This is a genomic window from Tsukamurella asaccharolytica (genome assembly GCF_007858435.1).
GTDB classification, from domain to species: domain Bacteria; phylum Actinomycetota; class Actinomycetes; order Mycobacteriales; family Mycobacteriaceae; genus Tsukamurella; species Tsukamurella asaccharolytica.
Map to the genome: position 1 here is coordinate 55,465 of NZ_VIGW01000004.1, position 55,789 is coordinate 111,253.

Annotated in this window: 55 protein-coding genes (2 of these 55 running past the window's edge); 36 read left to right on the forward strand and 19 right to left on the reverse strand. The window is 70.8% G+C overall.

Going from position 1 to position 55,789, the window contains the following annotated elements:
- The 4 genes from trhO to FK529_RS09395 form a co-directional block, all read left to right on the forward strand.
- On the forward strand, positions 1-260 hold the end of the coding sequence (gene trhO, locus FK529_RS09380; protein WP_146560727.1) for an oxygen-dependent tRNA uridine(34) hydroxylase TrhO. Its footprint begins 589 nt before the window's first position; 260 of the gene's 849 nt are visible here — the last part of the coding sequence; the start codon falls outside the window, past its left edge; its stop codon occupies positions 258-260.
- Complete coding sequence (locus FK529_RS09385; RefSeq protein ID WP_146560728.1) at positions 257-1,324, forward strand: CobW family GTP-binding protein; 1,068 nt, start codon at positions 257-259, stop codon at positions 1,322-1,324. The genes trhO and FK529_RS09385 overlap by 4 nt, the downstream gene beginning before the upstream one ends.
- A 159-nt stretch (positions 1,325-1,483) precedes the next feature.
- A complete protein-coding gene (locus tag FK529_RS09390; protein WP_146560729.1) occupies positions 1,484-2,905 on the forward strand; it encodes an N-acetylmuramoyl-L-alanine amidase family protein in 1,422 nt (473 codons plus the stop codon).
- An 84-nt stretch (positions 2,906-2,989) separates the two neighbouring features.
- Entirely contained in the window at positions 2,990-3,883 is an 894-nt protein-coding gene (locus tag FK529_RS09395; RefSeq protein ID WP_146560730.1) for an SDR family oxidoreductase, read from the forward strand.
- On the opposite strand, the gene FK529_RS09400 is transcribed toward FK529_RS09395, so the two are convergent.
- Positions 3,866-4,462: a TetR/AcrR family transcriptional regulator gene (locus FK529_RS09400; protein WP_146560731.1), complete on the reverse strand. Its 597-nt coding sequence runs from the start codon at positions 4,460-4,462 to the stop codon at positions 3,866-3,868. The genes FK529_RS09395 and FK529_RS09400 overlap by 18 nt on opposite strands.
- A 130-nt stretch (positions 4,463-4,592) precedes the next feature.
- On the opposite strand from FK529_RS09400, the gene FK529_RS09405 reads away from it, so the two are divergent.
- From FK529_RS09405 to nrdE, 4 genes are all read left to right on the forward strand, one after another.
- Positions 4,593-5,126 carry an NAD(P)H-dependent oxidoreductase gene (locus FK529_RS09405; protein ID WP_146560732.1) on the forward strand — a complete coding sequence of 178 codons (534 nt, stop codon included), beginning with the start codon at positions 4,593-4,595 and terminating at the stop codon, positions 5,124-5,126.
- A gap of 385 nt (positions 5,127-5,511) precedes the next feature.
- Complete coding sequence (gene nrdH, locus FK529_RS09410; protein ID WP_146560733.1) at positions 5,512-5,760, forward strand: glutaredoxin-like protein NrdH; 249 nt, start codon at positions 5,512-5,514, stop codon at positions 5,758-5,760.
- A gap of 3 nt (positions 5,761-5,763) precedes the next feature.
- On the forward strand, positions 5,764-6,213 hold the full coding sequence (gene nrdI, locus FK529_RS09415) for a class Ib ribonucleoside-diphosphate reductase assembly flavoprotein NrdI (RefSeq protein ID WP_146560734.1): 450 nt from the start codon (positions 5,764-5,766) through the stop codon (positions 6,211-6,213).
- Positions 6,210-8,390, forward strand: a complete 2,181-nt coding sequence (nrdE, locus tag FK529_RS09420; RefSeq protein WP_146560735.1) for a class 1b ribonucleoside-diphosphate reductase subunit alpha — start codon at positions 6,210-6,212, stop codon at positions 8,388-8,390. Before nrdI ends, nrdE begins: the two co-directional genes overlap by 4 nt.
- Positions 8,391-8,463: 73 nt before the next feature.
- On the opposite strand, the gene FK529_RS09425 is transcribed toward nrdE, so the two are convergent.
- Positions 8,464-9,081 carry an LON peptidase substrate-binding domain-containing protein gene (locus FK529_RS09425; RefSeq protein WP_146560736.1) on the reverse strand — a complete coding sequence of 206 codons (618 nt, stop codon included), beginning with the start codon at positions 9,079-9,081 and terminating at the stop codon, positions 8,464-8,466.
- 18 nt (positions 9,082-9,099) lie between these two features.
- Here FK529_RS09425 and FK529_RS20710 point away from each other — a divergent pair, with 18 nt between their 5' ends.
- From FK529_RS20710 to FK529_RS09445, 4 genes are all read left to right on the forward strand, one after another.
- Positions 9,100-9,231 carry an RNA methyltransferase gene (locus FK529_RS20710; protein WP_269432088.1) on the forward strand — a complete coding sequence of 44 codons (132 nt, stop codon included), beginning with the start codon at positions 9,100-9,102 and terminating at the stop codon, positions 9,229-9,231.
- A gap of 17 nt (positions 9,232-9,248) precedes the next feature.
- Complete coding sequence (locus FK529_RS09435) at positions 9,249-9,989, forward strand: maleylpyruvate isomerase family mycothiol-dependent enzyme (protein ID WP_146560737.1); 741 nt, start codon at positions 9,249-9,251, stop codon at positions 9,987-9,989.
- 110 nt (positions 9,990-10,099) lie between these two features.
- A complete protein-coding gene (gene nrdF, locus FK529_RS09440; RefSeq protein WP_146560738.1) occupies positions 10,100-11,104 on the forward strand; it encodes a class 1b ribonucleoside-diphosphate reductase subunit beta in 1,005 nt (334 codons plus the stop codon).
- Between the two features lie 65 nt (positions 11,105-11,169).
- Complete coding sequence (locus tag FK529_RS09445) at positions 11,170-11,784, forward strand: hypothetical protein (RefSeq protein WP_146560739.1); 615 nt, start codon at positions 11,170-11,172, stop codon at positions 11,782-11,784.
- A gap of 50 nt (positions 11,785-11,834) precedes the next feature.
- Here FK529_RS09445 and FK529_RS09450 read toward each other — a convergent pair whose 3' ends face one another.
- From FK529_RS09450 to FK529_RS09470, 5 genes are all read right to left on the reverse strand, one after another.
- Positions 11,835-12,329 carry a beta-class carbonic anhydrase gene (locus FK529_RS09450; protein WP_146560740.1) on the reverse strand — a complete coding sequence of 165 codons (495 nt, stop codon included), beginning with the start codon at positions 12,327-12,329 and terminating at the stop codon, positions 11,835-11,837.
- A 54-nt stretch (positions 12,330-12,383) separates the two neighbouring features.
- Entirely contained in the window at positions 12,384-13,331 is a 948-nt protein-coding gene (gene ligD, locus FK529_RS09455) for a non-homologous end-joining DNA ligase (RefSeq protein WP_146560741.1), read from the reverse strand.
- A 28-nt stretch (positions 13,332-13,359) separates the two neighbouring features.
- Entirely contained in the window at positions 13,360-14,919 is a 1,560-nt protein-coding gene (locus tag FK529_RS09460) for an FAD-dependent oxidoreductase (RefSeq protein ID WP_146560742.1), read from the reverse strand.
- A 94-nt stretch (positions 14,920-15,013) separates the two neighbouring features.
- Positions 15,014-16,018: an AurF N-oxygenase family protein gene (locus FK529_RS09465; protein ID WP_166436405.1), complete on the reverse strand. Its 1,005-nt coding sequence runs from the start codon at positions 16,016-16,018 to the stop codon at positions 15,014-15,016.
- Between the two features lie 268 nt (positions 16,019-16,286).
- The gene (locus tag FK529_RS09470) at positions 16,287-17,231 is read right to left on the reverse strand and encodes a TroA family protein (protein WP_146560744.1); all 945 of its coding nucleotides are present in this window, start codon (positions 17,229-17,231) and stop codon (positions 16,287-16,289) included.
- A 246-nt stretch (positions 17,232-17,477) separates the two neighbouring features.
- On the opposite strand from FK529_RS09470, the gene ctaD reads away from it, so the two are divergent.
- Both ctaD and serB read left to right on the forward strand, forming a co-directional pair.
- The gene (ctaD, locus tag FK529_RS09475; protein ID WP_231703020.1) at positions 17,478-19,214 is read left to right on the forward strand and encodes an aa3-type cytochrome oxidase subunit I; all 1,737 of its coding nucleotides are present in this window, start codon (positions 17,478-17,480) and stop codon (positions 19,212-19,214) included.
- A gap of 86 nt (positions 19,215-19,300) precedes the next feature.
- The gene (gene serB / locus FK529_RS09480) at positions 19,301-20,530 is read left to right on the forward strand and encodes a phosphoserine phosphatase SerB (RefSeq protein WP_146560745.1); all 1,230 of its coding nucleotides are present in this window, start codon (positions 19,301-19,303) and stop codon (positions 20,528-20,530) included.
- A 22-nt stretch (positions 20,531-20,552) separates the two neighbouring features.
- Here the strand turns inward: serB and glgX are convergent, their stop codons facing one another.
- Positions 20,553-22,697 carry a glycogen debranching protein GlgX gene (gene glgX, locus FK529_RS09485; RefSeq protein WP_146560746.1) on the reverse strand — a complete coding sequence of 715 codons (2,145 nt, stop codon included), beginning with the start codon at positions 22,695-22,697 and terminating at the stop codon, positions 20,553-20,555.
- 40 nt (positions 22,698-22,737) lie between these two features.
- Here glgX and FK529_RS09490 point away from each other — a divergent pair, with 40 nt between their 5' ends.
- The 6 genes from FK529_RS09490 to FK529_RS09515 all read left to right on the forward strand — a co-directional run bounded on the left by FK529_RS09490 (position 22,738) and on the right by FK529_RS09515 (position 28,560).
- On the forward strand, positions 22,738-23,610 hold the full coding sequence (locus FK529_RS09490) for an ABC transporter ATP-binding protein (RefSeq protein ID WP_146560747.1): 873 nt from the start codon (positions 22,738-22,740) through the stop codon (positions 23,608-23,610).
- Positions 23,607-24,245 carry an NUDIX hydrolase gene (locus tag FK529_RS20270; protein ID WP_146560748.1) on the forward strand — a complete coding sequence of 213 codons (639 nt, stop codon included), beginning with the start codon at positions 23,607-23,609 and terminating at the stop codon, positions 24,243-24,245. Before FK529_RS09490 ends, FK529_RS20270 begins: the two co-directional genes overlap by 4 nt.
- An 84-nt stretch (positions 24,246-24,329) precedes the next feature.
- On the forward strand, positions 24,330-25,118 hold the full coding sequence (locus tag FK529_RS09500; protein WP_146560749.1) for an enoyl-CoA hydratase/isomerase family protein: 789 nt from the start codon (positions 24,330-24,332) through the stop codon (positions 25,116-25,118).
- 114 nt (positions 25,119-25,232) lie between these two features.
- Complete coding sequence (locus tag FK529_RS09505) at positions 25,233-26,195, forward strand: class I SAM-dependent methyltransferase (protein WP_146560750.1); 963 nt, start codon at positions 25,233-25,235, stop codon at positions 26,193-26,195.
- A 14-nt stretch (positions 26,196-26,209) separates the two neighbouring features.
- Complete coding sequence (locus FK529_RS09510) at positions 26,210-27,364, forward strand: class I SAM-dependent methyltransferase (RefSeq protein WP_146560751.1); 1,155 nt, start codon at positions 26,210-26,212, stop codon at positions 27,362-27,364.
- 35 nt (positions 27,365-27,399) lie between these two features.
- Positions 27,400-28,560, forward strand: a complete 1,161-nt coding sequence (locus FK529_RS09515) for a pyridoxal phosphate-dependent aminotransferase (RefSeq protein WP_146560752.1) — start codon at positions 27,400-27,402, stop codon at positions 28,558-28,560.
- 1 nt (position 28,561) lies between these two features.
- Here the strand turns inward: FK529_RS09515 and FK529_RS09520 are convergent, their stop codons facing one another.
- Entirely contained in the window at positions 28,562-29,512 is a 951-nt protein-coding gene (locus FK529_RS09520) for an alpha/beta hydrolase (RefSeq protein ID WP_146560753.1), read from the reverse strand.
- A 97-nt stretch (positions 29,513-29,609) separates the two neighbouring features.
- Here FK529_RS09520 and FK529_RS09525 point away from each other — a divergent pair, with 97 nt between their 5' ends.
- A complete protein-coding gene (locus tag FK529_RS09525; protein ID WP_146560754.1) occupies positions 29,610-30,164 on the forward strand; it encodes a TetR/AcrR family transcriptional regulator in 555 nt (184 codons plus the stop codon).
- 45 nt (positions 30,165-30,209) lie between these two features.
- Here the strand turns inward: FK529_RS09525 and map are convergent, their stop codons facing one another.
- Both map and FK529_RS09535 read right to left on the reverse strand, forming a co-directional pair.
- The gene (map, locus tag FK529_RS09530) at positions 30,210-30,977 is read right to left on the reverse strand and encodes a type I methionyl aminopeptidase (protein ID WP_146560755.1); all 768 of its coding nucleotides are present in this window, start codon (positions 30,975-30,977) and stop codon (positions 30,210-30,212) included.
- 21 nt (positions 30,978-30,998) lie between these two features.
- The gene (locus FK529_RS09535) at positions 30,999-32,360 is read right to left on the reverse strand and encodes a PQQ-binding-like beta-propeller repeat protein (RefSeq protein ID WP_146560756.1); all 1,362 of its coding nucleotides are present in this window, start codon (positions 32,358-32,360) and stop codon (positions 30,999-31,001) included.
- Positions 32,361-32,458: 98 nt separating this feature from the next.
- Between FK529_RS09535 and FK529_RS09540 the strand changes: the two genes are divergently transcribed.
- On the forward strand, positions 32,459-33,211 hold the full coding sequence (locus FK529_RS09540) for an acyltransferase (protein WP_146560757.1): 753 nt from the start codon (positions 32,459-32,461) through the stop codon (positions 33,209-33,211).
- A 48-nt stretch (positions 33,212-33,259) separates the two neighbouring features.
- Here FK529_RS09540 and FK529_RS09545 read toward each other — a convergent pair whose 3' ends face one another.
- The 4 genes from FK529_RS09545 to FK529_RS09560 form a co-directional block, all read right to left on the reverse strand.
- Positions 33,260-33,787 carry a GNAT family N-acetyltransferase gene (locus tag FK529_RS09545; protein WP_146560758.1) on the reverse strand — a complete coding sequence of 176 codons (528 nt, stop codon included), beginning with the start codon at positions 33,785-33,787 and terminating at the stop codon, positions 33,260-33,262.
- A gap of 110 nt (positions 33,788-33,897) precedes the next feature.
- Positions 33,898-35,205, reverse strand: coding sequence for a glycosyltransferase family 4 protein (locus FK529_RS09550; protein ID WP_146560759.1), 1,308 nt, complete (start codon positions 35,203-35,205; stop codon positions 33,898-33,900).
- Position 35,206: 1 nt separating this feature from the next.
- Positions 35,207-36,709: a 1,4-alpha-glucan branching protein domain-containing protein gene (locus tag FK529_RS09555; protein ID WP_146561032.1), complete on the reverse strand. Its 1,503-nt coding sequence runs from the start codon at positions 36,707-36,709 to the stop codon at positions 35,207-35,209.
- Between the two features lie 20 nt (positions 36,710-36,729).
- On the reverse strand, positions 36,730-37,470 hold the full coding sequence (locus FK529_RS09560; RefSeq protein WP_146560760.1) for a class I SAM-dependent methyltransferase: 741 nt from the start codon (positions 37,468-37,470) through the stop codon (positions 36,730-36,732).
- A 205-nt stretch (positions 37,471-37,675) separates the two neighbouring features.
- On the opposite strand from FK529_RS09560, the gene FK529_RS09565 reads away from it, so the two are divergent.
- The 4 genes from FK529_RS09565 (at position 37,676) to FK529_RS09580 (ending at position 41,735) form a co-directional block, all read left to right on the forward strand.
- Positions 37,676-38,455, forward strand: a complete 780-nt coding sequence (locus tag FK529_RS09565) for an electron transfer flavoprotein subunit beta/FixA family protein (RefSeq protein WP_146560761.1) — start codon at positions 37,676-37,678, stop codon at positions 38,453-38,455.
- A 36-nt stretch (positions 38,456-38,491) separates the two neighbouring features.
- On the forward strand, positions 38,492-39,448 hold the full coding sequence (locus tag FK529_RS09570; RefSeq protein ID WP_146560762.1) for an electron transfer flavoprotein subunit alpha/FixB family protein: 957 nt from the start codon (positions 38,492-38,494) through the stop codon (positions 39,446-39,448).
- A 155-nt stretch (positions 39,449-39,603) separates the two neighbouring features.
- Positions 39,604-41,058 carry a catalase gene (locus FK529_RS09575; RefSeq protein ID WP_146560763.1) on the forward strand — a complete coding sequence of 485 codons (1,455 nt, stop codon included), beginning with the start codon at positions 39,604-39,606 and terminating at the stop codon, positions 41,056-41,058.
- A 35-nt stretch (positions 41,059-41,093) separates the two neighbouring features.
- Complete coding sequence (locus FK529_RS09580) at positions 41,094-41,735, forward strand: response regulator (RefSeq protein ID WP_146560764.1); 642 nt, start codon at positions 41,094-41,096, stop codon at positions 41,733-41,735.
- Between the two features lies 1 nt (position 41,736).
- Here FK529_RS09580 and FK529_RS09585 read toward each other — a convergent pair whose 3' ends face one another.
- Positions 41,737-42,852 (reverse strand): sensor histidine kinase, encoded by a 1,116-nt coding sequence (locus FK529_RS09585; RefSeq protein WP_146560765.1) that lies wholly within the window; start codon positions 42,850-42,852, stop codon positions 41,737-41,739.
- 260 nt (positions 42,853-43,112) lie between these two features.
- On the opposite strand from FK529_RS09585, the gene FK529_RS09590 reads away from it, so the two are divergent.
- Together FK529_RS09590 and FK529_RS20715 are read left to right on the forward strand one after the other, a co-directional pair.
- Positions 43,113-44,312, forward strand: a complete 1,200-nt coding sequence (locus FK529_RS09590; RefSeq protein ID WP_146560766.1) for a DUF418 domain-containing protein — start codon at positions 43,113-43,115, stop codon at positions 44,310-44,312.
- Positions 44,313-44,393: 81 nt separating this feature from the next.
- Positions 44,394-44,699, forward strand: coding sequence for an HXXEE domain-containing protein (locus FK529_RS20715; protein ID WP_146560767.1), 306 nt, complete (start codon positions 44,394-44,396; stop codon positions 44,697-44,699).
- A gap of 27 nt (positions 44,700-44,726) precedes the next feature.
- Here FK529_RS20715 and FK529_RS09600 read toward each other — a convergent pair whose 3' ends face one another.
- Positions 44,727-46,040 carry an oxygenase MpaB family protein gene (locus tag FK529_RS09600; protein WP_146560768.1) on the reverse strand — a complete coding sequence of 438 codons (1,314 nt, stop codon included), beginning with the start codon at positions 46,038-46,040 and terminating at the stop codon, positions 44,727-44,729.
- A 295-nt stretch (positions 46,041-46,335) separates the two neighbouring features.
- Between FK529_RS09600 and FK529_RS09605 the strand changes: the two genes are divergently transcribed.
- The 6 genes from FK529_RS09605 (at position 46,336) to FK529_RS09630 (ending at position 52,314) form a co-directional block, all read left to right on the forward strand.
- The gene (locus FK529_RS09605) at positions 46,336-47,154 is read left to right on the forward strand and encodes an NUDIX hydrolase (RefSeq protein ID WP_146560769.1); all 819 of its coding nucleotides are present in this window, start codon (positions 46,336-46,338) and stop codon (positions 47,152-47,154) included.
- Positions 47,155-47,267: 113 nt separating this feature from the next.
- Entirely contained in the window at positions 47,268-48,068 is an 801-nt protein-coding gene (locus FK529_RS09610; protein WP_146560770.1) for a GNAT family N-acetyltransferase, read from the forward strand.
- Positions 48,069-48,070: 2 nt separating this feature from the next.
- The gene (locus tag FK529_RS09615) at positions 48,071-48,955 is read left to right on the forward strand and encodes a lysophospholipid acyltransferase family protein (protein ID WP_146560771.1); all 885 of its coding nucleotides are present in this window, start codon (positions 48,071-48,073) and stop codon (positions 48,953-48,955) included.
- 50 nt (positions 48,956-49,005) lie between these two features.
- Positions 49,006-50,211: a cysteine desulfurase family protein gene (locus tag FK529_RS09620; protein WP_146560772.1), complete on the forward strand. Its 1,206-nt coding sequence runs from the start codon at positions 49,006-49,008 to the stop codon at positions 50,209-50,211.
- Positions 50,211-51,308, forward strand: a complete 1,098-nt coding sequence (mnmA, locus tag FK529_RS09625; protein WP_146560773.1) for a tRNA 2-thiouridine(34) synthase MnmA — start codon at positions 50,211-50,213, stop codon at positions 51,306-51,308. The genes FK529_RS09620 and mnmA overlap by 1 nt, the downstream gene beginning before the upstream one ends.
- A complete protein-coding gene (locus FK529_RS09630) occupies positions 51,301-52,314 on the forward strand; it encodes a uroporphyrinogen decarboxylase/cobalamine-independent methonine synthase family protein (protein ID WP_146560774.1) in 1,014 nt (337 codons plus the stop codon). The genes mnmA and FK529_RS09630 overlap by 8 nt, the downstream gene beginning before the upstream one ends.
- 24 nt (positions 52,315-52,338) lie before the next feature.
- On the opposite strand, the gene FK529_RS09635 is transcribed toward FK529_RS09630, so the two are convergent.
- A complete protein-coding gene (locus tag FK529_RS09635) occupies positions 52,339-52,740 on the reverse strand; it encodes an MmcQ/YjbR family DNA-binding protein (RefSeq protein ID WP_146560775.1) in 402 nt (133 codons plus the stop codon).
- A 60-nt stretch (positions 52,741-52,800) separates the two neighbouring features.
- Here FK529_RS09635 and FK529_RS09640 point away from each other — a divergent pair, with 60 nt between their 5' ends.
- Complete coding sequence (locus FK529_RS09640) at positions 52,801-53,667, forward strand: TIGR03619 family F420-dependent LLM class oxidoreductase (RefSeq protein WP_146560776.1); 867 nt, start codon at positions 52,801-52,803, stop codon at positions 53,665-53,667.
- On the opposite strand, the gene FK529_RS09645 is transcribed toward FK529_RS09640, so the two are convergent.
- On the reverse strand, positions 53,664-54,089 hold the full coding sequence (locus tag FK529_RS09645; RefSeq protein ID WP_146560777.1) for a hypothetical protein: 426 nt from the start codon (positions 54,087-54,089) through the stop codon (positions 53,664-53,666). The two genes, FK529_RS09640 and FK529_RS09645, sit on opposite strands and share 4 nt — an antisense overlap.
- Before the next feature lie 122 nt (positions 54,090-54,211).
- Between FK529_RS09645 and ligA the strand changes: the two genes are divergently transcribed.
- Positions 54,212-55,789, forward strand: partial view of an NAD-dependent DNA ligase LigA gene (gene ligA, locus FK529_RS09650; RefSeq protein WP_146560778.1) — the 5' portion only. The gene runs 513 nt beyond the window's last position; the window shows 1,578 of its 2,091 coding nt (coding positions 1-1,578); its start codon is at positions 54,212-54,214; its stop codon lies off the right edge, out of view.

Sequence of the window (55,789 nt, forward strand, 5' to 3'; positions counted from 1 at the left end):
GCCGCGGCTTCGGTGAGGTCTACCAGCTCGACGGCGGGATCGCCCGGTACGGCGAACGGTTCGGCGACCGCGGGCTCTGGGAGGGCTCGATGTACGTCTTCGACCGCCGCATGCACCTCGACTTCTCCGACGCGACCACGCGGATCGGCCGGTGCGCGGAGTGCGGCGCGCCGACCTCCAACGTCGCCAACCTCGCGCCCCCGCAGGACCGGGAGCTGGCGGTGCTGTGCGAGGACTGCGCCCCGGCGGTGGCTCCGTGAGCGTTCGACCCGTGCCCGTGGTGGTGGTCGCGGGGTACCTCGGGGCGGGCAAGTCGACGCTGCTCAACCACCTCCTGTCCGGAGCCGGTGACGCCCGCATCGGCGTCGTGGTCAACGACTTCGGTGCGGTGAACATCGACGCGATGCTCGTCTCCGGTGCGTCCGGGGGAGGGGCGGTGCGCACCGTCTCGCTGAGCAACGGCTGCGTGTGCTGCACCGTCGACGACGACGAACTCGAGGACGTCCTCGGTGCGCCCGCGGCCCGCGATCTCGACCTCGTGGTGGTCGAGGCCTCCGGGCTCGCCGAACCGGCGGCGATGGTGCGGCGCGTGGTACTCGCGCAGGATCCGCGGATCGATTACGGCGGACTCGTGTACGTCGCCGATGCGGCGCACCTCGTCGGCACCATGGAACGGCACCCCTCCCTGCGACACCACCTCGCCCTCGCCGACCTGGTCGTGCTCAACAAGATCGACCTCGCCGCCGACCCCGGGGCCGCGCGGGAGCTGGTGCGCGCGCACGCGCCGTCCACCCCGGTGATCGGGACCGTCGACGCCGCCGTGCCGGTGGAACTGCTCATCGACGCGGACGTACTGGCGCGGCGCGCCGCGCAGCGGCGGGACTCCCCGCGCCAGCTCACTCTCGACGAGGCGCTGCGCGAGCACGACCACGACCACACGGGACCGCACGGCCACCTCCACGACGACTACGCCGCAGTCACCGTCGAGACCGGGCGGCTGGATGCCCGCGCGACCGCCGATCTGCTCGCCGATCCGCCGCGAGGCGTGTACCGGACGAAGGGCTTCGTCACCGCGGCGGACGGCACCCGGCTCGAGGTGCACGCCGTCGGGCGGCACGTGCGGACGGCGCCGGAGCGCGGACGCCGGGACGGCGCGGCCTCGGTGCTCGTCTTCCTCGGTATCGGGCTCGACGAGGAGGCCGTCCGGACGAGGGTCGAGGGCTGCTCGGCGGACCCGGACGCTCCCGCGGATCCGCAGGCGGTGCTGTCCCTGCTGCGGTACTCCGCTGCCGCGCAATCTGATTCGTGGATCCTCGAAGACTGAGCGAGCCGCGCGGTAGATAACGATCCGGTAACGATCGATCATGAGATTTTCCTAAAGTCTCAATTGATGGTTGACTGTTTCTCGTGTGACTGAAGTGACGAAAGTTGCACAAGAGACTTGGAAGGAGAGCGGCGCCACTTCCCCGGCGCCCAGCTGCCCATGAAGAAGACCCGTGTCCTCGCCGGCTCGCTCGCAGCGGCGGCCGTCGCGCTGTTCAGCGCGCCCGGCCTCGCGTTCGCCGATCCCGCCCCCGCCGCCCCGGCCCAGCCGCTGTCCGGCAAGACCGTGTTCCTCGACGCCGGCTCCTCCGTCGCGTCGGCCGTCGAGCAGGCTCGCAAGGTGGCCGATGGTCGCGGCGGCCAGGTGCCCTGCGTCAACCCCGTGGCGATCGCCTCCAACGGCACCGCCGATCACTCCGTGAACTTCGCCGTGGCCAAGATGGTCGAGGCGGCGCTCAAGACCCAGGGCGCGAAGGTCATCCTGTCCCGCGCCGACGACGCCGGCTTCGGCGGTTGCGTCGATCAGCGCGCCGCTGCCGCCAACAAGTCCGGCGCCGACCTCGCGGTCAGCATCAACAGCGCGATCCAGGACGCGGCGCAGCGTGGCTTCCTGCTCGAGACGGCCGCCCCGGGCGCGACCGACTCCAAGGTGACGGCGCAGCAGGCGGTCAGCGACCCCGCGACCACCGTGATCCGCGACGCGACCCGCGCCGGCGGCTTCGTGCCGGCCCAGTACCTCGGTGGCCAGGACGGCATCGCGAAGACCGCCAACGCCCTGGCGTCGTTGGTGAACATCCCGCTCGTCTACGCGAACCTCGGCAACCTGGCGAACGCCGAGGATGCGGCGCTGCTCACCTCCCGCGAGGGGCAGACCCAGTACGCCTCCGTGCTGACCAACGGGGTCATCCAGCAGCTGACCGGCAAGGTCACGCCCGGCGGCGTCGTCGAGCAGCCCGTCGTGGCGCAGCCCGTCGCTCCGCAGGTCGATCCCGCGGTGCCGGTGACCCCCGCCGCCCCCGCTCCCGCTGCGACGGCTCCGGCCGCCACTGCCCCTGCCGCCACTGCCCCTGCCGCGACGGCTCCTGCCGCGACGGCTCCGGCCGCCACCGCCCCGGTGGCGCCGGCGCAGACCCCGATCGTCCCGGCCGTGCCGGGCGCCCCCGCTGCGGCCGCGCCCGTCACCCCGACCACCGGCACGGGTACCTCCCCGATCGTCCCGGGCGTGCCCCTGCTGCAGGGCGGTGCGACCGCGCCCGCCGCCACGGCGCCGCAGGCCGTCGCTCCCGCGGCGACCGCGCCGCAGGGCACCTCGGTGAACATCCCGGGCCTGGGGCAGCTGGCGCTGCCGCAGCTCCCGACGATCACCATTCCCGGCCAGGCCCAGCCGCTCGGCGTGAACTCACTGTTCGAGATGGGGCCCAAGGCGGCGGAGTTCCTCTCCAGCTCGCAGGGGTCGCAGCTCGTCAACGCGCTGATCTCCAGCCCGCAGGCCTTCAACTCCCTGCAGTCCGCGCAGGGTCCTGCCGCCGCGCAGGAGATCCTCAAGGCGATCCTCAGCGCCGGCGCGCTGCTGCCGAAGTAGGGATCACTCCGCACCGACTTCCGTCGGGGACGTCACGCCCCGGCGGAAAGCGGTAGCGCGGCCCGATCTGGCAAGCTGGTAGATATGGCACTTCGCGATATCGTCCGGCTCGTCCACATGGCCCCGCCGATCAAGGACCTGAAGGGGAAGAAGGTCCTCGTCACCGGCGCCGCCAGCGGGATCGGCCGCGCTACCGCGAATCTCCTCGCGGCGCACGACGCAGAGCTGGTGTTGACCGACATCAACGCCGAACAGCTCGACGCCGTCACTCGCCACGTCACGGCCCTGGGCGCGAAAGTTCTCGCGTCCAGGGCCTTCGACGTGTCCGACTACGACGCGGTGCGGGCCTTCGCCGACGAGGTGCACGCGGCCGTGGGGCCGCTCGACGTGGTGATGAACGTCGCGGGCATCGCCGTGTGGGGCACCGTCGAGAACCTCACCCACGAGCAGTGGCGCAAGACCGTCGACGTCAATCTCATGGGGCCGATCCACGTGATCGAGACCTTCCTCCCGCCGATGATCGCGGCGGGCCGCGGCGGCCAGCTGGTGAACGTCTCGTCCACCGCCGGCCTGATCGCGCTGCCGTGGCACGCCGCCTACTCGGCCGCGAAGTTCGGCCTCGTCGGCGTCTCGGAGGTGCTCCGCTACGACTTGCGTCGGCACGGCATCGGGGTGTCGGTGGTCGTGCCGGGGGCCGTGGAGACCGGCCTGGTGAAGACCGTCGAGATCAACGGGGTGGATCGGTCGAATCCCAAGGTGAACAAGGGGATCGACGGCTTCCCGAAGGTCACTGCGGAGAAGGCCGCGCAGGCGATCATCGACGGGGTGCTGCACAACAGGTTCATCGTGTACACCTCGTTCGACACGCGCTTCGGCTACTTCTGGAAGAGGAAGTTCGCGCTGCCCTACGAGATCGCGATGCGCGTGGCCAACGACCGGTTCGCGTACCTGGCGAAGATCTCAGAGCGCGGTCACTAGGCGGACGTGCTCCGTCCACACCGCCTCGAGCTCGCCCTGCGAGACGCCGGAGGCGAGCTGGTGGAGCACCCACGCGGGGCTGAGCGTCGCCATCAGCGCGGCCGCCCACACGTCTGCCTGCGCCGCGCGACCCGCCTCGACCAGCATCGCGCGCACGGTCATCGTCGACACCCGCCAGGGCGGGGCGTCGTACGGGTCACGGGCCGCCTGCTCCGCACCCCGGAGCAGATCGCCGTGGCGCTCGATGAGCTGCATCCGGGCCTTTCCGTACTCGGTGAGCCGATGCACGGGGTCGCCGCCCGGGCCGAGCGGAGGCGGGCCGAACATGAAGCGGTGCTGCAGCTCGGTCTCGTCGTGATCGAGGAGGGCCTGCAGCAGGCCGGCACGCGAGCCGAAGCGGCGGAAGACAGTGCCCTTGCCCACGCCCGCCGCCTGGGCCACCGCGTCCATGCTCACCGCGTCGACGCCGTGCTCGGCGAACAGCCGCTGCGCCGCGTCGATCAGCAGCTCGCGGTTGCGGGCCGCGTCACGGCGCGGCTCGCTCTGCGACTGCGCGAGGGGCAGGAGTGGTCCGGTCATCGGATGGAGCCTACCGTGCGGGTTTTCGGCTCACCATGATCCCGGGGAAGAAATACGGACCGAAGTCCGTTACCGTCGACGAACGCGGTCCGGTGGGGCCGCGCACAGAACGTCAGGAGAACTGAGGACTATGTCGGACATCACCGTGCTCGCCGTCGTCGGATCGCTGCGCAGCAGCTCGCTCAATCGTGAACTGGCCGAGGTCGCCGTCGCGAACGCGCCCGACGGGGTGCGGGTCGAGATCGCCGAGGGTATCGCGGACGTGCCCTTCTACAACGAGGACATCGACGGCGATGCCGCGCCGGCGACCGCCGCGGCGCTCCGCGACCGGATCGCCGCCGCGGACGCCCTGCTGCTGCTCGCGCCGCCGAACAACGGCACCGTGAGCGCCGTGCTCAAGAACGTCATCGACTGGGGCTCGCGGCCCTACGGGGCGAGCGCGCTGTCGGGCAAGCGGGTCGCCCTCGCGGGGGTGGGGCACCGCCTGGACACCACCCTGGCCGACGTCGAGCGCGCCGTCACCATCGCCGGCGGCGAGGTGCCCGAGGGGCTCGTCGAGGAGTTCCCCATCTCCGGCCTGGACGGCAAGTCGGTGCGGGAGCACGAGGTCGTCGCGCAGCGCGCGGGTGATCTCCTCGAGCGGCTCGTAGCGCCGGTCCGGTAAGGCGGCCCGACCCGCCCGCACGGGCGTCGCGGGCGGGTGTCCGACGGTGCCGGGCGTGTCGGTTCGGCGTGTCGCCGATCCTCGGCGTGTCCTGGGGATTCACGATGAAAAACGCCCGGACGGACGTCTTGCGAGCTGGTAATTCCACGAATGTGGTTCGCAAGTGGTTGTGTCGCTTCCTCGGGGCCACCACTAGGTGTAGTGTTCAGTCCACTGCGAGAGCGGGCGGGCCGAGAGGTCGCCCGGGAGGTATGAGGGCGTCGCTGAGGGGTCCGCTGTCCGGCCGAGTTCACGCAGGTAAACGTGGCGAGAAAACTTGTCAGTCCGCAGGTCGATAATCGGGTTCCGAGCAGTTTCGGGACCGTTCAGCGAAGGGGAGCCGTCCATGAGCCAGGTCGCGATCACCGTCTACACCAAGCCCGCGTGCGTGCAGTGCAACGCAACGTACAAGGCGCTCGACAAGGCCGGCCTCGAGTACCGCGTGGTGGACATCACCGAGGATTCCGATGCGCGCGACTACGTCATGGCGCTCGGCTACCTGCAGGCTCCCGTCGTCGTCGCCGGTGATGCGCACTGGTCGGGCTTCCGCCCGGACCGGGTCAAGGCGCTCGCCGCCGTCGCCGCCACGGCGTAGCGAATGGTCTCGCCGCTCGTCGTCTACTTCTCGTCGGTGTCGGAGAACACGCACCGATTCGTCGAGAAGCTCGGGATGCGCGCCCTGCGCATCCCGGTGGCGCGAGTCGCGGAACCGTTCTCGGTCGACGAGCCCTTCGTACTGATCACGCCCACCTACGGCGGGGGAAAGCAGGCCACCGCCGTCTCCGGCGGGGGATACGTCCCCAAGCAGGTGATCCGGTTCCTCAACGACCAGCACAACCGCTCCCTGCTCCGCGGCGTCGTCGCGGCGGGGAACACGAACTTCGGCGAAGAGTTCTGCTACGCGGGGAACATCATCTCCCGCAAATGCCGGGTCCCGTACCTGTACCGCTTCGAGCTGATGGGCACCACTGAGGACGTCGAGCGCGTCCGCACCGGTCTCGTCGACTTCTTCACCCGCAACGATCTCAAGGAAAGCGCGCGCTCATGACCGCAATTCAGGAAGACCTCGTCCCGTCCGCGAGCCAGTCGGGTGTCCATGCGGGCCCCGGTCACGGTGAGCTCGACTTCCACGCGCTGAACGCGATGCTGAACCTGTACGACAAGGACGGCCGCATCCAGTTCGACAAGGACCGGGAGGCGGCGCGGCAGTACTTCCTGCAGCACGTCAACCAGAACACGGTCTTCTTCCACGACCTGGACGAGAAGCTGGACTACCTCGTCGAGGAGAACTACTACGAGCCCGAGGTGCTGGACAAGTACAGCCGCGAGTTCGTCAGGGGCCTGTTCGACGCCGCCTACGCCAAGAAGTTCCGGTTCCCCACCTTCCTGGGCGCGTTCAAGTACTACACCAGCTACACGCTGAAGACCTTCGACGGCAAGCGCTACCTGGAGCGCTTCGAGGACCGCGTCTGCATGGTCGCGCTGACCCTCGCCGACGGCGACGAGAAGCTCGCCGTCAACCTGGTGGACGAGATCATCGCCGGCCGGTTCCAGCCCGCGACCCCCACCTTCCTCAACTCGGGCAAGAAGCAGCGCGGCGAGCCCGTCTCCTGCTTCCTGCTCCGCATCGAGGACAACATGGAGTCGATCGGCCGCTCGATCAACTCGGCACTGCAGCTGTCCAAGCGCGGTGGCGGCGTCGCGCTGCTGCTGTCGAACATCCGCGAGCACGGCGCGCCGATCAAGAAGATCGAGAATCAGAGCTCGGGCGTCATCCCGATCATGAAGCTGCTCGAGGACTCGTTCAGCTACGCCAACCAGTTGGGCGCGCGGCAGGGGGCGGGCGCCGTGTACCTGCACGCGCACCACCCGGACATCTACCGCTTCCTCGACACCAAGCGCGAGAACGCGGACGAGAAGATCCGCATCAAGACCCTCTCGCTGGGCGTCGTGATCCCGGACATCACGTTCGAGCTCGCCAAGAACAACGACGACATGTACCTGTTCTCCCCGTACGACGTGGAGCGGGTGTACGGCGTGCCCTTCGCGGACGTCAACGTCTCGGAGAAGTACCACGAGATGGTCGACGACTCGCGGATCCGCAAGACCAAGATCAACGCCCGCGAGTTCTTCCAGACCCTCGCCGAGCTGCAGTTCGAGTCCGGCTACCCGTACATCATGTACGAGGACACGGTGAACCGGGCGAACCCGATCGCGGGCAAGATCACGCACTCCAACCTGTGCAGCGAGATCCTGCAGGTCTCCACCCCGTCGACCTACAACGACGACCTGTCGTACGCCGAGGTCGGCAAGGACATCTCCTGCAACCTGGGCTCGCTGAACATCGCGAAGACGATGGACAGCCCTGACTTCGGCGCCACCATCGAGACCGCGATCCGCGGCCTCACCGCCGTCTCGGACCAGACCGACATCAGCTCCGTGCCGTCGATCGAGTACGGGAACAAGCTCTCCCACGCCATCGGCCTGGGCCAGATGAACCTGCACGGCTACCTGGCCCGCGAGCGGGTGTTCTACGGCTCCGACGAGGGCGTCGACTTCACGAACATCTACTTCTACACCGTGCTGTTCCATGCGATCCGCGCGTCGAACCGCATCGCGCGGGAGCGCGGCCAGTCCTTCGGCGGCTTCGAGAACAGCAAGTACGCCTCGGGCGAGTTCTTCGACAAGTACACCGAGCAGGAGTGGAAGCCGGCCACCGACAAGGTCGCGCAGCTCTTCGCCGACGCCGAGATCCACGTGCCCACCCAGCACGATTGGCGCGAGCTCAAAGCCGACGTGCAGGCGCACGGCCTGTACAACCAGAACCTGCAGGCGGTGCCGCCCACCGGGTCGATCAGCTACATCAACCACTCCACGAGCTCGATCCACCCCGTCGCGGCGAAGATCGAGATCCGCAAGGAGGGCAAGATCGGCCGCGTGTACTACCCGGCGCCGTACATGGACAACGACAACCTGGAGTACTACCAGGACGCGTACGAGATCGGCTACGAGAAGATCATCGACACCTACGCCGCCGCCACGCAGCACGTGGATCAGGGCCTGTCGCTGACGCTGTTCTTCAAGGACACCGCCACCACGCGCGACGTGAACCGCGCGCAGATCTACGCCTGGCGCAAGGGAATCAAGACCCTCTACTACATCCGCCTGCGCCAGATGGCGTTGCAGGGTACTGAGGTGGAGAATTGCGTTTCATGCATGCTGTAGCTCCACCGCACCAACGGGGCGCCGTGCGGGACGTCCTGTAGGACGGTGTGGGTCGTCGTGGTGCGCGGGAGTTCTACTGCAGGCGGAACCGCAGGGTCGCGACCACGTCGTCCAGCGCCTCGGTGAGCACCCGTACCCGATCCGCCGGGCCCGGCGCGGCGAGAGCACGCTGCCGGTCGGCGTCGGCCAGCGGCAGCGCGCGGGCGAGGTAGTAGCTGCGCTCCACCGGGTTCTCCGGGAGCGTCAGCTTCGGCCACGCGCGCGGCTTCCCGCCCTCACTGCGGGCGAGTCGCGCTGCCAGCCTCTCGATCTCGCCGCGCTTGCTCAGCAGGGGGACCAGGTCGACGGCGGGCTGCACCTCGTCCGGCCACAGATCCGCCTCGGCGCGGGGGTAGGGATCGTCGGGCAGCCACCGCGTGACTCGGACTCGGTCCGTGCCCCCACAGATCAGGGTGAACCCGCCGCCCGGGCGGCGCACGTACCGGTCGATGAGCGCCACGGTCCCGACGTCCGTGCGCACGTCTCCGCCGCCCACCTCGCTCCCGCGCTCGATGAGGACCACGCCGAACCGGCCGTCGGTCGCCAGGCACTGCTCCACCATCTGCCGGTACCGCGGCTCGAAGACGCGCAGCGGCAGCTCCTCACCGGGGAGGAGCACGGCCCCGAGCGGGAACATCGGCAGTTCGGTCACCGCTACAGCATGCACCGTGTGCGGGCCAGCGACACCCTGCACCTGCTCGACGAGGCCTTCGACGAGATCCCGATGATCGAACGGGGCGCGAGTCTCAACGTCGCGGTTGCCGGTTCGCTCGTGCTGTATCGTCTCGCGGGCCTGGCCTGAGTTCGTAGGGTCGGGGTATGACCGCACAGCTCTGGCTCGATTCCATCGCCGCCGATGGCGCCCGCATCGCTGCCATCGACCCCGCCCACCTCGCGCTCCCCGTCCCCAGCTGCCCGGGGTGGACGGTGCGCGACGGCATCGTCCACACCGGCGGCGCGCACCGCTGGGCCATCGCCTTCCTGCAGGCCGGGCCGGATTCGAAGGAGCGCTTCGTCCCCGACGTCTCCGACGCGCCCGACGGCGACGCGGTCGTCCGGTGGTACGCCGACGTCAACGCCGCTCTGCTCGAGGAGCTCCGCAAGCACGATCCCGACGCGCCCGCGCGCGCCTTCATCGGCCGCACCACCGCCGCGTTCTGGATGCGCCGGATGGCGCAGGAGGTGTCCATCCATCGCTGGGATCTGCAGAACGCCCTGCCCGACGGGGCCGAGCCCCTCCCGGCGTGGACCGCCGCCGACGGCATCACCGAGCTGACCCGGATGCAGATCCCGCTCATCCTCGGCAAGAAGGGCCTGCCCGCCGAGCTCGCCGGGAAGGTCATCGCGATCGAGGCCACCGACACCGGCGACCGCTGGACGCTACGGCTGCGCGCCGACGGCATCGACGTCCTCGACGAGCCGGTCCCCGCGGACGTGACGCTCCGTGGCACCGCGTCGGACCTGGACCTGGTGCTGTGGCGCCGAGCCGAGCCCGGCACCGTCGACCTGACCGGCGAGCGTGAAGTGCTCGACGGCCTGCTCGACGTCGTGGTCATCTGACGACACGCCGAACTGGCGCGATGTACTAGGTGTTGCGGTTCCCGGACTTGTCGGCCCCAACGGGTAGTGTCATGAGCGTTGAAATACAGGTCCGCGAAAACCGAGGTGTCATGTCTGAAATCGCCGCTCACAGCCCCGCCGACGGAGCGCCGCTCAAGCTGGTCAGCCGGGTCTCGGCGATCAACTGGAACCGGGTGCCGGACGAGAAGGACGCCGAGGTCTGGGACCGGCTGACGGGCAACTTCTGGCTGCCCGAGAAGGTGCCGGTGAGCAACGACATCCCGTCGTGGGGCACGCTCAGCGAGCACGAGAAGCAGCTCACCATGCGGGTCTTCACAGGCCTGACGCTGCTCGACACCATCCAGGGCACCGTCGGCGCCGTTTCGCTGATCCCCGACGCGATCACCCCGCACGAGGAGGCGGTGTACACCAACATCGCGTTCATGGAGTCGGTGCACGCGAAGAGCTACAGCTCCATCTTCTCCACCTTGTGCAGCACGCGCGAGATCGACGACGCCTTCCGCTGGTCGGAGGAGAACGAGCACCTGCAGGCCAAGGCGAACATCGTCATGGGCTACTACAGCGGCGACGACCCGCTCAAGCGCAAGGTCGCCTCGACCCTGCTCGAGTCCTTCCTGTTCTACAGCGGCTTCTACCTGCCGATGTACTGGTCCTCGCGGGCCAAGCTCACGAACACCGCCGATATGATCCGCCTCATCATCCGCGACGAGGCCGTGCACGGCTACTACATCGGCTACAAGTACCAGCGCGGCCTGGAGACGCAGAGCCCGGAGCGCCGCGAGGAGCTCAAGGACTACACCTTCGATCTGCTCATGGAGCTGTACTCCAACGAGGAGGACTACACCGAGTCGCTGTACGACGAGGTCGGCCTCACCGAGGACGTCAAGAAGTTCCTGCGCTACAACGCCAACAAGGCCCTGATGAACCTGGGCTACGAGGCGCTGTTCCCCAAGGACGCCACCGACGTGAACCCCGCGATCCTCTCCGCCCTGTCGCCCAACGCCGACGAGAACCACGACTTCTTCTCGGGTTCCGGGTCGTCGTACGTGATCGGCAAGGCCGTCAACACCGAGGACGAGGACTGGGACTTCTGACCCCCGACGGCGTCGGCGAGACCCGTCCGCGAGCGAGGCCGTGGTGGCTCGCCGGGGCGGGTCTTGTGCTTCTCGCGTTCGTCTTGCTACCGCGGGCGGTGTACGGCACCGACGTCGCGGCGCGGGCCGATCGGGAGTTCCCGCCGTGGCTGCTGGGCGGGCGAACGGAGCTCACCCCGGGGCTGCGGTCGCTCGTCGACGACTGGGCCGGATTCCATCTGATCAAAGCCGTGTGCGCCGGCCTTCTCGTGGCGCTGGCACTGTACGCCGGACACCGCGCGCTCGCGCTGGTGCCCGCCGTGCTGCTCATCGCGAACCTCCAAGGCGCCGTGGCGCCGCTGTCGTCCGCGTTCTCGCTGCTCGACCCGGCGCGGTTGCGGGGCGGCGAGCCGGGGCGCGCGCTCGCACTGCTGCGCACCGAGCTGCGCGGCACACCGTCCGGGCCGGTCCAGGCGTTGGTCGACGACTTCGCCCGCTACCACCTGGCCGTCGTGGTGATGGCGGGCGTGCTCACGATCGTGCTGGTGGTCTTCGCCGTCCGTGCCTGGCGGCAGGGCCGTCGACGGTGGGCGGCGGCGACGCTCGTGGCGGCCGTCGTCGCCGGGGTGCTCGCCTATGCGAACGTCACCACGACGCTGGATCCCGTCCGCGGTCTGCTCGACTTCATCGGCGCTTCCTAGCGGTTTCGGCGGCGACATCCTGGGGTTTCGTTCGCCGGAACTGCAGGGAACTACTCCGGCGCTACCTCGCGCAGCCGGCCGGTGGCCACGTCGAAGACGAAGCCACGCAACGACGTGGTCGCCGGGATGAACGGGCTCGACGCCACGCGCTTGAGCGACTGGCGCACGTCGGCGTCCAGATCGGCGAAGGCCTCGGCCGCCCAGGCCGGCTTGATGCCGGTCTCGGCGAGGATGTCGGCCTTGAAGCCGTCGTCGGTGAACGTGAGCATGCCGCAGTCGGTGTGGTGGATCAGGATGATCTCGGTCGTACCGAGCAGCCGCTGGCTGATCGCCAGCGAGCGGATCTGGTCCTCGGTGATCACGCCGCCGGCGTTACGGATGACGTGCGCCTCGCCCTCCTGGAGGCCGAGGACGCGATAGACGTCGAGGCGCGCGTCCATACAGGCGACGACCGCGACGTGTTTCGAGGGCGGAAGGGGCAGGGGGCCGGAGAAGTCCGCCGCGTAGGCGGCGTTGTTCGCGAGCAGCTCATCGGTGACGGTCATGGGTCCATGGTCGATCCCGCATGCGAGTGTGCCCAGCATTGCGCTCCCACTGCGTCAATCGGCGAGGGGGAGACCGTCGCGGTCGGCCCACGCGACCAGGGTGTCCAGGGTGAAGGCCTCGTCGTCGATCTCCGCGTGCAGGTCGCCGAGGTCGGCGAAGCGCGCGGGCAGGGTGCGGAGGGTGAAATCGTCGGGGTGGACGTCCGGCACCTCGTCCCACGTGATCGGCGCCGACGCGGTGGCTATCGGCGTGCCGCGCAGCGAGTACGCGCACGCGATGGTGTGGTCGCGGGCGTTCTGGTTGTAGTCCAGGAAGACCGCAGACGGGTCGCGGTCCTTGCGCCACCAGACGGTCGTCACGTCCGACGGTGCCCGGCGCTCCACCTCCCGGGCGAAGGCGAGGGCGCACCGTCGGACCTCCGAGAACGTCCAGCGGGGCTCGATCCGCACGTAGACGTGCAGGCCCGAGCCGCCCGAGGTCTTGGGGAAGCCGCGGATGCCCAGCTCGTCCAACACCTCGTGCACCACGCCGGCCACCCGCTGCACGCGCTCCCACGAGCAGTCCGGCATCGGATCGAGGTCGATGCGCCACTCGTCGGGGTGTTCCAGGTCGCCGGCGCGGCAGTTCCAGGGGTGGAACTCGACCGTCGACATCTGCGCCGCCCAGATCACCGAGCCCAGCTCGGTCACCACGACCTCATCGGCGGTGCGCCCGAACCGCGGGAAGAAGATCTCCACCGTCTCGAGCCAGTCCGGCGCGCCCGCGGGGATCCGCTTCTGGTGCACCTTCGCCCCGTCGACCCCCTTCGGGTAGCGGTGCAGCATCGTCGGGCGGTCGCGCAGCGCCCGGACGATGCCCGGGCCCACCGCCTCGTAGTACCGGACGACGTCGAGCTTCGTCGCGCCGATCTCCGGGAAGTAGACGCGCTCCGGACTGGAGACGCGCACGACCCGGTCGCCGACGGTCAGCTCAACCGGTTCGCCGTTCGCGGAGGAGGCCACGGCGCTGAGATTACGCGGCCGGGAGGGGCTACGCGCCGAAGATGCGGCCCAGCGAGCGCTTGCGCTTACCCGACGGGCGACCCTTGACGACGCCGGCGACGACGTCCTCGGCGAACTTCTCCACCGTCTCCTGCGAGTCGGTCTTGTTCGTGCCGATGAAGCCGCTGGGGCCGCGCTTGATCCAGCCCGTGACGTACACGCCGGGGAGCGGCGCACCGTCGTCCCCGAGGACCCGGCCGGCCTCGTTCGGCAGCACCGCGCGCCGGTCGTCGAAGGGCAGGCCCGGTACCGGGACGCCCCGGTAACCGACGGAGGTGAACACCATGCCGACGGGCAGGTCGATCGCCTCGCCGGTCACCGTGTGCTTCGCGTGCAGGACGAGGCCGTCGTCGGTGGCCTCGATCGATTCGGGCGTGGTGAGGAAGCGCAGGCGGATGCGTCGCGGCGCGTCCGAGTGGGTCTCCAGCGACTCGAGGAGCTGCAGCTTGTGGCTGACCAGCTCGGAATCGCTGCCCGCGACGAGGGTCTCGGCGACGTCGGGGTCCGGGTGCACGATGACGGTGCGCTCGTCGGCGAGGCCGAGGGCCTCAGGCAGGGTGAAGGCGGCGTGCTCGGGGCCGCGGCGGGCCACGATCACGACCTCCTCGACCTTCGACTCGCGCAGCGCGGCGAGTGCGGCGGGGGAGATGGTGGTGCCCTCGAGCTCCTCCGGCTCGGCCGTGAGGATGCGGGCGGCGTCGAGTGCGACGTTGCCGTTGCCGATGACGACGATACGGTCGTGCGTGAGGTCGACCGCGTCGCCCTTGTGCTCGGGGTGGCCGTTGTACCAGGCCACGAAGTCGGTGGCGCTGCGGACGTTGGGCAGGTCCTCGCCGGTGATGCCCAGCTTCTTGTCGGTGCTCGCGCCGACGGCGACGACGATCGCGTCGTGGCGCTTGCGCAGTTCCTCGAAGCTGATGGTCTGTCGATTCGGCCCGCTTGCTGCGCTCCCGGCGCCGGACCCGATCTCGGTGTTCAGGTGGATGCGGAAGTTCCGGTCCGCGGCCACCTTGTCGAACAGGCCCGAGACCTTGCGGGTGCTGGTGTGATCGGGGGCGACGCCGAAGCGGGCCAGGCCGTAGGGCGTGGACAGCTTCTCGTAGACGTCGACGGTGACGCCCGGGAAGCGGAGCAGCTCGTCGGCCGCGTACATCGCGGCGGGGCCGCTGCCGATCACGCCGACGCTGATGACCGTGTCGGCCGGGATCGGGAGGACCTTCGGCGGCACCGTGTGCGCCATCGGCGGACGGCTGCGCTCCTGCGGGTTCGGGCCGCCGAGGGAGGAGTTGGCCGGGTCGGCGGCCGCGAGGGCACGGTTGAGCTCGATGTAGACCTTGTGCTCGTCGGGCAGACGGTGCGCCGGGCCGATGGCGTCGACGGGGCAGGCCGTCACGCAGGCACCGCAGTCGACGCAGGTGGTGGGGTCCACGTACAGCATCTCGGCCGTCGCGAAGCCCGGCTCGTCAGGCGTCGGGTGGATGCAGTTCACCGGGCACGCGAAGGTGCACGAGGCATCGCTGCAGCAGGACTGGGTGATGACGTGGGGCATTGAGGAAGCTCCTCCGGGGTGTTCGCATCCGGGCCGGGATACGGGTCCGGCTCGGCGGGTGACCGCCGAGCCGGATAATCGGGGTGGTTCGAGACTACTGCGCGGTGTAGGACGGCTCGCTGCGGAACCGCGAGGTGCGGCCGTGGATGCCCAGCGCGCGCCACAGCAGGCGGGAGACCGGGTTCATCAGATTCGTGCGCTCCGCGAGCAGGCGGACGTCGCCGAAGATCTCCTGGCGCATGGCCTTCGATTCGGGCGAGCGCCAGAAGATGTCCTTCTTGACCGAGCGCGGGATGTCAAAGGTGTCCCAGAACTGCTTCGGCGGGACCATGATCGCACCGAGCAGGATTCGCATCACCAGCGGCATCGCCAGCGACAGCAGGAAGCGCGGGATCGGGCCGCGGGTCGGCACCTTGTGCTCGAGCAGCTGATGCGCGAAGGAGATGTGGCGGGCCTCCTCGGCAACGTGGATCTGCATCACCGCGGTCATCGCGGGGTGCTGCGTATCGGCCGAGCGCAGGAACTGCTTCTGCAGGTGGTCGATCGGCTCCTCGCCGGCCAGCACGCCCATGTAGAAGATGTTCGGGAGGGTGGTGGCCGCCAGCGGGATGATCGGCGACAGGCGGCGGAACCACCACGCGCCGCCGGGCACGTCCATGCCCACGCGGTTGACGAACTCCTGGAACATCAGCGTGTGCTGGCACTCCTCCTTCGCCTCGTGGGTGGCGTAGCGGAACTCGGGGGAGTTGTTCGGCTGCACCGCGGTGTACTGCATGATGCCGCGGATCAGGATCGACTCGAACTGCAGGCCGACCTTGGCCACGTTGGCCTGGCGCCACATGCCGATCTCGATCTGCTTGGCCAGCGGCTGCTCCTGGTACCAGGGGTGGCGGCCGATCGGGTCGAACCGGGGGTTGCACACCCAGCGCGGGTCGTCGGGCACGATCGCCAGCTCGGGGGAGTCCCAGTCGATGTCGACGTAGGGATCGAAGTTCCGGCGCACCGAGGCCTCGGAGAGGTCGTTCAGCGTCTGCTCGTACTCGGCCTGGCCGGGGAACGCGCGGCCGCGCATGCGGGCCATGTGGGTCACTCGGGGCATGTTCAGCAGGGCCATGATGGATCCTTTCCTGGCACCTCGACCGGCTAGCACCTGGTCTTTCCGTGGCGCTGTGGGAAATCCCACAGGCGTCTGTGCAGGTAGAAGCCGTGTATGAGATTGAATCCCCCTCAGGCTATCACTTGAAACAAGCATGAATGAAGGGTCTCCGGCCGGCAATCCGTGAACAGGTGTACACCAGAGCTTCGGGCCAGCGGTTTTACCCGGCCGATGTGAGGGGCGTCACGAGGGAACGTTCGCGTTCCCGAGGCTAGGAGGACGCCCTGAGCGTGTTGCCGACGTCGTGCAGCACGATGCCGGCCGCGACGGGCCCGCCCGTGGAGAACCAGGCCGAGTCCTCGACCAGCAACTGTCGCTTGGCGACCACCGCGCGGAGCTCCTTCCAGGGCTTCGAGGTCATCACGGCCGTGCCGTGCTCGCGCCCCTTGTCGCCCTCGTAGCCCACGTAGATCAGGTCGGCCTCGGCGGCGGAGACGTCATCGCCCGGCATCTCGATGGCCTCGGCTGTGCGCTGCGGCTCGGGGCGTACCACCTTCAGGTCCGCCAGGACCTGCGCCGCGAGCGGCGCCGTGCCCAGGGCGAGGTTCTTGCCGTCCGCGGTGAACCGGACCAGGGAGACGGTGGTGTGCACCGCGTCGATCCGCACGGACTTCTCCGCCGCGTCGCGCTGGTACCGCTCGAGTACGGCGCGCGCCTCGGCGGGCATCCGGACCGCGTCGGCCAGAGCCAGGAAGCTGCGCCGCCAGTCCACCGACGGTGCCGGGACGGTCACCGTCCGCCCGGCGCGCCGGTTCGCCTCGGGAGAGCGGTCCGTGCCGACCGCGACGTCGGCCTGCACGCCGTCGGTGAGCTTCGGGACCTTTCCCAGGGTGGCCCCGAGGTAGGACGGGACGTCGCCGCCGACCGCCCGTACCCGGTTCTGCAGCCCGAGGGCGCAGAGGCCGTCGAGCAGGGCGGGGTCGGCGACCGCGATCGTGGCGGGAGCCGCGGTGCCGGCGACAGGGGCTGCGCACGCCTCGTCGGGCTTGCGGTCGAGGCCGATGATGTTGGCCGACGCGAGGCGCGTCGTGGTGGTCGAGATCGAGGCGAAGGGCTGCTGGATCGGCTCCGAACCGCCGCACGCGGTGAGCACCGAGCCGGCGACGACGGCGAGCGCGATCCCGGCGCCCGCCCTGGTTGTTCCGACCCTGTTCACGGCAGCTGTCCTCACCTGTAGTTCCGACCGTGCGCCACGGTAGCAGCAGGGGCCCTGCCGACCGGGTCCGCGACGCGAGTACGACGCAGAGTAGGACCGCGAGGACAAGCCCGGGGGCGAGGGGCTACGCTTACCCCACATGGGTGGCGTCCGCCGTGAGCGAACGCTGCCCGCATGACCTGATTGAAGTGGCCGTACGCCGGTACCGACAGCCGAGGTATCGAGAGGCCCGGGGCAGGAGGATTTGTGACCGCGCAAGCGCATCGTCCGGCAGTCGAGGTGACCGCCGCACGTCCGTATCCGCAGCGGACCGGGCCCAAGGGCTCGTTCATCTACAAACTGGTCACGACGACCGATCACAAGACGCTGGGCATCATGTACATCGTCACGTGCTTCGCGTTCTTCCTCATAGGTGGCCTGATGGCGCTCCTGATGCGTGCCGAGCTGGCCAACCCGGGCCTGCAGTTCCTCTCCACCGAGCAGTTCAACCAGCTGTTCACCATGCACGGCACGGTGATGCTGCTGCTGTACGCGACGCCGATCGTCATCGGCTTCGCCAACTTCGTGCTGCCGCTGCAGATCGGCGCGCCCGACGTCGCCTTCCCCCGCCTGAACGCCTTCGGCTACTGGCTGTTCGTCTTCGGCGCCCTCATGGTGATCGCCGGCTTCATCACGCCCGGCGGCGCGGCCGACTTCGGCTGGACCGCGTACACCCCGCTGACCGACGCCCTGCACTCGCCCGGCCCCGGCGCCGACCTCTGGATCATGGGTCTTGCGGTCGGTGGTCTCGGCACCATCCTCGGCGCTGTCAACATGGTCACCACCGTGGTCTGCATGCGCGCCCCCGGCATGACGATGTTCCGCATGCCGATCTTCACCTGGAACATCCTGGTGACCTCGCTGCTGATCCTGCTCGCCTTCCCGCTGCTCACCGCCGCGCTCATGGGCCTCGAGGTCGACCGCCAGTTCGGCGCCCACATCTACGACCCCGCCAACGGCGGCGTCATCCTGTGGCAGCACCTGTTCTGGTTCTTCGGCCACCCCGAGGTCTACATCATCGCGCTGCCCTTCTTCGGCATCGTCTCGGAGATCTTCCCCGTGTTCAGCCGCAAGCCGATCTTCGGCTACAGCGGCCTGGTCCTGGCCACCCTGGCCATCGCGGCCCTGTCGGTCGCGGTGTGGGCGCACCACATGTACGCCACCGGCGCGGTGCTGCTCCCCTTCTTCAGCTTCATGACCTTCCTCATCGCGGTGCCAACGGGTGTGAAGTTCTTCAACTGGATCCTCACCATGTGGAGAGGGCACATAACGTTCGAGTCGCCGATGCTGTTCTCGATCGGCTTCATCGTGACCTTCCTCTTCGGTGGCCTCACCGGTGTGCTCCTCGCGTCGCCGCCGCTTGACTTCGCGGTGTCCGACACGTACTTCGTCGTCGCGCACTTCCACTACGTGCTCTTCGGCACCATCGTCTTCGCGACGTACGCCGGCATCTACTTCTGGTTCCCGAAGATGACGGGCCGCATGCTCGACGAGGGCCTGGGCCGCTGGCACTTCTGGCTCACCTTCATCGGCTTCCACATGACCTTCCTCGTGCAGCACTGGGTCGGCGCCGAGGGCATGCCGCGTCGCTACGCCGACTACCTCGACACCGACGGCTTCACGACGCTGAACCAGATCTCGACGGTCGGTGCGTTCATCCTGGGCGCCTCGACGCTGCCCTTCGTGTGGAACGTCTTCAAGAGCTACCGGTACGGCGAGGTCGTCACGGTCGACGACCCGTGGGGCTTCGGCAACAGCCTCGAGTGGGCCACCAGCTGCCCGCCCCCGCGCCACAACTTCACCGAGTTGCCGCGCATCCGCTCCGAGCGCCCCGCGTTCGAGCTGCACTACCCGCACATGATCGAGCGCATGCGCACCGAGGCCCACTCGGGCCCCAGCCTGGGCGATAAGCACTCGCAGGAGCGCGGCGACGCCAAGGTGTGATCTCGCCTCCCGACCCGATCTGAACGGCGTCTCCCGTACGGGAGGCGCCGTTCGGCGTTCGCCCGGGCGCCGACTACGATTTCCCCGTGCGCGAAGCGACTTCGGATCCCACGATCCTCATCACCGTGACCGGCGGCGACAAACCGGGCGTGAGCTCGGTCCTGTTCGGAGTGCTGGCTCGCAACGAGGTCAGAGTCCTCGACGTGGAGCAGACCGTCATCCGTGGCCGCCTCACGCTCGGCGTGCTCGCCGCGGTCCACGGCGACCCCGAGCACGTGCAGGAGCTCGTCGAGCAGGCCATGGCGACCGTCGGGATGGACGTCGCCGTGGAGATCACGGCCGAGCAGCCGCCCCGTCCGGCCGTGCCCACGCATGCCGTGGTCCTGCTGGGCGCGCCGGTCAGCGCCCGCGCGCTCTCCGCGCTCGCGACGGCCCTCGCCGGCCGCGCCGTCAACATCGAGTCGATCGCCGGCGTCGCCGATTACCCCGTCACCGCCCTCGAGCTCATGGTGACGGTGCCCGACGGTGCCGACGAGGGTGCCTTCCGGGCTGAGCTCGCCGCCGTCGCCAAGGAGCAGGGCGTGGACATCGCCACCTCCCGCGCCGGCATCGCGCGGCGCTCCAAGCGGCTCATCTGCTTCGATGTCGACTCCACCCTGGTGCAGGGCGAGGTCATCGAGATGCTCGCCGCCCGCGCGGGCAAGGAGGCGGAGGTTGCGGCCGTCACCGAGGCGGCGATGCGCGGCGAGCTCGACTTCGAGCAGTCGCTGCACGCCCGCGTGCGGAACCTCGCCGGCCTGCCCGCGTCCGTCATCGACGACGTGGCTGCCGGCCTGCAGCTGACCCCGGGCGCGCGCACCACGATCCGCACGCTCAAGCGGCTCGGCTACCGCTGCGGCGTGGTCTCCGGCGGCTTCACGGCCGTGATCGAGCCGCTCGCGCGGGACCTGGAGCTGGACTTCGTGCGCGCCAACACCCTCGAGGTGGTCGACGGCGTGCTCACCGGCCGGGTGGTCGGCGAGGTCGTGGACCGGCCGGGCAAGGCGCGCGCGCTGCAGGAGTTCGCCGACACCTTCGGCGTGCCGGTCGAGGAGACCGTCGCGGTGGGCGACGGCGCCAACGACATCGACATGCTCTCCGCGGCCGGGCTGGGGGTGGCGTTCAACGCCAAGCCCGCACTGCGCGAGATCGCCGACGCGGCGCTCTCGTACCCCTACCTTGACGCGGTGCTGTTCGTGCTCGGCGTGACCCGCGACGAGATCGAGGCCGCCGACGCCGTCGACGGCAGCGTGCGCCGCGTGCCGATCGACAGCTGAGCCGATCGCGGGCCGGGCGGCGTCAGGCCTCCTGGAAGGCCAGCACCGTCGGCCCTGAGACCGTGACCTCCGCGCGCGACGGGTAGACGGTGCGGCCCGCGGGTTCACCCGTCGGCAGTGTGGTGTCGACGATGAGCTCCCAGTCGTGCGTGCACGACTCGGGCCCGCCCAGCACGATGGTCGCGTCGCCGCCGGCGTGCCAGACGATGAGCGCGTCCTTCTCCGCGACGGCCACGTCGTGGCCGGGCGCGCGGACGTCCGAGCCGTCGACCCACGCCTGCAGCGTGCGCACCGCGGGCGACTGCCAGTCCTCGCCGGGCATCTCGGTGCCGTCGGCGCCGAACCAGGCGAGGTCGGGCTCACCGTTCGGGGTCGCCCGGCCTTCGAAGAACTCGTGCTGCCGCAGCACCGGTGCCGCGCGGCGCACCGACGCCACTCGGGCCACGAAGGCCGAGAGGTCGGTGTCGGCGGCGTCCCAGTCCACGGCGAAGGCGTCGGCGGCGGGCGTGCCCTCGGGCACGCAGTACGCGTTGTTGTTGCCGTACTGGGTGTGGCCGAGCTCGTCGCCGCCGAGGAGCATCGGCGTGCCGGTCGACAGGAGCAGCGTGGCCAGGAGCGCCCGCACGTGCGCCCCGCGGGTCGCGAGGATCGCAGGGTCGGTGGTGCCCCCCTCGAAGCCGTGGTTCACGGAGTGGTTGTTGTCGGTGCCGTCGCGGTTGTTCTCGCCGTTGGCCTCATTGTGTTTGCGCTCGTAGCTCACCAGATCGCGCGCGGTGAAACCGTCGTGGGCGGTGATGAAGTTGATCGACGAGAAGGGGGTGCGGCCCTGCGCGCCGAACAGGTCCTGGCTGCCGGACACGCGCGACGCGAGCTCCCCGACGGTCGCGCCGCCGGCGAAGAAGGCACGGACGGTGTCGCGGTAACGGTCGTTCCACTCGGCCCACACCGGCGGGAACCCGCCCACCCGGTAGCCCTCGCCCGTGGCGTCCCACGGTTCGGCGATGAGCTTGCGCGTCGACAGGATCGGGTCGGCGGCGATGGCCGTGAGCAGAGGTGCGCGGTGGTCGAACGGGATCACCGGGCCCTGCGGCCCTGTCGCGGTGCGACCGCGACCGAGGACGCTCGCGAGGTCGAACCGGAACCCGTCGACGCCGAGCTCGCCGGCGAAGTAGCGCAGGCTGTCGAGCACCATCCGCACGGCCGCTGGCGAGGCGCAGTCGACGGTGTTGCCGCACCCCGTGTAGTCGAGGTCGTCGCCGTTCTCGAGCAGGTAGTAGCCGGGAGCGTCGAGCCCGCGCCAGGACAGCGATGGCCCGGCGACGGATTCCTCCGCGGTGTGGTTGTAGACCACGTCCATGAGCACCTCGAGGCCGGCGGAGTGCATCGCCGAGACCAGGTGCGCGAACTCCTCGACCTCCTGGCCGGGGCGCGCCGCGTACCGCGGGTCCGGCGCGAAGTAGGCGCCCGTCGAGTAGCCCCAGTGGTTGCGCATCCCACGGTCGCGGACGCCGGGCTCCGTGAGGCAGGCCTGCACGGGCAGCAGCTCCACGGCGGTCACCCCGATCCGCCGCAGGTGCTCGATCACGGCGGGCTGCGCCAGCCCGAGGTACGTGCCGCGCAGGTCCTCGGGGACGTCCGGGTGCCGCGCGGTGTACGAGCCGACGTGGACTTCGCAGATCACCGTCCGGTCCCACGGGACGCCCGGGCCGGGTTCGGGCGCGGGGGGCGCCCCGGTGACGACGCACAGCGGGATGTCGGGCAGCGAGTCCGTCTCCGACGGTCCGCCGTCCTCCTCGTAGGGCAGGAGGGCGACGCCGTCGCCGAGCGCGCCGTCGAGCCTGCGCGCGTACGGGTCGATGAGCGCCTTGCGGTCGTTGAAACGCAGCCCGTTCCCGGGCTCCCAGGGGCCCGCGGCGCGCAGACAGTACCGGGTGCCGTCGCCGATCCCGGCGACGAAGCCGTGGTGCACGCCGGCCGTCTGCGCGGGCAGCCGCAGGCGCTGCTCGTGGCGTGCCCCGTCGTCGTCGGTCTCGATCAGGCACACCCAGACGTCGGTGGCGCGCGGGGCGTGCACGGCGAAGTTCACGCCGCCGGGGCGCGGGTCGGCGCCGAGGGGGTGCGCGGTGCCAGGGGTGGGGGAGCGGTGGTCTGTGGACACGGGGACCATCCTGCCAACCGCGGCCGCTCCCGTGCGGCAGGATGGGCATGTGTCCGACCCCGTCGCCGCCCCCAGCGCCCCCGCCTCCGAATCCGCCGCCGAACCCGACCAGGACCTGGTGATCGATTTCCGCGGGGTCAGCCTGCGCCGCGACGGCCGAACCCTGGTGGGCCCCATCGATTGGCGGGTCGAGCTGGACGAGCGGTGGATCGTCATCGGCCCCAACGGCGCGGGCAAGACCTCGCTGATGCGGCTCGCCTCCGCGCAGGACTTCCCCAGTAGTGGTTCTGCGCACATCCTGGGCGAGGTGTTGGGCAAGACCGTCGTGCAGGACCTCAGTGCGCGGATCGGCGTGTGCTCCGCCGCGCTCGCGTCGCGGGTGCCGGACGACGAGTTGGTGACCGACCTCGTGGTCTCCGCCGGCTACGCGGTGCTGGGGCGCTGGCGCGAGCGCTACGACGAAGTGGACATCGGCCGCGCCGTCGACGTGCTCGAGTCGATGGGCGCCGAGCATCTGGCGAACCGTCGCTTCGGGACCCTCTCCGAGGGCGAGCGCAAGCGCGTGCTGATCGCCCGTGCCCTCATGACCGACCCCGAGTTGATGCTGCTCGACGAGCCCGCAGCGGGCCTCGATCTCGGCGGCCGCGAGGAGCTGGTCGCCAGGCTCGACACCCTCGCGCACGACCCCGATGCGCCCGCGACCGTACTGGTGACCCACCACGTCGAGGAGGTTCCGCCGGGCTTCACCCACGCACTGCTGCTCAAGGAGGGGGGCGTCGTGGCGCAGGGGCTCGTCGGCGACGTGCTCACCGCCGAGCTGCTCTCGGAGACCTTCAGCCAGCGCATCCTGCTCGACGAGGCGGACGGCCGGTACTTCGCCCGGCGGGCCTCGCGCCCGGGGCGCCGGAGGCTGCAGGCATGAGCGGGGAGGAGGCACCCCGCGCGGCGGGCGCCGACCACCGGCGGGACCTGCCCGACGTCCCCATCCGGCCCGCGGCGACCGTCGTCCTGCTCCGGACGGCCCCGTCGGGCCTGGAGGTCTTCGTCCAGCTCCGCGCGAGCGGGATGGAGTTCGCGCCCGATGTGACGGTCTTCCCGGGCGGTGGCATCGAGCCGTCGGACGGCGATGACCTGCGCGTGACCGCGGCGCGGGAGACGCACGAGGAGTGCGGAGTGCGGTTGCATCCGGACGACCTGGTGCCGCTGTCGCGCTGGGTGACCCCGCCCGGGCGGCCGCGCCGCTACGACACGATGTTCTACCTGGCCGCGCTGCCCGCAGGCCAGCACGCGGCGTGCGTGACCACCGAGGCCGTGTCGGCGGGCTGGCACGCGCCGCAGGCGGTGATCGACGCCTGGCTCGCGGGCTCCACCAAGCTCATGGCGCCCACCTACTCCCAGCTGCACCAGCTGCTGCCCTTCGACACCGTCGAGGACGTACTGGGGTGGGCCGCCGAGGCCGCGGACCTCACGCCCGTCGCCCTCGTCGACGGTATGACGCGGGACGACCGACGGTTCCCGGGGTGGTCCGAGTACGCCGCGGGGTCGACGATCTACTGACGGCCGGAGCCCTCCGACGTGGGCCGCGAGGCGGATTCACGTGGACGTCCAACTGAATCTTCCGTACCCGGTAACCTCTGGGGCATGACTGAATTCGTGACCCTCGAGACCTCCGACGAGCACCCGGGCATCGGCACGATCCGCCTGAACCGGCCGCCGATGAACGCGATCAACTCGCAGGTCCAGGACGAGCTCATCGCCCTCGCCGCCGAGGTGAACAAGCGCGACGACATCAAGGCCGTGATCGTCTACGGCGGTCCGAAGGTCTTCGCGGCCGGCGCCGACATCAAGGAGATGCAGGCGATGGGCTACACGGACATGAGCGAGGCCATTCAGCTCCTGCAGGGCGGCCTCTCGGCCATCGCGTCGATCACCAAGCCCACCGTCGCGGCCGTCACCGGCTACGCGCTCGGCGGCGGCCTCGAGGTGGCCCTCGGCGCCGACCGCCGCATCGTCGGCGACAACGCCAAGGTGGGCGTTCCCGAGATCCTGCTCGGCGTGATCCCCGGTGGCGGCGGCACGCAGCGGCTCGCGCGCCTGGTGGGCCCGTCCAAGGCCAAGGACCTGGTCTTCACGGGCCGCTTCGTCGGCGCCGAGGAGGCCCTGCAGATCGGTCTCGTCGACGAGGTCGTCGCCCCCGACGAGGTCTACAACGCCGCGCTGGCCTGGGCGAAGCAGTTCTCGGGCGCCGCCTCGCAGGCGCTGCGCGCGGCCAAGCAGGCCATCGATCAGGGCCTCGACACCGACCTGTCCACCGGTCTCGCCATCGAGCGGCACCTGTTCGCCGGCCTCTTCGCCACCGAGGACCGCGCGATCGGCATGACCTCGTTCATCGAGAACGGTCCGGGCAAGGCGAAGTTCACCGGCAGGTAGCCGCGGACCGCCCGGCGGACCGTTTCGGGGCGCAAGAACGCGTTCCCATCACGCGGGTTGGCGGTGATCTGACCGGGCGGTAACCTGACGGAACAATCTTTCCGAAAGGCCTTCATGACCGACCAGCAGCCGGCCCCCAACCCGCACGCCACGGCGGACGAGGTTGAGGCCGCATTCTCCGATACGAAGCTCGCCCAGGTGCTCTACCACGACTGGGAGGCCGAGACGTACGACGAGAAGTGGCACATCAGCTTCGACGAGCGGTGCATCGACTACGCCCGCGAGCGCTTCGAGGCCGCCACTGGCGGAGAGAACGAGAAGCCCTACGGCCGCGCCCTGGAGCTGGGCTGCGGCACCGGCTTCTTCCTGCTCAACCTGATGTCGGCGGGGGTCGCGGAAACCGGCTCGGTCACCGACCTCTCGCCCGGCATGGTGAAGGTCGCGCTGCGCAACGGCGAGGCCCTCGGCCACACCGTCGACGGCCGGGTCGCGGACGCGGAGACCATCCCGTACGAGGACGACACGTTCGACCTGGTCGTCGGTCACGCCGTGCTGCACCACATTCCCGACGTGGAGCAGTCGCTGCGCGAGGTGCTGCGCGTGCTCAAGCCGGGCGGCCGGTTCGTCTTCGCGGGCGAGCCCACCACGATCGGCGACTTCTACGCCCGATGGTTGGGCCGGATCACGTGGGGCATCACCACCAATGCCACGAAGCTGCCCTTCCTCGCGGACTGGCGTCGACCGCAGGCCGAACTCGACGAGTCCTCGCGCGCCGCGGCGCTCGAGGCCGTCGTCGACATCCACACCTTCGACCCGGACGCGATGGAGGCCATGGCGGCCCGCGCCGGCGCCGTCGAGGTGAAGGCCACCACCGACGAGTTCACCGCAGCCTTCCTCGGCTGGCCGGTGCGCACGTTCGAGGCGGCCGTGCCGCCCGAGAAGCTCGGCTTCGGCTGGGCCGGGTTCGCCTTCGGCGGGTGGAAGAAGCTCTCTGCGCTCGACGAGGCCGTGATGCGCCGTGTCGTGCCGCGCAAGTTCTTCTACAACCTGGCCATCACGGGCACCAAGCCCGAATAGTCCGGGTACGCGGGTTGGACGGGGCTGATCTCGCCTACCTCCGCACCGCCGACGGCGCTGCCGCCGTCGCCGTGGCGGACCGGCTCGCGCTGGCCGACGACACCCTGCTCGCGGACGTCGGGGTCGTGCGCGGCATCGCCGGGCGGCACGCGGGGGCCGTCATCGAGCAGGTGCGGGCCCGCCGCCGGGCGCACGTGAAGCTCGGTGACGTCGACGGCTGGCTGCTCACCGACGAGGCCGTGCAGCAGGCGACGCCGACGGCGGTCGCGGAGCACCGCGCGCGCCGGCTCGCGTGGCTGTCCGTGCACGATGTGACGTGTTCCATCGGCGCGGAACTCCGTGCGCTGGTGCAGGTCTGCCCGCGGGTCGTCGGCAGCGACCTGGACCCGGTGCGCGCCCGGATGGCGGCGCACAACGTGCCGCGCGCGCTCGTGTACGTGGCCGACGCGCTGACCCCCACCTCCTCCGCCGACGTCGTCATCGCCGACCCGGCGCGCCGGGCGGACGGGCGGCGCATCGTCGATCCCGAGCAGTGCTCGCCCGCGCTCTCGGCCCTGCACGCGGCGTACGCGGGGCGCTCCCTCGCGGTGAAGACCGCGCCCGGCATCGACCACGCCGGCCTGCGCCGTACGGGCTTCGGCGGCGAGGTCGAGATCGTCTCGCTCGACGGCGGCGTCCGCGAGGCGTGCCTGTGGTCCGGTCCCGTCGCCGTCCCGGGCCTCACCCGGGCGACGGTGCTGCGCGGCTCCGGCCGGGGCGGCTACGAGGTCTTCTCCACGGATCCGCACGAGGTGGAGCCGGAACCCGCGGGGAAGTACCTCGTCGAGCCCGACGGTGCCGTCATCCGCGCCGGGCTCGTGCGGCACTACGCCGCGCGACACGGGCTGTGGCAGCTCGATCCGCACATCGCATATCTCAGCGGCGACGCGGTTCCCGCGGGCGAGCGGGGCTTCGAGATCCTCGAGGAGATGCGGTACTCGGAGAAGGGACTGCGGGCGGAACTGCGGGCGCGCGACGTCGGCGCCGTCGAGATCCTCACCCGCGGCGCCGGCGTGGACCCCGACGCGCTGCGCAAGCGCCTCAGGCTCCAGGGGTCACAGTCGATGACGGTGGTGATCACGAGGATCGGCCGCCAGGTGATGGCCTATCTGACTTGCCCGACGCGGTGATCAGGCGGACTCGCGTTCTCGCCCCGGGTGACACGATGGACGGCATGCAGGAGTCGCGCCGGTCCGATGTCGAGATGTTCCACGTCATGGACGTGCTGGCCGCGGCGGCGCGGCGCAGGGAGACTCACGGTGATGTGATCTCGCTGGCGGCGGGCCAGCCGCGTGCGGGAGCGCCGAAGCCCGTTCTCGCCGCCGCGCACGCGGCGCTGGAGGCCGGGCCGCTCGGCTACACCGAGTCGATGGGCATCGCGCCGCTGCGTGCGGCGATCGCGGCGCACTACGGGCGCGCCTACGGCCTGGACGTCTCGCCGGAGGCGGTGGCCGTCACCACCGGCTCGTCGGGCGCGTTCACCCTCGTGTTCCTCGCCGCCTTCGACGCGGGCGACACCGTCGTCCTGGCCAGGCCCGGCTACCCCGCCTATCGAAACACCCTGACGGCGCTGGGCTGCGAGGTCGTCGAGCTCGACTGCGGCGCGGAGACCCGGTTCCAGCCGACCGTCGCGATGCTGGACTCGCTCGACGCGCCGCCCCGGGGGCTCATCGTCGCGAGCCCGGCCAACCCGACCGGGACGATCCTGGCACCGTCGGAGCTCGCGGCCCTGGCGCGCTGGTGCGAGGCGCACGGCACGTTGCTCATCTCCGACGAGATCTACCACGGTGTGAGCTACGGCCGGCCCACGTCCTGCGCGTGGGAGAGCTCCCGCGAGCAGGTCGTGATGGGTTCGGTGTCGAAGTACTTCGCCATGACCGGCTGGCGGCTCGGCTGGATGCTGCTGCCCGAGTACCTGAGGCGGCCCGTCGAGCGGCTCACCGCGAACATGACCATCTGCCCGCCGGCCATCAGTCAGTACGCGGCGGTCGCGGCCTTTTCCGACGAGGCGCGGGCCGAGCTGGACGCGCACGTCGCGGGATACGCGCGCAACCGCGAGATCGTGCTCGCCGGGCTGCGGGGGCTCGGCGTCACGGAGGTCGCGCCGCCCGACGGCGCCTTCTACGCCTACGCCGACGTCGGCCACCTCACCGACGACTCCCTGGCCTGGTGCGCACGGGTCCTCGACGAGACCGGGGTGGCGATCACCCCGGGCCTGGATTTCGACACGGCCCGGGGTGGTCGGTTCATCCGCCTCAGCTTCGCGGGCGCGACCGCGGAGATCGAGGAGGCGCTGCTGCGGCTGGAGCCGGTGTTCCGGCGCTGACTCAGGCGAGGGCGCGGCGCAGGGCGCTGATCGCGATCTCGAAACCGGCCTGGGCGCCGTGGGTCTCGCGCAGGGCGTTGAGCATCATGAAGTCGTGGATGACCCCGCCGATGCGCACGGCCGTCACGTCGTTGCCGGCCTCGCGGAGTTTGGCGGCGTAGGCCTCGCCGCCGTCGCGCAGGACGTCCGCTTCGGCGGTGATGACGGTGGCGGGCGGCAGGTCCCGCAGCTGCTCGACGGTCGCGTTCAGCGGCGAGGCGAAGATCTCGGCACGCTGCGCCTCGTCGGTCGTGTACTGGTCCCAGAACCACTGCATGGCGTCGCGGCGCAGGAAGTAGCCCTCGGCGAACTCGTGGTACGAGGCGGTCTCGAAGTTCGCGTCCACCACCGGGTACAGCAGGACCTGGCCGGCCAGTTGCACGTCGCCGCGGGCCTTGGCCTGCAGCGCGAGCACGGCGGCCATGTCGCCGCCGACCGAGTCGCCGGAGACGGCGATCCGGGTACCGTCGAGGTTCTTCTCGGCACCGGAGTTCACGATCCACTGGGCCACGGCGTAGTTCTGCTCGATGGCGGTCGGGTACCGCGCCTCGGGGGAGAGGTCGTACTCGGGGAAGACGACGGCCGCGCCGGTGCCGACGGCGAACTCGCGGACCAGGCGATCGTGCGTGTGGGCGTTGCCGAAGACCCAGCCCGCGCCGTGGACGTAGAGGATGACGGGCAGCACGCCGGTCGCGCCCCGGGGGCGGACGATGCGAGTGCGGACCTCGCCGGTGGGACCGCCGGACACGGTGATCCACTCCTCGTCGACCTCGGGGAAGGCGACGCCCTCGCCGGACTGCACCTCGTCGACCGTCTTGCGGCCCTCGACCGGGCCGAGGTCGAACAGGTACGGCGGGTTGGCGGTGGCGTCGGAGAAGGCCTGGGCGGCGGGCTCGAGGACGGTCTTGCTCATGATCTGCTCCCTAGGTCGGCAATGCGGAGAACGTTCGTTCTCCTGCTGGGTGCTATCGTATGGGAACGATCGTTCTCGCGTCAAGAGGTAGTCGAAGATGGATGCAGATCAACAGCGCACCGCCGTACTGGAAGCCGCGGAGAATCTCTTCTACGGCAAAGGGATCCAGGCCGTGGGTATGGACGAGATCCGCGCCGCCGCCGGCGTCTCGCTCAAGGCGATCTACAAGCTCTTCCCGTCGAAGGACGCCCTCGTCGCCGAGGTCTTGGCGATCCGCGACCGTCGGTGGACCGAGGGGCTGCACAAGTACGTCGACCGGGCGGAGGCGCCGGAGGCGAAGGTGCTCGCGGTCTTCGACTGGCTCGACGAGATGTTCACCGAGAACGACTTCCGCGGCTGCTCCTTCATCAACAGCTACGGCGAACTGGGGGCCACGTCCTCGACCGTGGCCGATGCGGCGGTGCACAACAAGGCCTGCTACCAGGACGAGCTCTCCGCGCTGGTCGCCGATGCCGGCCTGCCCGAGCGGGTCGCGATCCAGATCGGCCTGCTGACCGAGGGGGCGCTCACCACCGCCGCCATCCTCGGGCCCGACGGCGTGGTCGACGGCGCGCGCGAGGCCGCTCGGGTGCTCATCGGCGCGCAGCGCTGACGTTGCACGCGCGCCGCGACCGGGATCGCGCCGCCGCCGGAGGCGCTACGCCGGCGCGGTGAGGACGAACGGGCCGTCCTCCGTGATGGCGACGGTGTGCTCGCTGTGCGCGGCGCGGGAGCCGTCGGCCGAGCGCAGCGTCCAGCCGTCGGCGTCGAAGACGATCTTGTCCGTGGTCGCGCAGAACCACGGTTCCAGGGCGAGGGTCGTGCCGGTCTGCAGGAGCATCCCCTTGCGGGCCTTGCCGGCGTTCGGCACGTGCGGGTCCTCGTGCATCGTCCGGCCCAGGCCGTGCCCGCCGAACTGCGTGTTGACCGGGTAGCCGTACTTCTTCGCGACCTCGCCGATCGCGGCCGAGACCGTGCCGAGCCTGGTGCCCGGGCGCATGTGGTCGATCGCGGCGTCGAGTGCGTCGCGCGTGGCCTGAATGAGGCGCGTGTCCTCGTCGCGCGCGGTGCCCACGCTCACGCTGCGGGCGGCGTCCGCGACCCAGCCGTCGATCGACACCGCGATGTCCACGGTGAGCAGGTCCCCGTCCTCGAAGACGTATTCGCGCGGCTTTCCGTGCAGGCAGGCGTCGTTGACGGCGAGGCAGGTCACGTTGCGGAACGGGCCGCTCCCGAAGGACGGCGCATAGTCCCAGTAGCAGGAGACGGCGCCGCGGTCCTCGATCATCGTCCGTGCGCGGTACTCGAGCTCCATCAGATTCATCCCGGGCTCGGCCATGCCGGTGAGCTCCTCGAGCAACTCGGCGATGAAGATGCCGGTGGTCCGCATCTTCGCGATCTCGGAGGGGGTCTTGAGCTCCATCATCGTCGGCGTGCTCCCGTTCTACTACTTGGCGACGCTGTCGCCGGTGCGGCGGCCGGAGGTGAACGCGAAAACCGTCCCGTCGTTCCCGACGGTGACCAGCTCGCCGTCGGGGCCGATCGAGACGCCCGAGGTGGAGGTGACCGAGTCCGGCAGGTCGAACGTGCGCAAGGTGGTGCCGGTGTCCGTACGGAATTCGATGAGCTGCGTCTGCACCGCAGCCCAGGACCGCCCCACGGCGTAGCCGACGCCGCCGCGGATCTGCGTAGCGGGGGAGACGAACGCGACGTCGGTGCGCCTGAAGGCCTCGCGCACGCTCGAGCCCTCGTCCTTGAGCGCGACGAAGGGGGCGCGGTGCAGCCCCGGCGCGGCGGGGATGACGGTCCCGTCGGGCGAGACCGACGGGGGCAGCGTGCTCTGGTATCCCAGATCGTGCGTCCACTTGGTGGCGCCGGTCTTCGCGTCCAGCGCGGCGAGCTTCTGGCCCCGCAGGTTCACGTACAGCGTCGAGCGGTCCGACGACAGCGCGGGCGAGCCGATCGCCCCGTCGGGCAGGTCGGCGCGCTCCCAGGCGTAGCGCAGGTCGTGCCGGTCGCCGCCGTTCTTGTCGTAGTCGATGGCCATCACCTTCGACGGTCCGCGTCCGCCCCGCTGATCCGGCCCGCTCGCTCCGCTCCCGGCGCCGACCACGACGAAGGCGCGCTCGGCCTGCGTGTCGACGGCCGGCGGCCCGGAGACAGGGCAGCCCGGGCCGTTCGTCGCGCAGTCCTGAAGACCGGCGCCGTTCGCGTTCGCGGAGACCTGCGGGAACAGCCCGATCGCGGCGCCCGCCGCATCGCCGGCGTGGGTGTCGACGAGGACCACCTGACCGAGGTGAGTCACGGCGAGCACAGTGTTGTCGCCGGCGAGCTTGATCCAGAGCGGCGTGCCGGCGGTGGGATACCGCCAGCGCACCTGATTGTCGGCGTTGAAGCTGTACAGCCAGCCCGGGACGCCGAGGTAGGTGTACTCGAACTGGTCGACGAGGGGGGCCTGCAGGTCCGCCCCGGCGGCGTCGCGGCGGCAGTAGGTCTTGCGGCCCACTGTCAGTTCGAGGTTGAACGTGCTGCAGCCGGTCCCGGTGCGCGCCGTCACCGAGACGATGCCGCGGTTGGAGATCGCCGGCTGTACCGTGTTCGGTCCGACGAGGCCGCGGGTCCAGGCGGGTACCAGCGAGGCCGCGGCGTCCTTCTCGGCGTAGGAACTGTTGCGGGAGTCGCCGTACATTCCGGGCCAGGCCGCCGAGTCGTCCGCGTACCCCCAGGTGGTGTCGGGCGTGCACGAGACGAGCACTGCGGCGGCGACCACCGTCGCGCCCAGCGTGAGCGCGCGCCTACCCAACCGCATGTGTCTCCCTCGACTCTCGACTGCGATGATCGCCCCACAGACTAGCGCGGCCCCGGTACCGGACCGGCGCGGCGCACCCGCCGGATAGGCTCCCCTGCATGACGAGCATGTGGAACGCTCCGTACCGATCGCGGTGGCGGCACGCGCGGCAGGCCGATCAGCAGGCGCGATTCCTGACGCCCGCGTCGCTGCGCTGGGTCCTCAAGAACAAGGCGTACACGCCCTGGTACCTGGTGCGGTACGCCCGCCTTCTGAAGTTCCGCCTGGCGAACCCGCACATCGTGCTCAAGGGGATGGTCTTCCTCGGCAAGAACGTCGAGATCCACGCGACGCCCGGCCTCGGCCGCATGGAGATCGGCCGCTGGGTGCACATCGGCGATTCGAACAAGATCCGCTGCCACGAGGGCTCGCTGCGGATCGGCGACAAGTCCGTCTTCGGCCGCGACAACGTCGTGAACTGCTACCTCGACATCGAGTTCGGCCCCGCGTCGCTCGTCGCGGACTGGTGCTACATCTGCGACTTCGACCACAAGATGGACGACATCCACATCCCCATCAAGGATCAGGGCATCGTGAAGGGCCCGGTCCGCATCGGCGGCGACACCTGGGTCGGCACCAAGGTCACCGTCACTCGCAACACCCTCATCGGGCACGGCACCGTCCTCGGCGCGCACGCCGTCGTGCGCGGGGAGATCCCGCCGTACTCGATCGCGGTCGGCTCGCCCGCGAAGGTGGTCAAGAACCGCAAGGACATGTGGGAGGCGAACATCGCCGAGCGCGCCGAGCTCGAGCGCGCGCTCGCCGACATCGAGCGGAAGAAGGCCGACGCCCGCGGGCTCCCCGCCGAGTGATCGACGCGCTGCGCTCACCGGCGATTCGACTCGGTCAGTCGGTCGCATCTACAGCACGTAGAACGGGCGGGCGTAGTGGAACTCGCCCCGCACCTCCGGGGTGTACGCGCCGAGCGTGCGCACCATGAAGGAGTCGCCCGACCACTCCGCGACGTCGGGCACGATGCCGACCTCGGAGCCGGGGGCGAAGCCGAAGCGCGGGTAGTAGTCCTTGTGCCCGAGTAGTGCGACCAGACGTTCGCCGAGGGCGTCGGCGGCGCCGAGCGCCGCGAGGATCAGGGCCGAGCCGGTGCCCCGCCCCTGCGCCTCGGAGCGCACGCCGAGCGGCCCCGCCGCGAGGACCGGCGTCGTGCCGACAGCGGCGCGGGTGAGGCACACATGGCCGATCACGCCGCCGTCGTCGTCCTCCGCGACGAAGGACAGCTCGTCGATCCACGCCCCGCTGAGCCGCAGCGCCTCGACGAGCACGACCTCGATCGGCTCGGCCCGGCCGGGCGGCGTGATGGGGGCGAACGCGCTGCGGTGCACCCCGGCGACCGCGGCGCGATCCTCCGGCATCTCGTTCCGGATCAGCACGTCCGGCTCTCCTCGCGCTCGTGGAGAGGAGTGTCGATCGGGCGTACGGTCATGAACCGAAGGTGCCACAGAATTCGCGATAATGCATAATTCCCAGGTCAGTCGACCCGCTACACCGGGTTGGTCGGGTCCCTCTCGGGCAACGGCCGCTCGTCGATCACCCGGCGGCCGAGAGGGGTGCGCGGGCGGCGCTTCGCTGCGAGGTAGACCTGCGTGGTCTCGCGGGCGACGGCCTCCCAGGTCAGGTCCTCGACCTCGGTGCGCGCGGCGCGGGCCCACCGGTTCGACGCGGCCGGATCATCGAGCACGGCGCGGATCGCGGCGGTGAGACCGGGGACGTCGGCGGGCTCGACCGACAGCCCCGTCTCCCCGGTGCGGATGAAGTCCGCCAGGCCCCCGGCGGTGGTCGCGATGACCGGGATGCCGGTCGCGGCGCCCTCGAGCGCGACGATGCCGAAGGGCTCGTACCGCGACGGGATCACCAGCGCGTCGGCCGAGTGCAACTGCGCGACCAGCTCTTCGTGGTCGAGCGCGCCCGTGAACTCGACGGCCCGCAGCACCCGGTGCTCCCGCGCGACCTCGCGCAGCCACCCGGCCTGCGTGCCGTCGCCGGCCACCGTCAACGTCGTCCCGGGGTGCGTGCGCCGGACCCGTGCGAGCGCGGCGACGAGGTCCTGCACGCCCTTCTCGTACTCCAGCCGGCCGACGTACAGCAGGCGGGGTGCGCCCCGTCGGGCGGCCGTGCGGGACCGATCCCGGTACGGCCAGGCGGTGGCATCGATGCCGTTCGCGATGGTGTGCAGCTGCGCGAGTCCGGGCCCGAACAGGCGGTTCACCTCGTCGGACATCGACCGGGAGCAGGTGATCACCGCGTCGGCCTCGTTGGCGAGCCACCACTCGGTCGAGTGCACCTGCCGGTTCACCGGCCCGGAGACCCACCCGCTGTGCCGGCCCGCCTCGGTGGCGTGGATGGTCGCGACGAGGGGCGCGTCGAAGGCCTCCGCGAGCCCGACGGCGGCGTGCGCGGCCAGCCAGTCGTGGGCGTGCACCACGTCGGGCACCCAGGGCCGGCCGACGGTGCCGGCGCCGTGCAGCGCGTCCTCGCCGGCGGTGGGGTTGTACCCCGCGAGCCTCAGGCCCGCGCGGAGCATGGAGTGCCCCATGGACAGCACCCACGGCATCATGTCGGCGCCGAAGTCGAGCGCGAGGGGGTCCTCGGCGGCCATGATGACCCGGATCCCGTCGGCAACGAGATCCGATGTGGGGTGGCTGCGCGGGTCCGTGCCGGTGGGCTGGCGCGAGACGACGACGACCTCGTGGCCCTGGTCCCGCAGTTGCAGCGCGAGGTGGTGGACGTGCCGGCCGAGACCGCCGACCACGACGGGCGGGTACTCCCAGGAGACGAGCAGAACGCGCATGTCAGGACCCTCCCAGCGGCGCCGGGAGGCGCCGGGCGTCGAGGCCGGGGAACGGATCGTCCGCGCGTCGCCAGGTGCGGGCCAGGGCGACGGCGCGGGCCTCGTCGCCGCGCTCGGCGGCCTCGGCGATCTCCCGCAGGGCGTGCGCGTGCTTGTACGCGCGGTCGCGGGCGTACGCGGCGGCGGTGTCCTTGGAGACCATGAACGGCCAGTCGGACTGCAGGCACAGCAGCGCCTCCTGCAGCACCTGGTCGCTGACCACGTCGCGCGTGAGGCCGGCCCGCTTGTCCAGGACCCGCAGCACCGTCGTCGTGATCTCCTCGTTGAGCTCGACGAACTCCCGCACCAGCGGGCCGTCCCAGACGTGCCAGTCCTTACCCGAGCCCCACGAACTGGCGGGGATCTCGCGGGCCTCGCCGACATACCCCGCCTCGGCGGCGGAGCGCAGCGTGCCCACGCGCACCCCGGCCTCGGGGAGGGCGCGCAGGACGCGCTCGAGCCAGATCGGGCCCTCGTACCACCAGTGGCCGAAGAGCTCCGTGTCGAAGGCCGCGACCACGAGGGCGTCGCGGCCGATCCGCGCGCTCTCCGACCGCACCCGCGCGACCACGGTGTCCACGAAGTCGGCGACGTGCTTGTCGATCGCGGCCTCGGCCCGCGCGGGGTCGTACGGGGCCTTCTCGGCCTCGGCGACCTTCTTGCCCGTCACCCGGCTGGGCTTGAGGCCCGTGGCGTGGTCGTGGGCGTAGAAGTCGCGGTAGGCCGCGTGCCCGGGGTAGCCGGATTTGGGCGACCACACGCGGTAGCTCACGGGCAGGTCGCGGCCGAAGGCGAGCACCGTCGAGTCCCCGACGGGGCGGGCGAGGGCCGTGTCGCCCCCGAGCGTGGGCCCGTCGACCATGAAGTGCGTGACCCCGGCGGCCTCGTACCCCGCCTCCATGCCCGGCTTGTACGCGCACTCCGGCGCCCAGATCCCGGTCCGGGCGGGGGAACCGAGCCGGGCCGTGCCGTACGCCAGGCCCTCGCGCAGCGCGAGCTCGCGCAGCCGCGGGTGGAGCAGGGGCTGGAAGGGGTGCGCGAGCGGGCCGCCGAGCAGTTCGACGGTGCCGGCGTCCGCGAGCCGGCGCAGCACGGGGCTGCCGCCGTGGCGCCAGCGCGTCTCGAACGAGGCGAGCGCGTGCGCCGCGTTGCGGTGCTCGCGCGCGCCGAGCTCGGCCGCGGCGGGGCGGCCCGAGAGCGCGGCCTCGTGGGCGCGGAGTTGCCAGTTGCCGAGGTAGTGGTGCATGGCCTCGAGGCAGTACGGATCGTCGAGCTGCGAGGCCAGCACAGGCGTCACGCCGAGCGTCAGCTGATCGGTGCGGCCCTCGGCGGCGAGCCGGTCGAGCATTTCCGTGACGGGCAGGTACGAGGCCGCCCACGACTGGTACAGCCACTCCTCGCCGACGGGCCACGCGCCGTGGTGGGCGAGCCACGGCAGGTGGGAGTGCAGGACGAAGGCGATCATCCCGGGCTCGCGCCTGGCGGTCACGGCTTCCTCGCGTAGAAGAACAGGTCGAGGCTGTCCGGGGCGTCGGCGCGCAGGTCGAAGTCCTGCGCGGCGACGGCGGCCACGTCGTTCGACAGTTCTTCGGGCCACGGCTCACCGGCCAGCGAGCGCTCGATCTGCGCATCGATGAAGCTGCCGCCGTGGCGGCGATCCAGCTCCGCCAGGCGCGCGCCGTGGTAGACGCCGAGCTTCTCGGTGACCTCCAGTCCGGCGCCCTCGAGTAGCTCGACGAGCTCGGCCGAGTTCAGCTCGCGGGTGTGGAAGGGGTTGAGCGGGGTGTCGCGGCCGGGGGAGAAGGTGACGCGGTTCGGCGTCGAGATCGCGAGCTCGCCGCCGGGCCGCAGGATGCGGGCCACCTCGCGCAGGAACTGCGGCTGGTCCCACAGGTGCTCGATCACCTGGAAGTTCACGACCGCGTCCACGGAGCCGTCCTCGAGGGGCAACTCGGCCAGGTTGCCGTGCAGCATGGTCACCGCCGGGTACGCGGAGCGGACGTGCGCGACGGCCGACTCGTCGTAGTCGAGTGCCGTCACCCGCGCGCCGCCGTCGGCCAACATGGCGGCGCCGTAGCCCTCGCCGCTGCCGGCCTCGAAGACCGACTTCCCGGCGTATCGCGGGGCGATCGCGACGTAGGCGATCTCGTGCCGGCGGAACCAATAGTTCTCCTCGGGGATACCGGGGACGGTTCGCTCGCCGGTCAGGGGCAGCGGGTCACACATTCTTCTCAGCCTAGTCGGTGCGGGGTGGGCCATCCCACATGGACAGTTACCGTCCGGTAACTTACTCTGGCGTTAAACAGTGTGGTGAGGCGGTGCTACGTTCTACTCGCAGAACCTGCGGCGGGGACGTTCATCCGTACCTCGCGGCAGTGTGAGAATGTGGCTTACGAGTATCCCGATCATCGATGGAGGTCGACGAAGACCAATGACGAACGTAGTCGTACTGATCAAGCAGGCTCCCGATCCCGGGTCCGAGCGCAAGCTCTCCGATGACTTCACGGTCGACAGGTCGATCGACCCGTGGCTCGAGGAGATCAACGAGCGCGCCGTCGAGGCCGCGCTCCAGATCAAGGAGGCCCACGGCGGCGAGGTCACCGTTCTGACCGTCGGCCCCGCGAGCGCCACCGATGCGATCCGCAAGGCGCTGTCCATGGGCGCTGACAAGGCCGTCCACGTCCAGGACGACGCGATGCACGGCTCCGACGCGATTCAGACCTCCTGGGTCCTCGCCCGCGCGCTGGGCACCATCGAGGGCGTTGAGCTCGTCATCGCAGGTAACGAGGCCACCGATGGTCGCGTCGGTGCCGTCCCGGCCATCCTCGCCGAGTACCTGGGCCTGCCGCAGCTGACCCACATGCGCACGCTCGTCATCGACGGAGACTCGCTCAAGGGCGAGCGCGAGACCGACGAGGGCGTCTTCGAGCTCGAGGCCTCGCTTCCCGCCATCGTGTCGGTGAACGAGAAGATCAACGAGCCGCGCTTCCCCTCCTTCAAGGGCATCATGGCTGCGAAGAAGAAGGAGATCACCGTGCTCTCCCTCGCGGAGATCGGCGTGGAGCTCGACGAGGTCGGCGGCGCCAACGCTGCCACTTCCGTCACGGCTGTCACGCCGAAGCCGCCGAAGGAGGCGGGCGAGAAGGTCGTGGACGAGGGCGACGGCGGCACCAAGGTGGCGCAGTTCCTCATCGGCCAGAAGATCATCTAAGTCCCCTCGAATCCACTCCTAAGGAGAGAAGCCGTTATGGCAGACGTACTCGTCCTCGTCGAGCAGGTCGACGGGAATCTGAAGAAGGTCACGGCTGAGCTGCTGACCGCCGCCAAGGCGCTGGGTGAGCCCGCCGCCGTCGTCGTGGGCGCCCCCGGCACCACCGACGCCATCGCCGAGCAGCTCAAGGCCGCAGGCGCCGCCAAGATCTACCGCGCGGAGTCGGCCGACGCCGACACCCACCTGGTGACCCCGAAGGTCGGCGTTCTCGCCGAGCTCGCCGAGAGCCAGGGTGCCGCCGCGATCCTCACCGCCGCCACGTTCGAGGGCAAGGAGGTGGCCGGCCGCGTCGCCGCGCGCCTCGGCTCCGGGCTGATCGCCGACGCGATCGCCTTCGGCCCCGGTGGGACCGCGACCCACTCGATCTTCGGTGGCGCGTTCACCGTCGAGGCCACCGCCGGTGGCGACACCCCTGTCGCGTCGCTGCGTCCCGGTGCCATCGAGGCCGACGGCGTCGCCGGCGCGGGTGAGATCGTCGACGTCGCGGTCCCGGCCGAGGCCGAGAACGCGGTGAAGGTCATCTCGAAGCAGCCGATCCAGGGCGGCAACCGCCCGGAGCTCACCGAGGCGTCCATCGTCGTCTCCGGTGGCCGCGGCGTGGGCTCGGCGGAGAAGTTCTCGGTCGTCGAGGAACTCGCCGACTCGCTGGGTGCCGCCGTCGGCGCCTCGCGCGCCGCCGTCGACTCGGGCTACTACCCGGGCCAGTTCCAGGTCGGCCAGACCGGCAAGACGGTCTCGCCGCAGCTGTACATCGCCCTGGGCATCTCGGGCGCGATCCAGCACCGCGCCGGCATGCAGACCTCGAAGACCATCGTGGCCGTCAACAAGGACGAAGAGGCCCCGATCTTCGAGATCGCCGACTACGGGATCGTCGGCGACCTCTTCGACGTCGCCCCGCAGCTCACTGAGGCCGTCAAGTCGCACAAGGGCTGAGCGCAACTCCTCTCTGAACGAGCCCCGTCCGGTTTCTCCGGGCGGGGCTCGCTCGCGTTCGCTACGGTGGGAAGTGGACCGCGATTCCCTCCGTCGTCAGCCCGGCGGAGGTGAACAGCCCTGGATGCCAATCAGATACGCGGAGGAGAACAATCATGTCCGAGAACGCGAACTTCACCACGACCGACTCCGGCGCCCCGGCGGGCAGCGACGAGCACTCGTTGACCGTGGGCGCCGGGGGTCCCGTAGTCCTGCATGATCACCACCTGATCGAACAGATGGCGCAGTTCAACCGGGAGCGGATCGCCGAGCGACAGCCGCACGCGAAGGGCAGCGGCGCCTTCGGCACGTTCGAGACGACGGCGGATGTCTCGGCGTTCACGTGCGCGGAAGTGTTCGCGCCCGGAGCGAAAACGGAGATGATGGCGCGGTTCTCGACGGTCGCGGGCGAGCGGGGCAGCCCCGACACGTGGCGCGATCCGCGCGGCTTCGCGCTGAAGTTCTACACCCCGGCCGGCGTGTACGACATGGTCGGTAACAACACGCCCGTGTTCTTCATCAAGGACCCGATGAAGTTCCAGCACTTCATCCGCTCGCAGAAGCGCCGCGCCGACAACAATCTGCGGGACCACGACATGCAGTGGGACTTCTGGACGCTCTCGCCCGAGTCCGCGCACCAGGTCACGTGGTTGATGGGCGACCGGGGTATCCCGAGGTCGTGGCGCCACATGAACGGCTACAGCTCGCACACGTACCTGTGGGTCAACGCCGAAGGGGTGAAGCACTGGGTCAAGTACCACTTCATCTCCGACCAGGGCGTCGAGACGCTCACCCAGGACGAGGCGGACCGGCTGGCGGGCGCGGACGGCGATTTCCACGTGCGGGACCTGTTCGACGCCATCGCCGGCGGAGAGCACCCGAGCTGGACACTCAAGGTCCAGCTGATGCCGTTCGACGAGGCGGCCGACTACCGGTTCAACCCGTTCGACCTGACGAAGGTGTGGCCGCACGCCGACTACCCGCTGCGCGAGGTCGGCCGGATGACGTTGCACACCAACCCGACCGACAACCACGCGCAGATCGAGCAGGCGGCGTTCGAGCCCAACAACCTGGTCCCCGGTATCGGGCTGAGCCCGGACCGGATGCTGCTCGGCCGCGTCTTCGCCTACGCCGATGCGCACCGCGCCCGGCTCGGCGCCAACTACAAGCAGATCCCGGTGAACCGGCCCCGCAACGAGGTGCGCAGCTACTCCAAGGACGGCGCCATGCGCATCGATCCCGTGCGGGACCCGGTGTACGCACCGAACTCGAAGGGCGGCCCGGCGGCGGACTACCCCGGACAGCCGGAGCCGCAATGGGCGGCCGACGGCGAGATCGTGCGGGCGGCGTACGTCGCGCACCGCGAGGACGACGACTTCTCGCAGGCGGGCACCCTGGTCCGTGAGGTGATGGACGACGCCCAGCGCGACCGGCTGGTCTCCAACGTCTCCGGGCATCTGCTCGACGGGGTGAGCGAGCCCGTCCTGGCGCGGGCCTTCGACTACTGGCGCGCCGTCGATCCGCAGATCGGGGAGCGGATCGAGCGGGCGGTCCGCGAAGGGCAGGGCTGACACCGTCGGGCCGCTCCGCGTCTAGGATCGGCTGGGTGAGCAGTGTCTTGATCGTCGACGACCAGCGGTTGATCCGTGACGGCCTGAAGATGCTGCTCAGTGCGGCCCCCGACTTCACCGTGGCCGGCGAGGCCACGAACGGCGACGAGGCGGCGCGTGCGTACCGCGAGCTCGCGCCCGACGTCGTGCTCATGGACCTGCGGATGCCCGGAGTCGACGGGGTTCGCGGCATCGAGCAGATCATCGCCGCGGATCCGGCCGCCCGCATCGTCGTGCTCACCACGTTCGACGACGACGAACACATGTATCCCGCCCTCGCGGCCGGCGCCGTCGGCTTCCTGGTCAAAGACATCGCTCCCGACGCGCTGCTGGACAATTTGCGCCGCGCACTCGACGGGGAGGTACCGATGTCACCAGGGCCGGCGCGCCGGGTCCTGGGCGACGCCGTCCGCGCCCGGACGGCGTCGCCCGCCCCGTCGGTGCGGGAACCCGCGGTGCCGCTCACCGAACGGGAGAACGACGTCCTCACCCTCGTCGCCGAGGGGCTGAGCAATGCGGCGATCGCGGGCCGGTTGCACGTCGCGGAGTCCACCGTGAAGGCGCACGTCGCGAACCTTCGGCAGAAGACCGGCGCCGGTTCCCGGGTCGAGTTGGCGCGGTTCGCTTTCCGCGACTGAGCTACGTGTGCCGAGTCGGTACCGACAGCGCAACGACCCACCGGTCGCCCTGCGGTCCGGCTGCGATGCGTCCACCCGCGAGCTCGGCGCGCTCAGCCATTCCAGTGAGGCCGTAGCCGTGTCCTCGCGAGGCGTGTGCGGGGAGCGGGCTGGACACCCGTGCCTCCCAGGCCCCGTCGCCGCGCACCACGTCCACGCTGACCGCGGCGCCCCGGGGCGCGTGCTTCATCACGTTGGTGAGTGCCTCCTGGATCACCCGTACGAGAGTCAGCGCGTCGATCGCCGCCGGCGGTGCGTCGCCCAGGTCGATCCGCGCGTCCACCGCGAAGCCGGCGTCGGTGGTCCGTGCCACCGCGCGCCGGATCTCGCTCTCGGCGTCGTCGATCGTCCGGTTCTGCACCGGTTCCCGCTCACGCAAGGCGGCAAGGAGGCGTCGGATGTCAGCGAGGGAGTCCGTCGCCGTCTCATGGATGTCCGACAGGACCTCGTCGAGACCGGGATCGATGCCCGCGTAGACGGTGCGGGCCACCCCCACGCGGAGCGAGATGGCCGACATGTGGTGCGCCATCAGGTCGTGCAATTCCCGCGCCAGGGCGGCGCGTTCGTCCCGCCGCGCGTGCAATGCCTCGCGTTCCAGCTCGCGCCGTTCGCGCTCGGCCAGAGCGAACCGCTCGCGCATGTACAGCCCACCGACGACCGGTAACCCGACGAAGCTGATCGTCTCGGCGAGCACACGGATCAGGGTGTGCTGTTCGCTGTCGAGCACCGATCCTGTGATGTAGCACGCCGCCCACACGACGGTCGCCGCGACGACCTGCCACCGCGGACGCTGTGAGGCAGCCAGTTCGGCGAGGGCGAGCGCCGCGAGGTAGGGGACGAGCCCGGCCGGCCCCCACGCCTCCACCGTGAGCAACCATCCGCACAGCACCGACAGCGCGAGCGACACCGTGAACGGGGCGCGACTGCCGAGGGCGAAGAGCAGCGCGGCGAGCATCGATCCGGCGATGTAGCCGGGGGAGGCGTGAAAGCGCCCGGGATACACGCTGACGGCGAGCAGAACGGGCACCACCACGAGGGGAGCGACGCGCACTCCGACGGTCCAGCTGGTGCGAGACATGGCAGCACCGTACGGCACCGGCGGGCTCGACGACACCCGTGAGCCGGACGCATAGCTGCCCGATGACTTGGTGTCAACCCCCTCCCGGCTAATCCCGATCGCCGTTTCCCGATCCCAAGGGCGGAGTTCTCACGCCCCCCAGCGGACGAAGGTTGAGGACATGATCACCCGACATCGCCGCGCGCCGGCGGCCACTGACGCAAACCCGTACCTCGACCGTTCCCCGAGCGGGCGCCGGAGCCCGCAGGAAGTGACCCATCATGACCACTAGTACGACCACTGCCGCCGGCGCGCCGGACACCGACGTCGCCGAGCGACCGACGGTCCGGCGCACGCCCGCGGCGCGGGTGATCGGCCTCGATGTCGCCCGCGCGCTCGCCGTCATCGGCATGTTCTACGCACACGTCGGCCGCAAGCAGGAGTTCGTCCTTCTTGATCCGTCCACCTGGGACGGCATCGTCGTCGGACGATCCTCCGCCCTGTTCGTCCTGCTCTCCGGCCTGGGGCTCGGGCTGATGACCCGTGGCCGCACGGGTGAGGGGCTGGCCGCGCGACGCCGGGAGATCGTCTACCGCGGCGTCTTCCTGTTCTTCGTCGGCGGCGTGCTCGTCACTCTCGGCGTGCACATTTCGATCATTCTCGCGACCTACGCCGTGCTCTTCTGGCTCGCACTCCCGCTGGTCGGCCTGAGCGACCGTGCGCTGTTGTGGACCGCGGTCACCGGTGTGCTGTTCGGGCCGGTGGTGAACGCCGCCGCAGTAGCGCTGATCACCCGGTTCGGAGATCCCGAGGCCGAGTTCGCGAAGCTGATCGCTACCGGCAACTATCCGGTCCTGGTCTGGATCTTCTACCTCGCCGCCGGTATCGCGGTGGGACGGCTCGCGCTCGACCGTCGCGCAACCGCCGTGCGATTGCTCGGTCTCGGCGCGACGATGCTGCTGGCGTATCCGACGGCGTGGGTCCTCTCGTCCGCGACCGGAACCGTGTTCGACGGTTTCGGCGGTGTGATCACCGCAGGTGGGATGCCCGCCCCGGAGGAGTCCGAAAGCAATGCCTGGGGCTGGGTATGGAGTGATGCCTACCGATTCGTCGGCGCGCAGCCGCACTCCGGTACGCAACTCGAGATCATCGGCAACATCGGCTTCGCGCTCGTCCTCATCGGTGCCTGCCTCCTCGTCGGGCGGGCCGCCCCGCGGCTGCTGGCCCCGATGGCGCGAGTCGGCCGGATGTCGCTGACGCTGTACTGCCTGCATATCGTGGCGGTGTTCGTGCTGCTGCAGACGGTGCAGGACTCGCAGCAAGAGGCGTGGCTGGTGACGGACTGGCGCGGCACGGCGATGTGGCTCGCCTTCACAGTCGGCGCGTTCGTCTTCGCAACGCTGTGGTTCCGTCGTCGCACGACGGGGCCGCTGGAGGAGGTCATGCGGCGCCTTCCGGGTCTGCTCGAGCCCCGGTCCTGACGGAGCCGACGGGTCGGGGCCCAGGATCCGAACCGTTCCAGCTCCTACTCCGGCGCACCGGCCGTCAGCGACGATCAGTCGCTGACGGCCGGTGCCGTCGGTGCGTCACGACAGGTTCACGCGACACTGCTCGCCTACGGCCTGCACGGCTTCTCGCACCTCGCGCTGGCGGCGGGTTCAGGCGGCTACGCGCCCGGCGTCGTGACGACGCCGATCACTGTGCTGCCCTTCTGGTGGTGGGCGTCGGGGCGTCTTGCGCGGGCCGGCGTGCGTCGGCCCGTTGCGGGCCTGCTGCCGGGCGCGGCCGCGATGTTCGTCGGAGGGGTCGCCGGGTCCTACGGTGTCGCCGCGCTGGTGCGGCATCGCGTGCGTGACAGCGCGTCCTGAGCGTCGCGCGGAATCCGCCGGTACCGGTCAGGTCCTCGCGTAGTCGGCACCGTCGGTTACGAATTCGGGGTGCCCGTAGGTGGCGAGGCGGCGGCGGATGAGCCTCGTCAGGTACAGGTCGACGCCGTCGCGCACGATCGGGGTCCTCACCCCGATCTCGGCGGCGATCGTGCGACCGCCGATGAACGGCGCGGTGATGGCGACGAGCGCGACGTCGACGGGGGTGAAGTCCACGCCCATCCGTGCGGCCTTCGACGGTCGGCCGTCGCAGAAGGCCACTGCGAACGAGGTTTTGCTCCAGGCCTTCTCGACCCGGCTCGCCACCTCGTCGAAGGGGCTGCGGTCCGGTCGCAGGTAGGCCTCCATGGACGATCGGACGAGGGCGCCGCAGGTCTCGTCGTCGAAATCGTCGCGGAGCAGCGCCGCCCGGCCGTTGAAGACCTGGATGATGCCCTTCGGGGTGGTCGGCAGTAGTTCCTCGGGAAGGCCGAGCAGGAAGCAGCGGTAGCGGTTGAACTCGACGATCGCGCGCTCATGGGCGTCGAAGTCCCGCTTCTCCTTCCGCGCGCGGATCGCGAGGAGGTAGCTGCCGACGGTGCCGGCCGGCATCTGGTCGACCTGGGGGATGGGGATGCCGTAGACGTCCCGGTCCCAGGCGTCGGACCGGGCCAGGGCGTGGAACCGCACCGTCGAGTGCATCAGGCGCACCATCGCCGCGGCCTCGAAGCCCTCGCGGCGGCGCTCCAACGCCCCCGGCAGAGTCGTCACGGCGAAGAAGTGCGCGGTCTCGTTGATCCGTCGCGCGGCGCGTTTACCGGAGAGCGCTCCGGTCAGCGCCATCGGCAGGGCGGCGTAGGTGTTGAGGAAGGTCGCGAGGAACACCCCGCGGGTGATGAACGGCGAGGTCAGTGCCGACCCGACCCGTGCGAGCCGGGCGCCTTCCTCGACGAGCTCCATATTGATCCACGCGGGGATCTCCTCCATCGCGGCGAGGAAGGCGCGCAGCTCGTCCGGGGCGTCCGGCACGGCGTCGATACCGTCGCGGCAGGCCCGGCGCAGCATCGCCACCAGAGTCTTCGTGCCGAAGCGCGGCTCAAGGGCGGCGTAGGGATCGGCCACGACATCGCCGAGGAGCGTCGTGGTCGCGATCAATTCGACGATGCGCTCGTCCTCGAGGGTCACCGCCCGGCGACCTTCCCGCGGGCGCAGGGTGGATTCGACGCCGGGGTCCGCGGTGTGTCGGTACGGTGTGCGATCGAAATCGACGTCGCCGTACAGCTCGGGCAGCAGATCGGCCTGCGATCGCACGCGCTCGGCGAGGAGTGGGTAGTGCTGAGCCATGGACACTCCTGACCTTCATCCCGCGTCTACGAACGATGGCAGGGTGCACGTCGAACTGTCAAGGGAGCTGCGCGAACTGCTAAGAGCACCAGCGCAGTTCGACGACTTCGCGGTCGTCGTTGCTGCGCCCATCGACCCCGACGGTGCACCCCCGGTGAACGCCCCGGCGGTCCGGCGTCTTCGCACCTTCGCGCCGCCGCCGTCACCCGGGCGCTCGAGCTCGACTGAATCGTCCGGCGAGCGGGAGGGTCCCGAACCCGACATCGGCGCGGGCCGGTCGCGATACGGTGAGCCGATGCCTTCGAACATCGAATCTCCCGCGGACCCGGTCCCGCCGCGGGATGCGGCCACCGTCGTGCTGGTCCGCGACGGCGCGGACGGGATCGAGGTCTTCCTGCAGCGCCGGGTGCAGCAGATGGCCTTCGCCGGCGGCATGACCGTCTTCCCGGGCGGCGGGGTGGACCCCCGCGACGGTGAGGTCGACCTCGCGTGGCATGGGCCCGGCGCGCTCTGGTGGGCGGAGCGGTTCGGAGCCGGCGAGCGCGGCGCGCGCCAGCTCGTCTGCGCCGCGGTGCGCGAGACCTTCGAGGAGTGCGGCGTCCTACTCGTCTCCGAGGCCGACGGCGGCGCACCCGATGTCGCCTCCCTTGCGCCCGCGCGCGCCAGGCTCGAGGCCAAGGAACTCTCCCTCGCCCAATTCCTCCGGGACGAGCGACTGGTGCTGCGCGCCGACCTGCTGCGCCCGCTCGCGCACTGGATCACCCCGAAGAACGAGAAGCGGCGTTACGACACCCGCTTCTTCCTCGCGGCGCTGCCGGAGGGGCAGCACGCCGACGACCGCACCAGCGAGGTCGAGGAGGCCGGCTGGCGGACCGCGACGCAGGCGCTCGCGGACTGGTCGGCGGGACGCTGCTTCCTCCTCCCGCCCACCTGGTCCCAGCTGCGCGCCGTGGCCCGCCACGGCACCGTCGCCGAGCTGCTCGCGGCCGAGCGGGTGATCGAATCCGTCGAGCCCGAGCTGCCGCTCGGTGGCGCCATCGACTCCCTGCGGTTCGCGGAAGCGGACGAGTACGTCGCGTCGATTCCGCCGGACATCCCGCGCCCGGCGCTGTGACAGGGGCGCGGCACCGGGGTGTATCCCGCTATTCACCCGCGTTCTCACAGGATTCACCGACGCGCTCGGTCGCGGTTCACCGGCAGGTCGCCTGACCGGCCCACTGTGAGGGCATGAGTACACCGGGAACACTGCTCACCGGCCGGACCCCCGCGCGCGAAACCCTGATCCACGGGTCCGAGTACGAGGTGGTGCTCACGACCCGTGCCGACGACGTCGATACGGTGCAGCGGCTGCGCTACGAGGTCTTCGGCTCGGAGCCGGGGTTCGAGGCCTCGATGGCGGGGGTCGTCGACGGCCGCGACGCCGACCGCTTCGACGAGTTCTGCGACCACCTCGTGATCCGGCACAAGCCCAGCGACGCGGTCGTCGGCTGCTACCGGATCCTCCCGCCGCCCGGAGCGATCGCCGCCGGGGGCCTCTACCTGGCCACGGAGTTCGAGCTCGGCGCGCTGGACCACATCCGCCCGGAGACGCTGGAGATGGGGCGGGCCTGCGTGCGCGCCGACCACCGCACCGGCGGCGTCCTGTGCCTCATGTGGGCGGGCCTGCTCGCCTACAGCGACCTGCGCGGGATCCGGTACGCGATGGGCGCCGTCAGCGTCCCGATGCAGTACGAGGGCTACGACCGCGGCGCGACGGTCCGCGCCGTCCGCGAGCTGGTCGACGCCAAGCACCGCTCCCAGTGGGTGGTGACCCCGCGGACCGAGGTCGAGGAGATCACCGCCGAGCCCGCGTCCCGCCGCACCTTCCCGCCGCTGGTCACCGGGTATCTCCGGATGAACGCGGAGATCCTCGGCGCGCCCAGCTTCGACCCGGTCTTCGACGTCGCCGACTTCCCGATGATCATCGACCGCACACGGTTCAATGTGCGCTACCTCGAACGGCTGCAGCAGGCGGCGGGAAGCCTCTGATCATGATCCCCGTCACGGAACTGGCCCGGCACCCCTGGCAACAGGTCTCCCCGTGCGACGGGGCCTGCTCCGACGGCGAGCCGCAGGAGACCGCGGCCTGGCTGCGGGCGGTGCGCTGGGCGGCGCTCGTGACGGTGCTGGTGTGCGGCCTGCTCGCCCTGGCGCTCGCCTACCCGTGCGGCGCGACGGCCCGGCGGGTCGTCATCCGCGGCGGCGCGCGGGCGATGCTGTTCTCGCTCGGGATGCGCGTCGAGCCGGTGGGCAACGTGCCGCTGCGCTCCCTGGTCGTGGCCAATCACCAGTCGCTACTGGACATCGTCGCGATCGCCTCGATCGCGCCCGCCGCGTTCGTCGCCAAGGCCGACATCTTCGATGTCCGCCCGGTCGCGACGCTCATGCGCGCGTTCGGCGCGATCCCGCTGCGCCGCGAGCGCCTGCGCGAGCTGCCGGGCACCGTCGATCACGTCGCGGACCTGCTCCGCCGGGGCGGTACCGTCGCGCTCTTCCCCGAGGGCACCACGTACTGCGGGGTCCACCGCGGCGACTTCCGGCCCGCCTTCTTCCAGGCCGCGATCGACGCCCGCGCCGACGTGGTGCCCGTCTCGTTGCGCTACTCGATGCGGCTGCCCGGACCTGCACGCGGCGCGCGGCAGAGCACCGTCGCGGCCTACGTCGGCGACGACACCGAGATCAGCACCCTCTCCCGCGTCATCGCCGCGCGCGGCGTCGCCGTCCGCGTGCACGCCACCGAGGTGATCGACGCCGGCCAGTGGGTCACCGCAGGCCGCGGGGCGCTCGCCGCGCGGGCCGAGGCTGCCGTCTTCGCCGACGCAGAGTTCGACGGTGCGGTCGCGGCGGCCCCTGTCGAGGCGGCCCGGGCCGCCTGACCGCCGGACGGTATCGGCGCGGAGGGAGCCCGGCGTATCCTGGGGACGCGATGACTCCTGACCGCGAGAAGACCGTCTACCTCGACCACGCCGCGGACACCCCGATGGTGCCCGAGGCGCTGGCGGCGATGGCGCAGGCGTCCGCGCAACCGGGCAATGCCTCCTCGCAGCACGGCTCCGGCCGCCGAGCGCGCCGCATCCTCGAGGAATCGCGCGAGTCGATCGCCCGTGAGTTGGGTGCCCGTCCCTCCGAGGTGGTCTTCACGGGCGGAGGGACCGAGGCCGTGAACCTCGCCGTCAAGGGCCTGTACTGGGCGCGCCGCGCCGCGAACCCCGACGCCGTGACGGTGATCGCCTCCGCGGTCGAGCACCACGCCGTGCTCGATGCGATCGCGTGGCTCGGCGAGCACGAGGGCGCCGTCGTGCGGCTGTTGCCCGTGGATCACCGTGGGCTCGTCGACCCCGCCGACCTGCGATCCGCGCTCGAGGAGGCGGCCGGCACCGTCGCGCTGGTCAGCGTCATGTGGGCCAACAACGAGGTCGGCACGATGCAGCCGATCGCCGAGCTCGCCACCGAGTGCGCCCGCCACGACGTGCCGATGCACTCCGACGCCACGCAGGCCACCGGCCACGTGCCCATCGATTTCGACGCCAGCGGCCTCGCCGTGCTCACCAACGCCGCGCACAAGTTCGGCGGACCGCAGGGCGTGGGCACCATGCTCATCGGCCGGAACGTCGCCCTGGTGCCGCTGGTCCACGGCGGCGGCCACGAGCGCGATCTGCGCTCCGGCACGCCCAACGTCGCCGGCGCCGCCGGCATGGCCGCCGCGCTGACCGCGGCGGTCGGGCGGATGGACGAGGAGTCCCCCCGCCGTGCCGCGCTGCGTGACCGCTTGATCGCGGGCGTCCGCGGCCTCGAGGGCGTCGTCATCAACGGCGGCGCCGCGCACGGCATCCCGGCGCTGCCGGGCATCGCGCACGTCTCCTTCGCCGGCTGCGAGGGCGACTCGTTGCTCATGCTGCTCGACGCCCGCGGCATCGAATGCGCCACCGGCTCCGCCTGCAGCGCCGGCGTCGCCCGGGTCAGTCACGTCCTCGAGGCCATGGGCGCCGACGCCGGTGTTGCGCGCGGCTCGCTGCGCTTCTCCTTCGGCCCGGAGACGACCGAGGCCGATATCGACGCGGTGCTCGACGCGCTCGCGCAGGTCGTCGACCGGGCCCGCGCCGCCGGGCTCAGCTTCACCGGGGCCCGCTGATGCGCGTGCTGGCCGCGATGAGCGGTGGCGTGGACTCCGCCGTCGCGGCGGCGCGGGCGGTCGAGGCCGGCCACGACGTGGTGGGCGTGCACCTGGCACTGTCCGAGGCGCCGGGAACCCTGCGGACCGGCGCGCGGGGCTGCTGCTCCAAGGAGGACGCCGGCGATGCCCGCCGCGCCGCCGACGTCCTGGGTATCCCCTTCTACGTCTGGGATTTCGCCGACCGCTTCCGTGAGGACGTGATCGACGACTTCGTCGCCGCCTACGCCGCGGGAGAGACGCCGAATCCGTGCCTGCGTTGCAACGAGAAGATCAAGTTCTCCGCGCTCGCCGAGCGGGCGTACGCGCTGGGCTTCGACGCCGTCGCGACCGGCCACTACGCGCGCCTCGAGGGCGGCCGACTGCGCCGCGCTGTCGACGCCGACAAGGACCAGTCGTACGTGCTCGCCGTACTCACCGCCGAGCAACTCTCGCGCGCGCTGTTCCCCGTCGGCGACACGCCGAAGCCGCTGATCCGCGAGGAGGCCGCCCGCCGCGGCCTCGCGCTGGCGGACAAGCCCGACAGCCATGACATCTGCTTCATCCCGTCCGGTGACACGCAGGCCTTCCTCGGCGCCCGCATCGGCGTCCGGCCCGGCGCCGTCATCGACGGCGAGACCGGCGAACGGCTCGGCGAGCACGCCGGCGTCCACGAGTTCACGATCGGCCAGCGCAAGGGTCTCGGCCTGCCCGGCCCCGCCCGCGACGGCGAGCCCCGCTACGTCACCGCCATCGACGCCGCCACCGGGGAGGTGACAGTCGGGCGCGGCGAGCGTCTCGATGTCACCCGCATCGTCGCCGACGGTGCCGTCTGGACCTCCGGGAGCGCGCCGTCCGGCCCCGTCGAGGCGGTGGTGCAGGTGCGCGCGCACGGCGGCCTCGCCCCGGTGACCGTCCGCGCCGACGGCGATCGCCTCGTGATGGACCTCGCGACGCCGCTGCGGGGCGTGGCCCCCGGGCAGGCCGCGGTGCTATACGCCCCGGACCCCGAGCGCGGCGACCTGGTACTGGGCTCGGGCACGATCCGCTCGACCGCGCACGACGGCGCGCATGTCTGATTCCCTCGCGCCGCTGGTCGGAGGGGTGACGGGGATCGGCTCGGTGCCCGGAACGGATCCCCGGGAGGCGGCCGCCACCGTCGTGGGCGAGCTCGAGGTTCCCTTCCTGCCCGAACTCCCGCACCGGGGGATCGGCGCCGACATGATCGGCCGCGCCGCCGGCCTATTCGTCGACATCGGGCTGGACGTCTCCACCACTGGTTACCGGATCGGGGTGCGCGACGGCCGCGTTGCGCGGCGCACCGGCGACTACCTGGAGCGGGACCTCGACGCCTTCGAGGAGGCGTACGAGCTCGCCGGTCGCCGGGGCGGTGGACTGGTCAAGACCCAGTTCGCGGGCCCGTTGACGCTCGCCGCGGGCCTGGAGTTGCCGAACGGCCACCGCGTGGCCCGCGACCGCGGAGCGATGCGCGACATCGCGGCCTCGCTCGCGGAGGGCCTGGTCCGGCACATCGCCGACCTGCGGCGACGGCTGGGCGCCGCGGTCGTGCTGCAGCTCGACGAGCCCTCGCTGTGGTCGGTCGTGCACGGTACCGTCCCCGCGCTCACCAAGCTGGACCCGGTGCGCGCCGTCCCCGCGCCCGAGGCCGCCGAGCTGCTCGGTGCCGTGGTCGAGGCCCTCCAGGACGACGGGGCCCCGGTCCTGCTGCACCTGTGCGGACCCATCGACTGGGGCGTCGTCCGCCGGGTCCCCGTCGATGGCGCGCTGCTCGACGCGACGCGGCTCTCCGCGGCCGACTACGAGGGCTTCGGGGAACTCGCCGAGTCGCGGACCGTCGTGGGATTGGGCCTCGCGCCCGCGGTGCCGGGCCCGCGCCGCCGGACTCCGCAGGAACTGGCCGCCCCGGCCTTGCAGCTCTACGACGAGGTCGGCCTGCCGCGGCGCGAGCTCGCCCGCGCGACGGTGACGCCCGTATGTGGTTCGCCCGATTCGCCCGGGATCCGACCGATTCTCGACACGTGCAAGGAGATCCGTTCGGTCGTGGCCGAGGCGTCGGTGGCCTAGCCGGCGAGGGGCCGGGACGCTCCGCTACGCCCCCTCGAGCGCGGCGATCGCGCGCTTCGGGGCGATCTGCCGGTAGCTCGCGTCGACGAGTTCGCGCACCTCGTCCCAGTCGACGGTGCCGATCGTCAGGTCGAGTCCGATCCAGCCGGCGGACGCCAGGTACGCGGGCAGGTAGAACCGCGCGTCCTGCTCGAGCGCCGCGCGTTCGGCGGGGTCCGCGATGAACAACACGCTCGTGTTGCGCTGCTCGTGCGGCCGCGTGGCGGTCTTCTTCGTGCCGCCGCCGTACATCGCGAACATCTTGCCGCAGCGGAACGTCGGGCGGCCGTGGGCGATCTTCTCCGTGGCTTCGGGGAACGCGAGCGCGATCGTCCGCACCTGCGCGAGCACCGGATCGTCGTCGGAGAACATGATCGGATGGGGCATGTCCAGAGACCTTAGGGCGGATCGCACCCGCTCGCCGGTGGAACATGTTCTACTGCGAGGGTGAGTGATCAGCGGCCCCGCGTCGGCATCGTCCAGTTCACCTCCGATCGGGGCCTGCCACCCCAGCGACTTGCGCCGCTGATCGAGGCGGCCGGCTTCGCGTCCTACTTCGTGCCCGAGCACGGGCACATTCCCACCCGGCGCGACGCCGCCCACCCAGGGACCGGCACGGCCGAGCTCCCCGACGACCGCTACCTGCGCACCCTCGACCCGTGGACCTCGCTCGCGGCGGCCGCGGCGGTGACCGAGCGGATCGAGCTCGCGACCGCCGTCGCGCTGCCGGTGCAGGCCGACCCGATCACCCTCGCGAAGACGATCGCCACCGTCGATCACCTCTCCAGCGGACGCGTCGCCCTCGGCGTCGGTTTCGGCTGGAACCTCGACGAGCTCGCCGACCACGGCGTGCCCGCGGGGCGCCGCCGGACGATGCTGCGTGAGTATCTCGAGGCAATGCGGGCGCTCTGGCGCGACGAGGAGGCGCAGTACGAGGGTGAATTCGTCCGCTTCGGCCCGAGCTGGGCCTGGCCCAAGCCGTCGCGCGCGGTGCCCGTCCTCGTCGGGGCGGGCGGCACCGACAAGAACTTCTCCTGGATCGCGAAGAACGCCGACGGCTGGATCACGACCCCGCAGGACCGGGGGATCGCCGCCGCCGCGCGCCGGTTCGCCGCGATTTGGCGGGAGCACGGGCGTGACGGTGCCCCGCGCATCGTCGCGCTCGACGGCAGCCCCGAACGGGACCGGCTGGCCCGCTGGGCCGAGGCCGGCGTGACGGACGTCCTGTACCCCGCTGTCGACACCGACGAGGGCGCCGCTGCGGAGCACCTGCGCCGCGTCGCCGGCGCGGTCGCTGGAGCGAGCGTGTCCTAGGAGATCCGTACGGAGCTGTGACACTCCAGTGCCGGCGGGTCGATGCCGATCCGTTCGGTCCGCACGGTGAAGACGACCGTGCCGGGCTGCGTGGGCACGCGGTCGAAGATTGCGAGGCCATCACTCAGCGGGGCCGTCGACACCGAGCCCTGTGCGCCGGTGTCGAGGTTGCGCCACCGCAGGCTCGCGTTCCAGTCCGCGTCCTTCCACGGCGTCGGGATGACGGAAACGCCCATCTCGCCGGGGATCACCGCGGGCGGCGCGGGCGCCTGCTGACGCACCGCGTTGGCAGCGTAGGCGACGATACCGTTGGGGTCGTTTGCGCAGAGCGAGCCCACATCGGCGCCGGCCGCGGGGGCGAGTGCGGCCGTGAGTAGCGCAGTCGACGCGGCGCCGATCACGCTGGTTCGGGTGACATGCATGGCGATCCTTCCGTCGGGTCGATCGCAGCACCGCCGGCTGGATGCCGCTCACATGTGTGATCGTGGCCGCGGGCGCCGAGCGTTACCGCTTCCTGTCAGGCGGCTGGACTAATCTTCTGGGCATGGCCGAGGAGCTGACCGAGGACGACCGCCGTGCGTGGCAGGAACTCGCGGAGGAGGTGCGCGGGCACCAGTTCCGGTACTACGTGCAGGACGCGCCCGTGCTCTCCGATGGGGAGTTCGACGCGTTGCTGCGCCGCCTGCAGGACCTGGAGACGGCTTTCCCGGAGCTCGCGGTGGCCGATTCGCCCACCAAACTGGTGGGCGGCGGCTTCTCCACCGAGTTCACGGCGGTCGATCACCTCGAGCGGATGATGTCGCTGGACAACGTCTTCGACGAGGGCGAGCTGCGCGACTGGATCGCGCGGGTGCAGAAGGACGTCGGCGGCGAGGTCGTCCTGCTCACCGAGCTCAAGATCGACGGCGTCGCGCTGAACCTCGTGTACGAGAACGGCTCCCTGGTGCGCGGCGCCACGCGCGGTGACGGCCGCACCGGCGAGGACGTCACGCTGAACGCGCGCACCCTGCGGGACGTGCCGCACGTGCTCACCCCGTCGGACGAGTTCCCGATCCCGGAGGTCCTCGAGGTGCGCGGGGAGGTCTTCTTCCGCCTCGCCGATTTCGAGGAGCTCAACGCCGGTCTCGTCGCGGAGGGCAAGCCGCCCTTCGCCAATCCGCGCAACTCCGCGGCCGGATCACTGCGGCAGAAGAACCCGCAGATCACCTCGCGCCGCCGGCTCGGGATGATCTGCCACGGCCTCGGGCGGATCCAGGGCCAGTGGTCGCCGTCCTCGCTGCACGACGCCTACCGTGCTCTCGCCGCGTGGGGGCTGCCCGTCTCGGCCCACACCAAGCAGGTGACGGGGGCCGATGCGGTGGTGGACCGCGTGCTCTACTGGGGCGAGCACCGGCACGACCCGGAGCACGAGATCGACGGCTTGGTGGTGAAGGTCGACGAGATCTCCCTCCAGCGCCGCCTGGGCGCCACCTCCCGCGCGCCGCGATGGGCCATCGCCTACAAGTACCCCCCGGAGGAGGTGACCACGAAGCTGCTCGACATCCGGGTCAACGTCGGCCGTACGGGCCGCGTCACTCCGTACGCCTACATGGCGCCGGTCACCGTCGCCGGCTCGACGGTGGAATTCGCGACGCTGCACAACGCCTCCGAGGTGGAACGCAAGGGGGTCCTCATCGGCGACACGGTCACCATTCGCAAGGCGGGCGACGTGATTCCCGAGGTACTGGGCCCGGTCGTCGACCTGCGCGACGGCAGCGAGCGGGCCTTCGTCATGCCGGTCACCTGCCCGGAGTGCGGCGCGACGCTCGCCCCGTCGAAGGAGGGCGACGCCGACATCCGCTGCCCCAATACGGAGACCTGCCCCGCGCAGCTCCGTGAGCGGCTGTTCTACCTGGCGGGCCGCACTTGCTTCGACATCGAGGGCCTGGGCTACGAGGCGGCCTCCGCGCTCACCGCCTCACCGGTGCTGCACAACGAGGGCGACGTCTTCTCGCTCACCGCGGAGGACCTGCTGCAGGTCCCGCTGTTCACCAACGACGGCGGTGGGCTCTCCGCCAACGCGCAGCGCCTGCTCACCAATCTCGATGTGGCCAAGAACAAGCCGCTGTGGCGGGTACTCGTG

Bases quoted from the DNA above. Each gene is read 5' to 3' on its own strand.
- FK529_RS09525 (WP_146560754.1), top strand. From the start codon at position 29,610: ATGGATGCAGATCAACAGCGCACCGCCGTACTGGAAGCCGCGGAGAAT.
- FK529_RS09620 (WP_146560772.1), top strand. From the start codon at position 49,006: ATGACTCCTGACCGCGAGAAGACCGTCTACCTCGACCACGCCGCGGAC.
- FK529_RS09400 (WP_146560731.1), bottom strand. From the start codon at position 4,462: ATGACCGGACCACTCCTGCCCCTCGCGCAGTCGCAGAGCGAGCCGCGC.
- FK529_RS09555 (WP_146561032.1), bottom strand. From the start codon at position 36,709: ATGATCGCCTTCGTCCTGCACTCCCACCTGCCGTGGCTCGCCCACCAC.
- FK529_RS09615 (WP_146560771.1), top strand. From the start codon at position 48,071: ATGATCCCCGTCACGGAACTGGCCCGGCACCCCTGGCAACAGGTCTCC.
- FK529_RS09520 (WP_146560753.1), bottom strand. From the start codon at position 29,512: ATGAGCAAGACCGTCCTCGAGCCCGCCGCCCAGGCCTTCTCCGACGCC.
- FK529_RS09605 (WP_146560769.1), top strand. From the start codon at position 46,336: ATGCCTTCGAACATCGAATCTCCCGCGGACCCGGTCCCGCCGCGGGAT.
- FK529_RS09405 (WP_146560732.1), top strand. From the start codon at position 4,593: ATGTCGGACATCACCGTGCTCGCCGTCGTCGGATCGCTGCGCAGCAGC.
- FK529_RS09515 (WP_146560752.1), top strand. From the start codon at position 27,400: ATGGACGGCATGCAGGAGTCGCGCCGGTCCGATGTCGAGATGTTCCAC.
- FK529_RS09610 (WP_146560770.1), top strand. From the start codon at position 47,268: ATGAGTACACCGGGAACACTGCTCACCGGCCGGACCCCCGCGCGCGAA.
- FK529_RS09575 (WP_146560763.1), top strand. From the start codon at position 39,604: ATGTCCGAGAACGCGAACTTCACCACGACCGACTCCGGCGCCCCGGCG.
- FK529_RS09500 (WP_146560749.1), top strand. From the start codon at position 24,330: ATGACTGAATTCGTGACCCTCGAGACCTCCGACGAGCACCCGGGCATC.
- FK529_RS09460 (WP_146560742.1), bottom strand. From the start codon at position 14,919: ATGCCCCACGTCATCACCCAGTCCTGCTGCAGCGATGCCTCGTGCACC.
- FK529_RS09505 (WP_146560750.1), top strand. From the start codon at position 25,233: ATGACCGACCAGCAGCCGGCCCCCAACCCGCACGCCACGGCGGACGAG.
- FK529_RS09585 (WP_146560765.1), bottom strand. From the start codon at position 42,852: ATGTCTCGCACCAGCTGGACCGTCGGAGTGCGCGTCGCTCCCCTCGTG.
- FK529_RS09450 (WP_146560740.1), bottom strand. From the start codon at position 12,329: ATGACCGTCACCGATGAGCTGCTCGCGAACAACGCCGCCTACGCGGCG.
- FK529_RS09435 (WP_146560737.1), top strand. From the start codon at position 9,249: ATGACCGCACAGCTCTGGCTCGATTCCATCGCCGCCGATGGCGCCCGC.
- nrdE (WP_146560735.1), top strand. From the start codon at position 6,210: ATGACCGCAATTCAGGAAGACCTCGTCCCGTCCGCGAGCCAGTCGGGT.
- glgX (WP_146560746.1), bottom strand. From the start codon at position 22,697: ATGGTCCCCGTGTCCACAGACCACCGCTCCCCCACCCCTGGCACCGCG.
- FK529_RS20270 (WP_146560748.1), top strand. From the start codon at position 23,607: ATGAGCGGGGAGGAGGCACCCCGCGCGGCGGGCGCCGACCACCGGCGG.
- FK529_RS09635 (WP_146560775.1), bottom strand. From the start codon at position 52,740: ATGCCCCATCCGATCATGTTCTCCGACGACGATCCGGTGCTCGCGCAG.
- mnmA (WP_146560773.1), top strand. From the start codon at position 50,211: ATGCGCGTGCTGGCCGCGATGAGCGGTGGCGTGGACTCCGCCGTCGCG.
- FK529_RS09535 (WP_146560756.1), bottom strand. From the start codon at position 32,360: ATGCGGTTGGGTAGGCGCGCGCTCACGCTGGGCGCGACGGTGGTCGCC.
- FK529_RS09570 (WP_146560762.1), top strand. From the start codon at position 38,492: ATGGCAGACGTACTCGTCCTCGTCGAGCAGGTCGACGGGAATCTGAAG.
- nrdH (WP_146560733.1), top strand. From the start codon at position 5,512: ATGAGCCAGGTCGCGATCACCGTCTACACCAAGCCCGCGTGCGTGCAG.
- FK529_RS09600 (WP_146560768.1), bottom strand. From the start codon at position 46,040: ATGGCTCAGCACTACCCACTCCTCGCCGAGCGCGTGCGATCGCAGGCC.
- map (WP_146560755.1), bottom strand. From the start codon at position 30,977: ATGATGGAGCTCAAGACCCCCTCCGAGATCGCGAAGATGCGGACCACC.
- FK529_RS09390 (WP_146560729.1), top strand. From the start codon at position 1,484: ATGAAGAAGACCCGTGTCCTCGCCGGCTCGCTCGCAGCGGCGGCCGTC.
- FK529_RS09550 (WP_146560759.1), bottom strand. From the start codon at position 35,205: ATGCGCGTTCTGCTCGTCTCCTGGGAGTACCCGCCCGTCGTGGTCGGC.
- nrdI (WP_146560734.1), top strand. From the start codon at position 5,764: ATGGTCTCGCCGCTCGTCGTCTACTTCTCGTCGGTGTCGGAGAACACG.
- FK529_RS09565 (WP_146560761.1), top strand. From the start codon at position 37,676: ATGACGAACGTAGTCGTACTGATCAAGCAGGCTCCCGATCCCGGGTCC.
- FK529_RS09465 (WP_166436405.1), bottom strand. From the start codon at position 16,018: ATGCCCCGAGTGACCCACATGGCCCGCATGCGCGGCCGCGCGTTCCCC.
- FK529_RS09645 (WP_146560777.1), bottom strand. From the start codon at position 54,089: ATGCATGTCACCCGAACCAGCGTGATCGGCGCCGCGTCGACTGCGCTA.
- FK529_RS09630 (WP_146560774.1), top strand. From the start codon at position 51,301: ATGTCTGATTCCCTCGCGCCGCTGGTCGGAGGGGTGACGGGGATCGGC.
- nrdF (WP_146560738.1), top strand. From the start codon at position 10,100: ATGTCTGAAATCGCCGCTCACAGCCCCGCCGACGGAGCGCCGCTCAAG.
- FK529_RS09395 (WP_146560730.1), top strand. From the start codon at position 2,990: ATGGCACTTCGCGATATCGTCCGGCTCGTCCACATGGCCCCGCCGATC.
- FK529_RS09560 (WP_146560760.1), bottom strand. From the start codon at position 37,470: ATGTGTGACCCGCTGCCCCTGACCGGCGAGCGAACCGTCCCCGGTATC.
- FK529_RS09540 (WP_146560757.1), top strand. From the start codon at position 32,459: ATGACGAGCATGTGGAACGCTCCGTACCGATCGCGGTGGCGGCACGCG.
- FK529_RS09590 (WP_146560766.1), top strand. From the start codon at position 43,113: ATGACCACTAGTACGACCACTGCCGCCGGCGCGCCGGACACCGACGTC.